Raw genomic sequence first — 57671 nt, 5'->3', positions numbered from 1 at the left:
CTCCTCCGCCATCTTCTCTTAGCATCTTCTTATTTTTCAGCACGTAACCTCATAACATTTGTTTTATCCATGATGTCAGCTTACGTTGTTGAGCTAACTGGGTTAGCCCATTAGATTGACTGCTTCTTCGAATAATAAAATTGTCTCGTCACTAAGAGCAGCTTCCGAGAGGCTATTTGATAGCCTGATTCGAAAGCCGCATCATAAACTGTGACATACCAAACACTTATTTCATTATAAAGTCATACTGAATATTCACTTTGCTATCGTAGTAATCCAAGCGATCGCCTAATACGCTGCCATTCCGGTGTTCCCGAGCACGGTTAAGTGCGACAAATATTTTTAGCCCCTGTAATTTCCCTTGAGCTGCTTGCCAGCCAAAAAGCAGGTTCGTGCCAGCACCGCGTATTTGCACATCATGCTGATAGGTTTCATAACCATTGGTTAATGTTTCAGCAATGCCAATAAAAGAATTACCGGGCAGATTAAGTGTTGCGCCTAATTGATAAGACCACATATCGCTGTGATTACGGTCAATACTGAGATCAAAAGGGTATCCCAGATCAGTATCAATCCCCGCAAGCCGGTTTAACTTTCCTCCTGTTTTTCCTATCCCAAAAAATAATGAGCCGACAGGGTGGATATAGCTAAGCTGTCCACTGAGTAATGAGGTGTCCTTCGGCCCATCTAACGCAGCAGTTATCCCATCTAGATTGGCATAAAAAGCGGTAAATTCAGCTTTGAACTTATCTTTTCGACCCGAATCAAGTGGCAAGCATGTTGCGGTTTTAGCCATTAACTGCATGGCGACATCTTCCTGCCATGAGCCGCTGGTGGCGTAATAATGACATGAATCATGAAATACCACTGACGTTATATATTGTGGGCGAAAAAGATTGTGTTGATAATTGGTTGGATCTATTGGACCGGTTCGATGGACACCTTCCGCGACATCGGAATAATAATATACACCATAGCGGTACATCGCATAAATATCGTAATTCTTATCGATACTGTATTTCATTAATACAGCATCGGACAATGTTGGAACAGTACGTTGAGATGATGCATTAATAATCGGCAGATCTTCCTGACCACTATAAAGCGAGTCAGTGACCATTCTACCTGCTTTAATAGATAGTTTTTCTGAAAACTTTAATTTCAACGCCGCAGTATAACGGCCAAAACTATCATGCCCGTCGAGATACCAACGGGTACTCCAATTATCGCGAGCACCTAATTTATAAACGTAAAAACCGCCGACATCTACACCAATCAGATCCTGATAATAGCGACTGTTATATTCCAGTGCCGCACCTTGCACCCAAGCATAAATATCTTTTTCACTACCCGCACTGGCTCTTTCTGCCCGACGGAAATCATTCCTTAAACGCAATCTTAATGCATCTTCTTCATCATAAAAAGAAGCTGCTACCACTTGATAAGATAATAAGAAAACGACCCCAGGCAATATAATATTTATCGGAATTTTTTTCATTTGTATTTATTATCCAAAATAGAATGTTATTCGGTTTTTTTACGGTAGACATTTATCTCATGTAAGGAATCCAGGAATTCTTCGCTATTGGCTTTGCGTTTATTTATTTCACTGACAATTTCTTGATAACGTCTTTCTGTTAGTGGATATAAACACATTCCTAAAAAGGCTAAGAACATACATAACGCAGGAACTATGGCTACCGCCAGTTTTATTCCAGTAATCGTTTCGGGTGTTTGCACTTGATTTGAAACGTAACCGGAGGCAACCAGAATAAATGCCGGCAGTGAACCACCCAGTGCCTGACCACATTTTCGGGTGAATGAAAATAGTGAATACGTTAACCCTTCTATTCGGATACCGGTTTTATATTCGCCATATTCTACGGTGTCTGCCTCAAGCGCCCACATGACAGTCATGCATAGGCTGGCCCCGAATGATGCACAGGCAAATAAAGCGAATGCAGTATAGACAGATTTATCGAGGAAAAAGAATAGAATGAGATAGCTGACGGAAGCTATAACAGTACCAATAATAAAAGTTGTTTTCTTTCCATAGCTTTTCACCATTCGGGGAACCAGCGGGGCTGCCAAAATAGCACCGAGGAAGGTTTGAATAAAAATCAGCGTACTGAAATAACTCATATCATTGAGGATATAACGCACATAATACAGACCGGCCGCACTTAATGAGAATGTACCTGTCAGGGTGAAAATAGCCACGATACAAAGAATTAATAGTGGCTTATTACTTTTCACCGTATTCATACTGAGTTTCATTGAAGGCTGCTTGACCACTCGAGTAATATTTTCTTGGGTGGAAGCAAAACAAATCCAATATAATGCTACGCCAACGATGGCCAGACCAATAGTATAAGTTGTGTAGGTTGCCTGATGATGACCGCTGGTATCATTAATTGCCGGAGCAATAACAAATGCCAGTAGCGTATAGGTTAATGAGGCCATGATAGTCCGGGCGGCACCTAATTTAGCACGCTCCTCAGGGTGTTGCGTCATGGCTGTTGATAATGAACCGTAAGGGATATTCACCAGGGAATAAGCGACACCCAATCCCATATAAGTTAAATAAATATAGAATATTTTATAGCTATCATTAAGGAATGACGGAACTGAGAAAACCAAAACGCTGAATGTCATCAGTGGGACTGCACCAAATAAAATGAAGGGGCGGAATTTACCCCAACGAGTTTGGGTACTATCGACAACACGGCCGACAATGACATCAGCAACAGCATCAAACACCCGGACAAGTAATAACATGGTTCCCGCTACTGCGGCATTAATGCCCGCAGTATCGGTATAGTAATTTAATAAAAACATAGCGCCCATAGCAAAGGCGAAGTTGTTAGCAACATCGCCTAAACCATAGCCCACAATGTTTTTCCATGTGAGGCTATTCTTCATTTTATATTACTCCGTGATACGCGGCTTTTTAAAGGGTTGCTCCGAAGTCCAGCGTTCACGCAATACGAATGCTGAAGATTTAGGTTTTCTATCGCGGGTAAAGATACCTTTTTTATTACCACCTACCCGAATAATATTTTGCGAAGTGGCAAAGTCGGCAAAGTTCCATACATGCTCACCCACCACAGCACTTACGCGGTCGAATACCCGGTGATACATTTCAAGGAATTGATTCTGGAATTCTTCACTCCACATTTCGTGATATATCGAGTGCAAGCCGGCAAGTGTATCTGCGCCATATTCCGTAATAATAATTGGACGATGCAGTTTTTCTTGCCAGGCGCGTAATTCTTTTTCCAGTGCGCGTTCGGCTTTTGCCAAATTTCCAGATTGCATATACCAACCGAAATAGCGGTTCAGACAAACAACATCAAACAGGTCAGTAATGGTGTCAGTTTCTGGCGTACAGAACATCACGTTAACACAGGTAATAGGGCGGGTAGGGTCCAGCTTCCGTGTTGCTTCTGCCAGCGGAGCAAAGTAATCACGCGCGCCTTGCGGATTAGCATCCGGTTCGTTAGCAATACTCCACATCACCACCGAAGGGTGATTTTTATCTCTGGCAATCAGTTCCTTTATGGACTGCAAATGCGCTTGTTGGGTTTGCCCGTTAATGGCTTCCTCGGAGAATAATTTTGCTGGTTTTTGGGTCACATCAAAATTAAAACCTAGTGCCAAATTCAAACCAACCGCAGGGGTTTCATTAATGATGACGATTCCGTTTTCATCTGCCCATTCCAGCATCTCTTCAGCATAAGGATAGTGCGACGTACGGTAAGAGTTAGCGCCAATCCATTTCATTAGAGCATGGTCGTGGACCATCAATGCATTATCAAAACCTTTGCCGCGGATATCGGCATCTTCATGACGACCAAAACCGGTGAAATAGAAAGGTTCGTCATTGATAAGGAATTGCTCACCTACCACTTTTACCGTACGGATACCCACGCGAAGAGGGTACTCATCTGCCTGCCCGGCACCGCTGTTGGTCACTGTGAGGGTATAAAGGTAGCCCACACCCGGTTGCCATAAAGTCGGATTTTCTACCGATAAGGTACCTTGCGCGCCATTGCCCTGTGCGACAATTTTGCCATTGTGATCTTTCAGGGTGACGCTGACTGTATCCGGTGCAGTGACCTGATATAGCACATTGGCCTGACGGTGATCGGCTGAAAGCTCAGTGACCACATGAATATCACTGATGAAGTTTTGCGGTGTGGTATATAGCATCACACTGCGATGGATGCCCGCATAGTTGAAAAAGTCATGGAAATAGAGTTGTTCACGTTTACCTTGATCATCTTCAACAATCATACCCGGCGGGATGGTTTGCCAGTTCAGTTCATTATTGACACAGACAGTAATTCGAATGGTTTCGCCGGGTTTAATCAGGGAACTTATATCTTGTTCAAACGGGGTATACCCCCCCTGATGCTCCATCACTTCATGGTCGTTAACCCAAACTTTGCCGTAATGTGTCACGGCGTCAAAACGCAGCACGACTCTACGTTTGTCCCAGCCACTCGGGATAATAACTGTCCGTTGATACCAGACATTTCCTACATGCTGACGGATATCCGCATCGGCAAATTGTTCGTTAAAACTACCCGGTACGGCAATTGAGCGGCTATCAACTAAAGGTTCACGCCACCACTGTTCAGACAACCCCTTGTTTTCGGTATCAACGACAAAGGACCATAAACCATCCAGCGTTTTGATTTCTCTAGCTCGGTTTTCTACAGGACGTAACATCAGTTATCTACTCCGTTTCGTTAATGAAATGACAAACTGGTTGACCAATTTGTCATCAGGTAAACCAAATTGGTCTAATTGGTTTAACAAATATCATGCAGCGGGTAGGAGCGATAACGGGTCAATCTCAGAGTGATGCGTGGATCATAAAAGTTAATTCGCAATCACTGGAAAGGCGCGACAGGTCACGACCATGAAATACACCAGTTGACATTGCTTGTAAAATACCCAATCGAACGTTCGTTCTAATTATATGTGCAAAAAAATAAACCAGAATTAGTGTCTAATAAATTGATTTATTTGATATTAAGAAGGCCATGCATCATTGCCGTGAGGGTTGTTCTCAGTTGTTCTGGCGTGGTATTTGTACTCAGATTGGTATCCGCGAGTATGCCGTAAGTCAGTGATAACAGTAGTCCGGAGGCTGCGTTCAAATCGACATCTGAGCCGATAACACCTCGCTGCTGGCTGATTTTTAGATGGGATATTATCAACTCAATAATGGCATCGTATTTGCGATGTAACATTGCGGCTACGACGGGATTGCGCATACCTTCCGCCATAATTTCCAGCACTAATGAACGTTGGGTGCGATCCTCCTCTAACACTGCAATCATATTATCGATAGTTTTCCGGACAATATCGTCGTCTAACGTCTCTTCTGCGAAGCGCGCAAAGGCCCGGCTCTGATCTTCCAGGATGATTTCTTGAATCAAAGCTTCTTTACTGGGGAAATGGTGATAAAGGGTTCCGGGACTCATATCGCAGGCTTTACAGATGCTTTTCATTGATGCGCCGTGGAAGCCATCTTTGGCAAAACAGGTTCTGGCGGCCGCTAAAACGCGGCTTTTGGTGAGAGATTGTGGCTTGATATCAGCAGTGGTCACGATTCCTTATTCCTTTTTAGGCCCATAATATGAATGCTACTCAACTAATGAAGCATTTTGACATATTAGTTGGGTTAGATAATAACCCTATTTTAGATAAGTGCTTTTAGTGCTGAACATAACATTACCATAGCGCGAGTGGAGCGGCTGTCATCCGAAAAATCAGAGCCAGGCTCAAATAATAGGCAAAAAAAACCCTTACCAATCTCATTTGGTAAGGGATGCCAATTCGGCCAACACCAGGGAAACATTATAACCGTTTATTTATCATACGATTGATTTAGGTTACTGACATGACTTAAGTCAACTTTACCCACATTACATTAATATGTTTAATGTTTATATGTGTTTGAAGAATATTTTTGAGATTTTTTATGGGATAAATGTCTTAGGGAGGGCGATGTGAGTCAATTCAGATGGCGACTGATCAAATAAACAGCAAATTGTGCTGATTAAACTATCAGAGATGATTTCTCTCAGAAACAGTATGTGTTTAGGGGGTGTATGACATCGGGGTTGATGGTCATCTGAAGGTAAAAGCATCCAGATGGCAGGGTGAAAAATATAAAAAGCACAGTTATCATCTTATTGATCAGGTTATTTTGACGGCGAAAGATAAAGTTGCTCCTTTTGCCTCGGACGATAATTCTGTTATCAATAAAAAATTACTCATCATCATATCGGTTGCTTTCTTTGCCATCAATGCAGGTTACTTTCCAGTCGATCTTTAAGTGTTATTTTTCTAAGTGAGAAAATCTCGTCTAGCTTCCTTTCAGGTATATTATTAAAATTTACGTTAAAGAGTTTTAACATAATAAGAACCATAGTTTTTTAATTAAAACAACACCGTACACGCTCTTTATTTATGAGTGCAAACATTGAACGAGACTTAGTGAGTGGAGTAATAGCATGCCCGCTTTCTCTACATCGTACGTTTATTCTACAAACAGAGGGCCGGGTTTAAAGATTTTTGGCTCAGGGTAAGCTATAGGTGCGGGGTAATAGAATTGTCGGGATCTTTTTAAGAGAAAAGTGACATTAGACAGGATTTTTAGACCATAAATGGTTATAACGAAACAATGTTTCATTTCTTGTCTAAAAAGGATGCTGACGTGGACCGGAGTCCTCCGCTGTTTACTAATAAAAAATTTGTTTTCCTCGTCGCAACGTTTTGTTGTTTGTTGTGGGGCAGCGCCTATCCCGCCATAAAAAATGGCTACGCACTGTTCCATATTGCAGCTGATGATATTCCGAGCAAAATGGTTTTTGCGGGGTATCGTTTTTTATTGGCAGGTTTGGTATTGCTATTTTTTGCTGTCGCCAGCGGTAAGGCTATTGGTCGCCTTCAGAAGGGCCAATATAAGCAGATTGCTATTTTAGGGCTTACACAGACAACATTGCAGTACGTTTTTTTCTATATTGGCCTGGCATACACCACTGGGGTTAAAGGCTCTATCATGAACGCGACGGGCACATTTTTCAGTGTTCTGTTGGCACATTATATTTATAAAAATGACCGCCTGACTTTCAATAAAATCATTGGATGTGTCTTAGGGTTTGCCGGTGTCATGGTGGTGAATTTTGGCTCAGACTTAATGGACTTCAATTTCTCCCTGATGGGTGAGGGCTGTGTTGTGTTGGCCGCTTTCATCCTTTCTGCCGCCAGTATTTATGGTAAACGTATTTCACAAACCATGGATACCACGGTAATGACCGGTTATCAGTTAGCCATTGGTGGTCTGGTTTTAACGCTGGGCGGTTATCTGTTTGGCGGACATTTGAGTGACTTTGGCTGGCAGGCTTTATTACTACTGGCTTATCTGGTGCTGTTATCGTCGGCCGCGTTTGCACTTTGGAGTTTATTGCTTAAATATAATCGGGTCGGCATGGTGGCCCCATTCAATTTCCTTATCCCAGTTTCTGGCGCGGTGTTGTCCGCCATTTTCCTGAATGAAAGTATTTTGGAATGGAAAAACGCGGTGGCATTGCTATTAGTTTGTATGGGAATTGTGCTAGTTAACCGAATTAAACAGGGCAAAAGTTAGATGTTGTAATTGCATGAGATATTGCCACGGCAATAATAGCGTGCTAACCGGGCAAGGCAATGTGCGGTTAGCACGGCATGAAGATATCGCAGCCAAATAAAATATTCTGATTATCAGGCCTTATCAGTCACTATTTTAACCCCGACCCGGCTTACGCGGTCAGACTCCATTTCGGCAATTGTCCACGTCAGGCCATCCCATTCAATCTGGTCACCAATAACCGGTTCACCACCAAAGAGATAGAGCACGAACTGGCCGAGCGTTTGTTGCTTATCGATCCCCTGTTCCAGATTAAGGCCATAAATCTGAGAGATATCGTCAAGTTTTGCATCTGCATCGAGAATAAAGTCGCCAAAGAAACGCTCATCCAACTGGATGCTGGGCGACTGGCTAAACAGTTTCCCCAGTGCCGGTAAGTGGTGTTCCTGACCTATAACGCACAAAATATCGCCTTCTTTCAGGCGAGTATTGCCATTGGGATGCAATAAGTCTTTGCCACGAAACAGTGCCGCAATGCGCGTTTCCTGTGGCATTTTTAAATCGCGCAACGCTGCGCCGATACACCATTTATCGGAGCTGAGCTGGTAAATAAACTGTTCCCACTGGTTATTTTTATCAATGTCTAAACCAATCCGTGCCACTGGAGCGAGCGCGGGTGGCACCACCAATTTTGTTTTGCGCGCAGCAAATGACAAACTGGTGCCTTGCAATAATAGCGAAACCAGCACGACAAAAAAGGCGACATTGAAGAACAAATTCGCATGGGGAATTCCGGCCATCATTGGGAATACCGCCAAAATAACCGGAACTGCACCGCGCAGACCAACCCATGAAATAAAGATGCGCTCGCGCAGATTAAAACTGGGGAAGGGCAGTAAGCCGATAAACACTGACAGCGGCCGGGCGAATAAAATCATCCACAATGAGAGGATTAATGCTGGAATGGCAATCGGCAGCAATTCACTTGGGTTCAGTAGTAATCCTAATACCAGGAACATACCAATTTGACTGAGCCACGCCAGACCATCAAAAGTTTGTAAAATCCCAGAGCGGTTGCGGATAGGGCGGTTACCAAGCATCAGGCCACAGAGATAGACCGCCAAAATTCCGCTGCCGTTCATTGCGGTGGCGAGTGAAAACACCAAAATCCCACCGCTGACGGCCAATAATGGGTATAAACCGCTGGGCAATTCTATCCGATTGATAAGCGATAACAGCAAGCCGCCTCCACCCAACCCGATGATAATGCCCAAACCAAATTGCTGAATCAGATGCACCAAAAACATCCAGCTCAGACTACTTTCTCCGGCGGATATCATGGAAATCAAAGTAATGGTCAGAAATACGGCCATCGGGTCATTACTGCCTGATTCTATTTCCAGAGTGGCGCTGACCCGCTCGTTGAGACCTTTGCCGCCTAACAGTGAGAAAACGGCTGCCGCATCGGTTGAACCTATGATCGCGCCAATCAATAAGCCTTGGATGATATCCAAATCAAATAGCCAGGCTGCGGCCAAACCGGTCAGGCCGGCAGTAATCAACACGCCGACGGTTGCCAGCGAGAGGGCAGGCCACAATGCGACGCGAAAGGAGGATGCGCGGGTACGCATGCCGCCGTCTAACAGAATGACGGCCAACGCCAGGTTACTGACCAGATACGCAACAGGATAATTATCGAAGGCAATCCCACCGATGCCGTCGGCGCCCGCCAACATACCAATGGCCAAAAAAATGACCAAGATGGGAATGCCCAATCGCGAAGAGAGTGAGCTCAGTAAAATACTGGCTCCCACCAGCACTGCGCCAATCAAAAAAAGGCTGTTAATAGTGATGGCGTCCAATGTGGGAGATCTCCTGATATGAAAATAAATGGCGGGTAGGGAGAAATATTATACACAGATTTAGAGGTGTCGATGGGAAGATATGACCCAATTCAATGTGTTAAATGAGACGGTATAGAGGAAATTATTGGGAGGTGTAGCCAGATCGCTCACCTTTCATTGCCCTGCGGGGAATCAAGGGTGAGCGTTGGATGAAAACTAGTCGCGTTTTAGTGCAGCCAAAGCTCTTTTCAGGGCTTCAGCCGTCACTGATTTTTCTTGTTCAGGAAGACTATCGACAGAAAGTTGTGAAAGTTCATTGACTAATACACTGCGATCTTTGCCGGTGATCGCGCTATCCAGTGCACCGCTAAGGCGACTCACCAAGGCAAATAAGGTGCTGAACTCGGTGACTGGCGTCGTATCAGATGTGGGATTATTCTCAATAGATTCTTGCTTACTCATCACAATTCCTCTTTTTGTTGTCACTGCAAGTGAAACAAATCCTGATAAGGAATCAACAGGATAGTTGCTCTGAAAGGAGAGCGCACAGTGAGGCATTTGCCATCCCGCATCTACATGATGGCCTGACAGTGTAGCGGTTTTATGACCAAAACGGTATGCGGATGAATCAATCGATTAGCAATAACGTTATTCCTTTGGATAATACTTTGATTACGCCGTTTGCTGCTGCGGCTTGCCTGAAAATAAGAATTTTAGTAAAGGAATGCGGCGATGTACCTCATACAACATAAACGAAATCAAGCAAACAAAGACCATTCCTAGTATGAAACCCAGCCCGTTGTTGTCAATTTGTGGTGTCACGAAGGCACCATAAACCAGGGTCAAAGGATGATGAACCAGATAGATGAAAAGAGAGGCATTGACCAGATAAGTCACCCGGGCAGAAGGGTAGTTGAGTAACCGATGCCCAAGAGAATAGATCACGTTGGTCATGGTCACACCGATTAATGCTTTGATGATCAGATCTAATTCAAAGGCAAAAAACTCAGCAGTATTAATATGTTGATTTAAATAGTAAGCACCAAACAATAGCACTGAAGCCACTAATGCACCCGGTGAGAAAGTGAGAAATACCTGTTTGAGCGGGGGATAGATAAAACTATAGGCACCCAGAAGAAAGAAGGGCAGATAAAAAACCGTCTCCATAACAAAGAAATTGAAGATGCTATTAAAGAGAATTTCAGGGTTGAGAAGAAATATTATTCTCCGGATAACTGAATAAACGAACACGAATACAAACAATGATAGTGAGACTTTTCCTATATTATTCATTCCTTTTATCAGAGCAGGGATTGAATGTTGTTTATTCTTCATTTTCTGAAACAGATAAAAACAGATGGCCGTTAACAATGCGAGCGTTAACAAAAACCATAAATGTGAAACAATTTCCCAAATAGCAATATTTATTTTTTGATAAATTGTAAATGAATTCCAATTTTGTAATTTATTGGTGTAATTCTTAAGTAAGAAGAACTGGGGCAGTGTAATGAGTGGAATAGCGGTAACGAGCGGAATGAGCACACGTTCCAGACGAACCTGAAGCCAGCGCTGGCGCTCATAGCGCTGATACAACATGAATGAAAAATAGCCGGAAATAACAAAAAATACCTGCATGCGAAAAGCATGGATGAAATCATTCAATAGGGTAAATGCTAATGAAGGGTGGCTGCTATTCACCGCCCAATGATTGCTGGAGTATATAAGAGAAAGATGAAAAGGAATGCCGAGTAACATCAAATAGGCGCGGATGGCGTCTAAAAAGTACTCCCGTTGATAAGTGTTTTTTTTCATACATATTCGCTAGTTGTTATCGGAATTAGAATAACGTATCCGATTTTGCCCAGAATGTTTTATTATCGTAATTATTCATTGGTAACTATATACGTTATCAATGGATCAGTGTGACGAGAAACACTACTATAAGGGTTAATGATTTTCCATAGCGTATTTTGGCTGGCTCGTGGCTTAGCCACTGGTTTAAACAATGAGCTCGCAGTGCCGCTTCAGGTTAAACAATAATCTGGATTTATCTGCTTGACCTGCTGGATAAACCGTCAATAATTTGGCTGTTGTGATTTAGGGGGAGATGTGGGAGTTAATATTTTGTCGAACGTCAATAGAATGTCAAAAGGGTCACGCGCGATCAGCGTTGGATGGCTGGGGGTTACTCTCTTGCTGTCATTATTCACTTCTCAGGCCATGGCTTTTTCGTTAGATGATGTGGCTAAGCAGGCACAAGCTCTGGCGGGTAAAAGTTTCGAAGCGCCGAAAAGTAATCTTCCATCGCAATTTCGTGAAATGAAGTTTGCCGACTACCAACAGATCCAGTTTAACCATGATAAATCGTATTGGAACAAACTGGATACGCCGTTCAAGTTAGAATTTTATCACCAAGGTATGTACTTCGACACACCGGTGCAAATCAATGAAGTCACTGCCACCAGTGTGAAACCAATCAATTATAGTCCAGACTATTTTAACTTCGGTTCGGTCAAGCATGATCCTGAGTCAGTGAAGAATTTGGGTTTTGCCGGTTTCAAAGTGCTATATCCCATTAACAAAGCGGATAAAAAAGACGAAATCGTCAGCATGTTGGGTGCCAGTTATTTTCGTGTGATTGGTAAGGGCCAGGTTTATGGTCTTTCTGCGCGCGGGCTGGCGATTGATACGGCACTGGCCTCCGGTGAGGAATTCCCACGTTTTCGCGAGTTCTGGATTGAGCGACCGAAACCTAATGATAAACATTTAGTTATCTATGCCCTGCTGGATTCCCCACGTGCAACTGGCGCTTATAAATTCATTATCTATCCGGGGCGTGACACCACTATTGATGTGCAGGCGAAAGTTTTCCTGCGCGACAAAGTAGAGAAACTTGGGATTGCACCATTAACCAGTATGTTCCTGTTTGGCCCAAGTCAGCCGTCTGCGGTGTTGAACTATCGCCCAGCGTTGCATGATTCCAATGGTCTTTCTATTCATGCAGGTAATGGTGAATGGATCTGGCGACCACTGAACAATCCTAAACACTTGTCCGTCAGCACTTATACTATTGAAAATCCGAAAGGGTTTGGCTTGCTGCAACGTGGCCGTGAATTCTCTCAATATGAGGATTTAGATGACCGCTACGATTTACGTCCAAGTGCCTGGGTTGAACCTCGCGGCGATTGGGGTAAAGGTAAAGTCGAGCTGGTGGAAATTCCGACGGCAGATGAAACCAACGATAACATCGTGGCGTTCTGGACTCCGGATGTCCTGCCGGATGCCAAAACTTCGCTTGATCTGAATTACCGCCTGCATTTCACCCGTGATGAAGAGAAATTACATTCCCCAGATGTGGCTTATGTCAAACAAACTCTGCGTTCAACCGGTGATGTGAAACAGTCGAACCTAATCCGTGAACCAGACGGTAGCGTCGCTTTTCTTGTTGATTTTGTTGGCCCAGCGCTAAAATCACTCGATGAAAATGCACCACTGGCTTCGCAGGTCAGCGTTGATGACAACGGTGAGTTGATCGAAAACAGTGTTCGCTACAATCCAGTGACCAAAGGCTGGCGTTTGACACTGCGGCTAAAAGTTAAGGATGCCAAGAAACCAATAGAAATGCGCGCAGCGCTGGTTAACGGCGATAAAACCCTGACTGAAACCTGGAGCTATCAGCTACCTGCCGATGAATAAGTCAAATCAATCTCCTGTACAGGATTATATTGCCAACTTGCCCCTGACTGCGCAGCAGCAAGGGGCGTTGCGCGATGCTTTACCTGAGGATGTGCTGCTGACCAGCACACCTGATGCCATACCTCGGGTTCATCAACAATTGGCGGCAGGCACTGCTGACAGTGTGAAATTCAGTGAACAAGACAGTGCATTGGCTTCGGTCAATGCCCGTTTGCAAGCTGCATGGCCTGATGCCCTCGATGATGGCAAGCTACTGGCGCAAGACGACGAAGGGCGCACGGTTATTCATGCCACGCCACCAATCAAGCGCACCAGCATGGCACCGCAGGCCTGGCGTACCAATCCAGTTGGGCGTTTTTGGGATTCATTACTGGGTCGCAGCCCTGTTTCGCGTGCAGAAACACATGAACAGGCGCTTGCCGAGAAGAAATGGCGTAGCGTCGGTTCTCTGCGCCGCTATATCTTGCTGATACTGATTGTGTTGCAAACCACCATTGCGACCAGCTACATGAAGACCATTCTGCCTTATCAGGGCTGGGCATTGATCGATCCGTTCGAAATCTGGAAACAGAACTGGCAGGTGTCGGTCATGCAGTTACTGCCTTACTTACTGCAAACCGGCATTCTTATTTTGTTCGCCATTCTGTTTTGTTGGGTCTCTGCGGGCTTCTGGACTGCGTTGATGGGGTTTCTGCAATTACTGATTGGTAAGGATAAATACAGCATTTCCTCCACCATTAAAGGGGATGAGGCGTTAAATCCGGCACACCGGACGGCGCTGATTATGCCTATTTGTAATGAGGACGTGGAGCGAGTGTTTGCGGGGTTGCGCGCCACTTATGAATCGGTGGCCGCCACGGGGCAGCTTGAGCACTTTGATATTTATGTGCTGAGTGACAGCTACGACCCTGATATCTGTGTGGCAGAGCAAAAAGCCTGGTTGGAATTGTGTCGTGATGTTGACGGGCATGGCCGTATTTTCTATCGCCGCCGTCGCCGTCGGGTGAAACGCAAAAGTGGCAATATTGATGACTTTTGCCGCCGTTGGGGCAGCCAGTATAGCTATATGGTGATCCTGGATGCCGACAGCGTGATGAGCGGCGGATGTTTGACCGGGCTGGTGCGGCTGATGGAAGCCAATCCGAATGCCGGGATCATTCAGTCTGCGCCGAAGGCATCCGGTATGGATACGCTGTATGCCCGCATCCAGCAATTTGCCACCCGCGTTTATGGCCCACTGTTCACTGCCGGTTTGCATTACTGGCAACTGGGCGAGTCCCACTATTGGGGGCATAACGCCATCATCCGGGTGAAGCCATTTATTGAACACTGTGCACTGGCACCGCTGCCAGGTGAAGGCTCATTCGCCGGTGCCATTCTCTCTCATGATTTTGTCGAAGCGGCATTAATGCGCCGTGCCGGATGGGGGGTGTGGATTGCCTATGATCTGCCGGGCAGCTATGAAGAATTGCCGCCTAACTTACTTGATGAGTTAAAACGCGATCGTCGCTGGTGTCACGGTAACCTGATGAACTTTAGGTTGTTCCTGGTTAAGGGCATGCATCCGGTGCATCGGGCGGTGTTCCTTACCGGCGTTATGTCTTATTTATCCGCACCCTTGTGGTTTATGTTCCTGGTGTTATGTACGGCGCTGCAAGCGGTGCATACCCTGATGGAACCACAATACTTCCTGCAACCACGCCAGTTGTTCCCGGTATGGCCTCAGTGGCGGCCGGAATTGGCGATTGGTCTGTTCTCCACCACTTTAGTGTTGCTGTTTTTGCCTAAGTTACTCAGTATTATTCTTATCTGGGCCAAAGGGTCGAAAGAGTACGGTGGGCCGATTCGTCTGTTGCTGTCAATGCTGGCGGAAATGCTGTTCTCAGTATTACTGGCACCGGTTCGGATGCTTTTCCACACGGTATTTGTGGTGAGTGCCTTCCTCGGCTGGTCAGTGCAGTGGAATTCACCGCAACGCGATGATGATGCAACGCCATGGAGTGAAGCTATGGTGCGCCACGGGCCACAATTGATGCTAGGTGTGGTTTGGGCCAGTGGTGTGGCCTGGCTGGATCTGCGTTTCTTGTGGTGGTTATCGCCTATCGTGTTCTCGCTGATCTTGTCTCCGGTGGTTTCTGTGTTCTCCAGCCGCCGTACCTTGGGATTGGCTAGCAAACGGGCGAAATTATTCCTGATCCCTGAGGAATATAATCCGCCACGGGAATTGGTCGCTACGGAAGAGTATCTGAAACTTAACCATCAGCGAGCGCTCAGCGACGGTTTCTTCCATGCGGTGATGAACCCATCCTATAACGCGTTAGTCAGCGCGATGGCAACGGCTCGTCATCACACGCGTGCGATTATCGAACAATATCGTGCCGAGCGGGTGGCGCAAGCGCTGCAGGCAGGGCCGGAGAAATTGGCCAAATTGCAGCGCTTAGAGTTGCTGAGCGATCCGGTATTGATCTCACGTTTGCACCAGCAAGTCTGGCAGCAGCCGGAACAGTATCAAATTTGGAACGGCCATTATCGCCAACTGGCGCATAATCCAAAGGCCTTCCCCGCCGCGAAATAGCGGGTAGGTCAAAATAGAAAAATGGGCTCAGGGATGGCCCATTTTTTCTGTAAATATGAAGTTTTCTGTGAATATGAAGAGCCGATTGAATCCATGTCTAAACTGAACTGTTGCGGGCATTCCTTGATGCGCATTATCATTCTCGGAGTCGGTATTATGGTGTTATCTGGCTGCGGCAGTATTATCAGCCGCACTGTGCCGGGGCAGGGCCATGGGCATCAATATTACCCCGGCGTGCAATGGGATATGCGCGCCGGGCCATGGAAATATGTCACGGTTATCGATGTTCCTTTATCAATGATTGTTGATACCTTTATGCTGCCGATTGACGCTCATCACGGCCCCTATGAATAACAGCAGGTGACCTCTGTATCCATCTCAATCCACCCAATCGCTCGACTCATCCGTTTTGCCAACAACCTCAGTGATGCGCGTTGCCAGACCCACGGATAATCTTAAATTAATCAGTGAGATGTATTGCCGTGGTCTGGGTTTTTCTGAATTAGGCAGTTTTGCCGATCATCAGGGATTTGACGGTGTCATTTTGGGACACCCACATCACGCGTACCATCTGGAGTTCACTCATCATCGTGGTGTACAGGTAGGGCGGGCACCGACGTCGGATAACCTATTAGTATTTTATCTGCCGGACGAGAAGCAATGGCACAATCAGTGTCAGCAAATGCGCACTGCGGGTTTTTGTCAGGTGACGTCTTATAACCCGTATTGGGATGTGAGCGGCAAAACCTTTGAAGACATCGATGGTTATCGAGTAGTGCTACAGCAACGTGAGTGGATTGTGTAAGGTTCAGGTGGCATCCTGAATGAAAATAACCGCTACAGGGTCGGGTTGAGGTTAATGAGAAAGTGCCCGTATCGGTGAAAACAGGCAGATCGTAAAGACGCCGTAAACCCATCCTTGGGGGCTCGAGCCGCGCCATCCCTGGCGCGGACGCTTTACTCCTCTGCCTGCCTTCACCTTGCAAGATCGAGTCCTTAGGCTTTGTCAGCACTCTGAACCCACCACTGGGGCGGGTTGAGAAATGCGACAGATTAAGTCTTGGCTATCAGGCGGTTTGCTGGCCCTGAGTGTTGTTCATCAACCGGCGAATAGGCACGATAAGTAATATCAATACCGCCGCACAGATAACCAACGCAATGGAGCAACGGGCAAACAGGGTTGGCAGCATATCAAGTTGATCCGCTTTAACATGACCCCCAATCAAGCCCGCAGCCAGATTGCCCAGTGAACTGGCGCAGAACCACAGCCCCATCACTTGACCGCGCATTCTGTCGGGTGCCAGTAAGGTCATAGTCGCCAGCCCGATAGGGCTAAGGCACAATTCGCCTAATGTCAGCAGCAGAATACTCATCACCAACCACAATGGTGAAACACCCGCGCCACCGCTGCTGAGGACATGTTGTGCGGCGTACATCATCACGGCAAAACCTGCCGCAGCACATAAAATACCAATCACGAATTTAGTGATACTGCTGGGATGAATCTTTTTCTTCGCCAGTGCTGGCCACGCCCAACTGAATACCGGTGCTAACAGAATGATAAACAGCGCATTAATTGACTGGAACCAGACGGTCGGGATTTCAAAACCCATCACCATGCGGTCGGTATAGTCATTGGCAAACAGGTTAAATGAGGTGGGTTTCTGTTCAAAAGCAGACCAGAAGAAGGCCGCAGAGACTAACAGGATAAAACATACCAATAAACGGGCGCGATCTTTACGGCTCATGTTGGCAAAAGCGAACAGATAGACAAAATAGAGTGTTACGGAGGCGGCAATAACATACACCAGCAAGCTGGCAATCATCACCGGATTGATGGGAATAACGCCCTGAGAAATAAGCGCAATAATCACTACCACCACCGCCATAATGGCGGTAACCCATTTGCCCACCCCCTGGCGCTGGTTGGTGGGTTTATTCCAGCTTGAATCCAGACCCACTTCTGCGTCATAGCGCTTCATGGCCGGTATGGCAAAACCACGGAAGATAAGTAATGCCACCAGCATCCCAATCCCGCCAATGCCAAAGCCCCAATGCCAACCGTGGGTGCGCAGCAACCAGCCAGAGAGCAGCGGTGCAATAAATGACCCCATATTGATACCCATATAGAACAGTGAGAAACCACCGTCGCGACGGGCATCACCCGGCTTATAGAGGGTGCCGACCATAACCGAGATACAGGTTTTGAACAGGCCGGTACCCAGAACAATAAACACCAAACCGATAAAGAACAGGTCATTGCCGAAGAAGGCTGACAAGGCAATGGACAGATGTCCCAATGCAATCAGAATCGAGCCGTACCAAACTGCGCGCTGTTGGCCCAGCCAGTTATCCGCCAACCAACCGCCGGGCAGGGCTGCCAGATACATACTCCCGGCAAAAATCCCGACGATAGCTGAAGCTTGTTCGCGCGGCAGGCCCATACCACCCTCAAAAACGGTGGCAGCCATAAACAGAATTAAGAGAGGACGGATGCCGTAGAACGAGAAACGCTCCCACATCTCGGAAAGAAATAGTCCACTGAGCGGATAAGGGTGCCCAAAGAACGTACGACCGCCAGGGGTGTTAATAGAGGTTTGCATAAAGTCTTCCCATAGAATCGCCTTAAAATGAGCGAATAAACCCGTCATACTTCAAGCGCATGTGCGTTGGCTGCCTTCGTGCACCCCAGTCACTGACTTATGTAAGCTCCAGGGGATTTACTCAGTTGCCGTCTTCCTGCAACTCGAATTATTTAGGGTGTAATTATCATCGAGTGCTATCTCATTGGCGCGTTGGCCAGTGGTCTGAATTAACACGCGTTACAGTAGAATTTAACGCAATAATAACGTCATTTTTTAATTTCCACCGGGGGTTATATCGTATTTTTAGATTAAAAGTCGACATGCATTACAATTATCAGTCAGTTTAAATCGAATCTGGTGGTTCTTTTCGCTGTTATTTTGTGTACTTTTTGGGCTTTTATGCTGAAAAAATGCACAGATATAGGCGCTTTAATTAAGAATAATATGTGGGTTCAGCGCGGTGGGTGTTAGCTATCTTGCCGCTGTTGGACTTCGCGTTGGTGCGCTTTTAAGGGTTGGCGTTGCAAACACCAGTAAGAGTAAAGGGCGTTAAACAGCACGACCACGGCCGTGACACAGAATACCGCGCGGAAACCATAGCTGGCAGACACCGCCGCACCAAGCAATGGGCCACTGACATTACCCACATCTCGGAATGATTGGTTATAACTGAAAATTCGCCCCGCGACCTGATTGGTACAGTTATAAATCAGCAAGGTTTGCACCGCAGGCAATAATGCGCCATCTGTTGCACCCAATAAAAAACGCAAAATGCCCAGTTGCAACGGGGTCTGAACAAAGGCCATTGGGATAAGAATCAGCACAGATAATGCCAACATGGCGATCAAAATGCGCTCTGGCCCGATTTTATCCCCCAGCTTACCTAATCTGGGGGCGCTGATTAGCGCAGCAACACCGGGCACCGAGGCTATCATGCCGCTGACAAAGGCCAAATTATGAATATCTCCGGCCAGTTCGCGTACATACAGTGTCAAGATGGGCGCAATCGAACCGGTCGCAATCTGAATGATCATGGTGGTGACAAACAGACTAAGGATTAACTTAGGGTTTTTCAGTGAGTTAAATACCTGCCGCCCATTGAGCATATCTTTTTTCAACACCGGTGCAAACTGCTCCCTGACATAAAACCAGGTCATGACAAAGCAGGCGAATAGCACCCCGGCGGTAATAAAGAATACTGGTCGTAATCCATAATTATCAGCCAGTAACCCACCAATCAGTGGCCCGATTAATGCGCCACTGACCCCGCCGGTTGAGAGCGTACCCAGTGCCCAGCCACTTTTATTGCGCGGCACTTGGGTGGCAATCAGCGCATTGGCATTAGGAATAAATCCACCCAACAGCCCCAGCAGGGCGCGTAGCGCCAAAAACTGCCAAATATTCTGCGCCATCCCCATCAGCACCATCACAATCCCCATGCCGAGAGCCGATCGCAACAGCATGATCTTACGGCCTTTACGGTCTGCCAGACTCCCCCAAAAAGGGGCGGCAATGGCTGAAAACAGGAAGGTAATACTGAACACCAGACCCGACCACATGTTCAATGACTGGTGGCCGCTCACCCCTAATTCCTCCACATACAGTGGCAAGAATGGCATGATCAGACTAAATGCTGCACCGGTTAAAAAACAGCCTAACCAGGTGACAAATAGGTTTCTTTTCCAGTTAACAGGTTGTGATGCCGGGGTCATAAATTACCGATTAAGCAAGGGATTGCTTCTCAAAAGCTGATCACTTTGCGTCTCTTTATTCGTCGATAGGGGCGTTTGAAGGGGCAACAAAGCACAAGAATAAAACAGTTAGCTTGATAAGTATGCGCTTATAGAGCATTCACATCAATGAGATGAATGTTAGTTTTTATTAAAATGGAAAGTGGGTTTGAAATGCGGGGATATGCTTATTCCATTTGGTAATAATGGAATAAAAAGCCACTGCACTTGGTGGCGCAGCAGCTTTTTTATCACATCAGCAGAGTGATGTTAGTTATCAGCGATAAGCTTCATTTTTGGTAACGGAATAACGACCGCTACCCAGCAACATAATAGCGACGCCGCCGAGGAAATACATTGCTTCGTTTTCCAAACCCCATGCACCCACTTGGGTCAGGGTGAAGAACTTACCGGTACCGACCATCAATACCGCCACCAGCAGGTTAACCGCATAAATAAATGCGGCTGGGCGGGTGAACAGGCCAAGAATAATCAGAATCGGGGTTACGATCTCGCCAATGTAAACACCATAAGCGACAAAGCCGGGAATGCCCTGTTCCTGTAAAGACGCGGCGATCCAACTGGTGCCGTGCTGAATTTTTGCCACACCATGAAATAACATTAAAACACCGAACGTCAGGCGTAATAATAGTTTGCCGCCGTTCGGGTGATCCGTAAGCCGTGTGAACCAGAGGTTGAGAGTTGCCAGCATATATAGATATATCCTTATGAAGAAAAAATATAACCAGAAAATAACTCAGAGAAATTAATTCAGTATCGTCAGACCAGCACTATATTTCTATTGGATAATACTGACAGATTGTATCAAAAAAACTGATGTAAACTAATTCTCATTATCATTGGTTATATTATTTTGATCTAAGCTAGTTACTCATATAGCGAAGGTGCGCCTTCGGGTCGGGTTTTAAAACGCCGGTGGAGCCACATGTATTGATCCGTCGCACGCTCAATCTCTTTTTCGACCACTTTATTCATAAATGCCGCGGCTTCGACTTCATTGTCCAGTGGGAAGTTATCCACCGCCGGCTGTAAAAGTAGCTGATAGCCTTTCCCATCCGGTAGTCGGCGCGGAGTGAAAGGAATAATGGCCGGTTTACCCATGCGCACCAGCAGGTAAGTTCCGGTGGTGGTGGCGGCTTGATCAACAGCAAACAACGGCACAAACACACTGCTGCGTGGGCCGTAATCATGGTCTGGTGCATACCAGATAATCTCACCCTGTTTAAGGCTGCGGACCATCCCTTTGAGATCTTTGCGATCCAGCATGGCTTTGTTGGAGCGCATGCGGCCCCAAGTCTGCATCCAATCCATGGCTTTATTATCATGTGGACGATAGACACCAATCCCTGGATTGTAGATGCCAAAAATACGCGCCCCCAGCTCCAGCGTCAGAAAATGTAAGCCTATCAACAAAACCCCTTTGCCTTCATCGCGCGCTTTTTGGATATGTTCCAGCCCGCTAACACTGCACCAACGCTCAATACGCCAATTGGGCCAAAACCATGCCATACCGGTTTCAAATAGCCCCATGCCGACGGATTCAAAATTCTTCACCAGCAGTTCGTCGCGTTCACTTTTGGGCATATCCGGGAAACACAACTCCAGATTACGCTGCGTAATGCGCTTACGTCGCTTAAGAAATCGCATGGAAAAGCGGCCAAGGGAGGTACCCATAGCATAAATCACTGGGTAGGGGAGTAGCACCAGCAGGTAGAGAATACCGAGGCCGAGCCAGGTCAGCCAATAACGAGGGTGCAGTAGTGAGCGATTAAAAGAAGGAGCTTGCATATCTGTTTTCATCGTCCTTGTCATTCGTTCGGACAGTTAACTATTTGCTATTGATGGTGCACTAGAGTTCATAAAAGAACCTCAATAGGCCCTGTACCAACCTGCTTATCTGTCGTTTTAAAGTAGACTATTGTGGCATTTTTAGCGGCTTACAGGAAAAAAGACCGCACCAAAAAGCCATTTTTATGCCTTTTTGTTGAAGTTTTCATCAGATAAAGCACTTGTTTGATTGTTATGTGACCAAGGTCGATTTGGCTATTTTATCGGATTTAATAGGCTGACTAATTCGGCCAGGCTATTGACGGCCATTTTTTCCATCACTTTGGCGCGATGGACTTCGACGGTGCGCACGGAGACACAAGCTCTATCCGCGATATCACGATTAATCAAACCTTGCATTACCCATTGGGCAATCATCTGCTCCCGTGGGGTCAGGGAGGCATAGCGCAGTTGTACCTGTCGGCGGGTGACAAGCTGTGCTGATTGCACAAAACCCTGTTGTAACGCTGCGATTAACGGTGCCGTAGCGACCGGTTTTTGCAGAAAATCGACGGCCCCTAATTTCATTTGTTCAACCGCTTGTGGCACTTCGCCGTGTGCGGTGAGAAATATCACCGCCAGCGTGCTGTTTAACTGGCGCATCTGGGCATAGACCTCAGTGCCATCAAGCCGTGGCATGCGAATATCAAGCAACAATACGCCAGGCTGATATAAATCAGCTTGCGCCAGAAAACGGTCGCCCTCATGCCACACTTTTACTTTGTAGCCGAGGCTTTCCAGTAAAAAACGGCAGGCATCAGTGACAGCAATATCGTCATCAACCAGGTGAATCAGTGACAAAACTAAGCTCCTTGCTGAGGTTAAGTGGCAACGTCACGATGACATACAGCCCCATATGGCCATTGGCGGCAACCTGATTGCGCAATAGCAGATTTCCGCCCTGGCTGTTTATTAGCCGTTGGCAAATCACCAGACCCAGGCCGAGGCCTTCACTTTTGCTGGAGCGGAAAGGGGCAAATGGTTGGCTGAGTTGCTCTGAGGTCAATCCTCCGGCGTCATCTTGCAATGTCAGTGTCACCTCGCAGGCTTGCTGATGAGCACTAAACCATAACTGACGTGCACCCGCTTGCAAACTATTGGTTATCAGGTTGCACAACACCTGATCCAGTAAGGTCGGCGGTAAATGTAGCGCAATCTGTGGGTCAATATCGGTATGTAGCTGGCACGGTGGTTGATGTTGCTCTGCCCCTAATAATTGCCACAGATGCAACAGCAGTTCTGGCAGCGGCTGGCTGACGGTCGCCCTGTCAGATGAGGGGGATTTCCCTGCCCACAAGCACAAGTTAGCAATGGTATCGGCCCCGCGTTGAGCCTGTTGGCTGATCTGCCCGAGAATGGGCAATAACGGATGATCCGCTTGCTCTCGTTGCAGGCGAATGGCGCAGCCGTCGGCATAATGTTGAATGGCAGAAAGCGGCTGGTTCAGTTCGTGAGCAAAGCCCGATGCCATTTCGCCCAGAATACTTAGGCGCTGGGCCTGTTCCAATGCGCCCTCCTTGATTCTGAGTTGCTGGTGTAGTTGTTCAAGCTGGTGGCTGCGGCGGCGCACCAGAAACGCCACCCAAATATGATTAGCGCCGAGCAGTAGCAGAATCAGCGCAATGGCGGCAATCAACAGCCGGTGCTGCTGCGCCCAATCGAGAATTTGTTGCCAGAAATAGGGCTGTTGCGGGTGCTGATTGACCGAGCGCAACAGGGTTTCAACCTGACTGGTGGAGGAGGGGGCGCCCCACTGCGGTGCCTTGCTGTCAGCGGGGTTGAGCAAAATTCGCGTTACATTATCGGCTAATTCATCCGGCACATGTGACAGCGCGGCAAATGACCAGTTTGGGTACAACTCGGTGCTGGTCAGACAGGGGATCGTGGCTTGTTTTGCTAGTAATGGCCGAAAATCGCGGGCATGTACCAACCCTTCCGCTTGCATATCTTCCAGCAAACAAGTGGGGACAATAGCCGCAGAAATGGCGCGATCACGCAGCAGATAAATTAGCGCATCCACCGGGAAGCCGGAGAAATGCAGCTTGAAATCCTCTTCAGGTTGTAGCCCTGCATCGCGTAATGCTTTGTATCCCAATAAGTAACCGCCAAAAGCCTCAGGTGACACCGCGCCGACACGTTTGCCAGTCAGCCCCAGTGGTGAGCGGATATCACTGTCAGCCCGCACCAAAATGACACTGCCAATCACATTGCGACTGGTGCCATCGGGCTCATGACTTGAGCGCAAAGAGACTAACCAGCGCAGCGGAAAGTGGCTATCAATCTGCACATATTGCGCCGGATTGGTGAGCAGAAAATCAATTCGATTCTGCGCCACGGCGTTTTTCATCGCATGTAAGTCCAGCGGTAATAACTGAAAATGCTGCTCCGGCAGTTGCTGATTCAAATTATCGACCAACGGTTGCCAATGTGCTTGTGCCTGAGCATCGCCACGCAGCGCCAACACGCCAATCGTCCAATCACGGGCGTGGGCGACAGAAATACAGCTAAACAGCATTATCGCCAGCACTCTGAAATACATGCATGTTCCTTTTTTATGATCCCCGTCGCAGGGTGCAATTGTCCTGGATCAAGTCCCTAAAGGGAATGTGGAAAACCACAATAGGGCTTCTGCTCGTCGATTTCTACACTCTCTGTATCAAGAAGAGGGTGAGAAAAAATGGATCAAGGGAAGAGAGCATTTCTACAGCGTCTGGGGGTGTTAACCGCCGGAGCCGCACTGGTGCCATTAGCTGATGCGGGCTGGCAGATGGCGCCGGTGCGCAAACAAGGTGATATCAAACGGCGCTATGCCATGTTGATTGATTTACGCCGCTGCATTGGTTGCCAGGCATGCACCGTCAGTTGCGCCATCGAAAACCAACTGCCACAAGGTCAATTCCGCACCACCGTTAATCAGTATCAGATTGCGCTATCGGGGGCAGAAAGTGTCACTAACGTATTACTGCCGCGCTTATGTAATCACTGTGATAATCCACCTTGTGTGCCGGTCTGCCCGGTACAAGCCACTTATCAGCGGCAAGACGGCATTGTGGTGATTGATAATACCCGCTGCGTAGGTTGCGCCTATTGTGTGCAAGCTTGCCCTTATGAAGCGCGGTTTATCAATCACAGCACTCAAACGGCAGATAAATGTACTTTCTGCGTTCACCGCCTTGATGCCGGATTATTGCCAGCCTGCGTGGAGTCTTGTGTCGGTGGGGCGCGGATTATTGGCGACTTGCGTGATGGCAACAGCACATTGCGCAAAATGCTCTTGGAGCATGCTGCTGACATCAAAGTATTGAAACCGGAGCAAGGCACCCATCCACAGGTGTTTTACCTCGGATTAAACGAGGTGTTTACCCAGCCATTATCAGGCCAACCGGCACTTTGGCAGGAGGTTCATGCATGAATCATGAAACGATGATCCGTGAAATTCTGGCGCGCCCGCAGGATATCGCCTGGCTACCCTGGGCCGTGCAATATTTCTTCTTTATCGGACTGGCGTGCGGCGCGGTGCTGTTTGCGGGCGGGCAGCGCATCTGCGCTCGTCAAGGGAAGCTATCCGCGCAACAAAGTCAATGGGAGTTCGCCGCACTGATGCTGGCGGTGACCGCCGTCGTGGTTGCCCCTCTGGCGCTAAATGCGGATCTTCATCAACCGGCCCGTGTTTGGCATTTTTATGCGCATTTCACCCCGTGGTCGTGGATGTCATGGGGCTCCATCTTCTTACCGCTGTTTAGCATGTTGGTGATGGGCTATTTTCTGGCGCTGATTTATAGCCGGTTAAAGGCCAAACCTGTGCCACGGCTGCTGGCTGGGTTGGCACTGCTTTGTGGGCTTTCCGCCATCAGCATTTTGCTTTACACCGGGCGAGAGGTATCAATATTACGCGCCCAACCGCTGTGGTTTAGCTGGTGGTTACCGCTGTTTATTTTCCTGACTGCCTGTCAGGCCATTCCCTCTTTGTTGGCGCTATGGCTATGGCGTGAACCGCAATATCAACGCCCACTGGCGCGCTGGCAACTGATCAGTTTAGGGGCGCTGGCATTAGTTACGCTGCTATGGGCCAGCGGCGATACCCCTTCCGCGCAAGCCCTGCGCCATTGGGCTGTTCAGTCGCCATTTATCGCGCTATTTCCGCTGGTGTTGTGGTTGCTGTTATTCGGGTTGACTCTATTCAATAGCAGAAAAACATTATCCACTCCCGTGATAGCAACTCAGGTATTGATCGCACTGACACTGTGCTGGTCAGTGCGCTGGTTGCTACTGATGCAAACGCAAACTTTGCCTAAATACAATGTGTTAGCTAATCCTTACACCTTGCCATTGGGCAGCGAGGGATTGCTGGCAATTATTGGTACTTTCGGATTATGGGTGGCAGCAATTATTGCTATCCGCGAAGGTGTCAAATGGCTTGAACAAAAAGTAACAGGTACAAACCGAGTGGAAGGGGAAATACATCATGGCTAAGTCTACACGGCGTCAATGGTTAAAGGGCAGCTTAGCCTTGGGTGGCGTAGTGGCGTTTGGTGCCAGCTACCATGCGGTGGCGCGCAAAACACTGGCTGGATTGGTGGATGGCAGTGCGGGCAAACTGACACTTGATCCCATCAGTGGTAATGCGTTGCCAACAGAAGGACGAGTCGGGCCACAGTGGCAAGCCAATCCTCAGCAGGCTGTTTCCATGACACAATGCTTTGGCTGTTGGACGCTGTGCGGCTTGCGGGTGCGGGTCGATACCCAGCAGAACAAGATCCTGCGCATCGCTGGTAACCCTTACCACCCCTTATCTCATGACCACCACTTCCCCTATCAATTACCGGTAGGCGAAGCGCTGCAACGTCTTGGCGGTGAGCAGGGCATGACCGGGCGCTCAACCGCTTGTGCCCGCGGGGCAACCCTGTTGGAAGGTGTCGATAGCCCTTACCGCATCACGGAACCGATGAAGCGAGTGGGGCCGCGCGGTAGTGGTAAATGGCAGCGTATCAGTTTTGAACAATTGGTCGCCGAGGTGACCGAGGGCGGCGATTTATTTGGCGAGGGACCGGTTGAGGGGCTGAGCGCTATCCGTGATTTGGCTACACCAATTGATGCTAAACAGCCCTCTTTAGGCCCGAAAGCTAATCAGTTGCTGGTAACCAATGCCGGTGATGATGGGCGAGATGCTTTTATTCGGCGCTTTGCAAATCAGGCATTTGGCACCAAAAACTTGGGTAGCCACGGTGCCTATTGTGGGCTGGCCTACCGCGCCGGTTCTGGTGCGTTGATGGGGGATTTGGACAAAAATGCCCATGTTAAGCCTGATTGGGATAACGTCCGTTTCGCCCTGTTTTTAGGAACCTCACCGGCGCAATCGGGTAACCCGTTTAAACGTCAGGGGCGACAGTTAGCCAATGCCCGCCAACGGGATGATTTCAATTATGTGGTGGTCGCTCCTGCTTTGCCGCTGACCACCACACTGGCCAATCAGCATAACCGCTGGGTTCCGGTACTGCCGGGAACCGACGCCGCACTGGCGATGGGAATGATCCGCTGGATTATCGAACAGCATCGGTTTAACCATGCTTATCTTGCCATTCCTGGTGAAATGGCGATGCAAGCCGCTGGGGAGCGCAGTTGGACTAATGCCAGCCATTTGGTTATCACCACAGAAACCCATCCGCTGGCGGGGCAGTTTTTACGCACCAATATGTTGAGTGGCGAACCCGTCGCTGAGGGAGAAGAAAGCCCGGTATTAGCGCAAGCCATCGATGGAACGTTGCATCCCGCCGCTCAGATGTTACAGGCCGAATTGTTCGTCACCCAAGACGTCACCTTGCATGATGGTCAAAAGGTACAAGTGCAATCGGGCATGACATGCCTGCAACAAGCTGCCGCGCGCTTTACGCTGGCCGAATACAGTCAGCAATGCGGCGTGCCGGAGGCGACAATTATCGGATTAGCCCGCGAGTTCACTGCCTATCAGCGTCAGGCTGCGGTGATTTCACATGGCGGCATGATGGGAGGCAACGGGTTTTACACCACCTGGGCAGTCATGATGTTGAATGCCATGATTGGTAACCTCAACCTGAAAGGTGGCGTGTCGGTCGGTGGTGGCAAATTTGACGGTTTTGCTGATGGGCCACGTTACCAGTTAGCCACCTTTGCCGGCATGGTTAAGCCAAAGGGGTTGCCGCTATCGCGCAGTAAACAGCCTTATGAAAAGTCAGAAGAATATCAGCAGAAAATCCAACAAGGGCAATCAGGTTATCCGGCCCGTGGCCCGTGGTATCCGTTTGTTGGCGGGCAGTTAACCGAACAATTAGCCCCAGCGCTGGCGGGTTACCCCTATCCGCTGAAAGCCTGGATAAGCCATATGACCAACCCGCTGTATGGGGTGGCGGGCCTGCGCAATCTCATTGAAGAGCGGTTGCAAGACCCCCGTCAGTTACCCTTATTCATCGCTATCGATGCTTTTATGAATGAAACCACCGCGTTGGCGGATTATATCGTGCCGGACACCCATAATTTTGAGAGTTGGGGGTTCAGTGCGCCGTGGGCCGGTGTGTTAGTGAAGGCCAGCACCGCTCGTTGGCCGGTGGTAGAGCCACGCACCGCCCGCACCGCACAAGGTGAACCGGTGGCCATGGAGAGTTTCTTGATTGCGGTTGCCAAGGCGATGAAGTTACCGGGATTTGGGGCCAATGCTATGCAGGATAGCGAGGGGAATAGCTTGTCGCTGGATCGCGCGGAAGATTATTACTTACGCGCGGCGGCCAATATTGCCTACGGTGGCGAAAAGCCGCTGCCAGCGGCCGTTGATGATGAATTGCGCTTAACCGGCGTCGATCGTCTATGGCCTGCACTTCAGCGCAGTTTGTACCAAGATGAGCAGCGGCGTGTGGCTTATTTGCTGGCGCGTGGTGGGCGCTTTGCGCCGTATGAAAAAAGCTGGAACGGTGACGCCACTGGGCCACAATGGAAGAAACCATTGCAAATCTGGAATGAAAATGTGGCGAAACATCACCATGCCATTACCGGCGAGCGCTACAGCGGCTGCCCGACCTGGTATCCGCCGCGCCTGGCAGACGGCTCGGATGTGTTCCAGCATTATCCGGCAGCCGACTGGCCATTACGCTTGATGTCATTTAAGTCTCACCTGATGAGCAGTTCAACGGCAATGATTGAGCGCCTGCGTGCGGTCAAATCCACCAATCTGGTGGCGATCAACCCGCAAGATGCGCAGCGCCTTGGTATTCAACATGGTGATATTGTGCGGTTAATGACCCCGGGAGGGCAGATGGAGGTGCAAGTCAGTCTATTGGATGGCGTTATGCCAGGTGTTGTTGCCATTGAACATGGCTATGGTCATCGGGAAATGGGTACCCGAGCTCACACACTGGATGGTGTTGTGATGGCGTCAGACCCACGCATCGGCCAGGGAACCAATTTGAACGATCTCGGTTTCACCGACCCCACCAGAGAAGTCCCCAACACCTGGCTCGATTGGGTGAGTGGCGCGGCAGTCCGGCAGGGGCTACCGGCTAAATTGCAACGAATAAACTAATACACGATAATTTTAATTGATGGATAAATAAATCCCTCTCACTTGCAGAGGGATTTATTATTTCTGCGTTATGATAGTGCCGATTTATCTATTGGTTAGTCACTTACGTGGTGTTATTCATTTATATCGGAGAGCCGTCGATGACAGCTGCAAAACTCAGTGCGGGATTATTGGTCGTCGGGGGCATATTGGGTTATTTCGGTGCCGATTGGCAGAGCAAAACGTTACTGATTACCGCTGGAGTTGCTTTACTCTCCGGCGTCGTTCTTTCCGCTTTTACCGATCGAGATTGCCGCTAAAGATGTGCCCGGTCGGTGTTTCAGGTATTATATGCGCCGCACGGGGTGACCGGTGCCAAAATATCAGTTCTATTGCGCGATGATTTACCGTGGTTTGCAGTCGAATGACTTACGTAACCCATTGAGCAGTAATTAAATATTTATCAGTAACCTCTCTGAAAGACAGGAAAGTACACCATGCCAGTGTTACATAACCGAATTTCTAATGAGGAACTTAAAGCGCGCATGTTGGCTGAAACCGAACCGCGCACCACAGTTTCTTTTTATAAATATTTCATATTGGAAGATGCAAAAGCCTTCCGCGATAACCTCTATAGTCAATTTGTTAAGCTCGGTGTTTTCGGCCGGGTTTATGTGGCCAAAGAGGGCATCAACGCCCAAATTAGCGTGCCTGCCAACCGTTATGATGAATTTAAAGTGGCGCTGTTTGCCGCACATCCTGCGCTGGACCAGGTGCGACTGAATGTCGCGCATGAAGATGACGGCAAGTCATTTTGGGTGCTGCGTATGAAAGTCCGCGAGCGCATTGTGGCTGACGGCATCGACGATGACAGTTTCGATCCCAGTAACGTCGGGCATTATCTGAAGGCCGATCAGGTTAATCAGATGATTGATGACCCCGATACCTTGTTCGTCGATATGCGAAATCATTATGAATACGAAGTCGGCCATTTCGAAAATGCGATAGAAGTTCCCTCGGACACATTCCGCGAACAATTGCCGATGGCGGTTGATATGCTACAACATGACAAAGAGAAGAATATTGTCATGTATTGCACCGGTGGGATTCGCTGTGAGAAAGCCAGCGCCTATATGTTGCATAATGGTTTTAAAAACGTCTATCACGTCGAAGGCGGGATTATCGAATATGCCCGCAAAGCAAAAGAACAAGGTTTGCCACTTAAGTTTATAGGTAAAAACTTTGTTTTTGATGAGCGGATGGGCGAGCGGATCTCTGATGATGTTATCGCGCATTGCCACCAGTGTGGCACACCGAGCGACACACATACTAACTGTAAGAATGATGGCTGCCATTTGCTGTTTATTCAGTGCCCCGCTTGTGCTGCAAAATTTGAAGGTTGCTGTAGCCCGATTTGTCAGGAAGAACTGAAGCTACCTCAAGAAGAGCAACGTGCTCGCCGGGCAGGACGTGAAAACGGCATTAAGATATTTAATAAGTCTAAGGGATTACTGCAAACAACGATGCATATTCCGATGCCCGAGAAGGGCGTAGATAAGTAATATCTGGTGCTATTAAAATAAGGCGTTGTCGGTTATTTTATCCGATAACGTCTTTTTTTTGCCATTTTGAGCCGTGGCGGTTCCAATACAAGGATTGATAATGACAAAACCTGTGGTAAGTGGCCAAGGGTTGCGCTTAGTTGCGATGCTGGCAATGTTGGTCGTGATTATGGCTGGAATCAAGGCGGCATCGCCTATTGTGGTTCCGTTTTTACTGGCCATATTTCTCGCCATTGTTTTAAACCCGTTAGTGAAATTACTCGAAAAAATAAAGATCCCCCGCACACTGGCTATCGTTTTACTGGTGACCATTATTGTTTTACTGATGGCATTACTGTTTAGCCGCTTAGGTTCTTCATTAAATGAATTTGCCCGTTCATTACCGCAATACCGTGGGATGATGCTGGAAAAAATGCGCGATTTGCAAGAGTTTGCGATGCGCTTTAATATCGAGTTCTCAGTGGATGACATCATGAAACATGTCGATCCCAGTACGGCGATGAACTTTGTTACTCGTCTGCTTAGCCACCTTTCTGGTGCTATGGCTAGCACGTTCTTGCTGTTAATGACCGTCGTATTTATGCTCTTTGAAGTCGAGCGCCTCCCTTATAAAATGCAGTTGATGTTTGATAATCCAGAGCAAGGGAATGCGATTCTCAGACGCGCACTGAATGGTGTGACACATTATCTGGTGATTAAGACCATTATTAGTATCGCGACAGGGATTGTTATTTGGCTATTTTTGGCCGCGATGGGTGTCAGGTTTGCATTCCTGTGGGGGTTATTAGCTTTTGTTCTCAATTACATTCCCAATATCGGGTCAGTATTAGCCGCCATCCCTCCCATCATCCAGGCTCTGCTATTTAACGGTTTTGCCGACGCATTTGCCGTAACCGGTGGTTATATCCTTATCAACCTGATTGGCGGTAACATTATTGACCCGCGCATGATGGGGCGCGGCTTGGGGTTATCAACGCTGGTGGTATTCTTATCATTGATTTTCTGGGGCTGGCTATTGGGGCCGATAGGTATGCTGCTTTCAGTACCTTTAACCATTATTGCCAAAATCGCACTGGAATTAACGCCTGCTGGCTATAAGTTTGCGGTGTTACTGAGTGACGGTAAGCCCACCAAAACTGAGCCGGAAAAGCCAATATCCTGACTTAAAATCTGAGGCCAGCAGGTGAATTCTATACCTATTGGCCCAACTCAACATGAGGGGCATGGTACGGACAGTGAATTAATAGAAAAAGAAATATATATCCAGAGCCAACAATGTGAGCCACAAACAGATATAGAGTATTAGATGCTCCCGTACATTATTGATAACCATTGAAAGCAATTTATTTAACATGCTGACTGCCTGCGGCTAAAATCATTGCCCATTATAGGTACTTTTAATTGGATAAACAATAAATTAACTGTCAATTCAATATTTTTTGTTGTGGAAAATATATAATTAATCTATGCGGTTATCTTCTTTTTAAAAACTTTAAAATAATATTGTGTATATTAACGCTAAATTAAAGCTAGTATAAATATTTAAATACATTATAAATAAAACATAATTCCAACCGGTTTCTGACTTTTATTTTCTCAGTAATATGGCGCTTATGTGAATAGACAGTGCTATCACTGATATTCAATTTTCTGGCTATACGATAGTTCGGCATTTCTGTCATCCAATAGCACATGACTTTATGTTCTTGTGGGCTGAACAGTGATGCGGGGCATGACAGATGTGACTTGCCTGTATCGTGTGAAACACGGGATAAGCTTTGAAGCAGTTCAGGCAAATGCTTTTTAGCCAGAATAGAAACAGAACCAGTTAGAGGGATTGGTGTTTCACTAAATGGATAGGCTGCATCCAGATAAATATAAACTTTTGCCTGATCACAACAACGTATAAAATGTTCTAATAATGGACAATGACCACCAAAACGACAATATTGGGTAAGATTAACAATTATTATCTCAGGATTAAAATCCTGGATAGTTGATGTTGCTTGTTCAACCGTAGGCACATCTCTTAAATTAAGAGATGTGGAATCGTTTAAATAAGTATTTACCCCAGAGCGGGTATAAAAACATTCGTCAATAATCAATATTTTCATGTGACATACATCCTTGTCTAACTGCAACCATACCTGACTGCATACAAGGGTAAGGTAATCCTCTGACGACTAAGACGTCAATTCGGGATTTACGATGTGTATTGACGGGTTTTGCGAGTTAACTTACTAATAATCACCATGCTTATGGTTTTTTATACTGAATTTGAACTGTGTGTAGTATAAATTAATTGCCAATGACTAACTTGAAGTATGAATAGTCATTGGCAGAACGTCATAAGTTCATTGTAGGTTTGTGTACTAAGCGTGAGTAAACCGGTCCAAAGAAAATGCAGAAATATCAATAGGTGACGCTTTATCTTGCGCAAAGAGTGCGGCGACTTCACCTAGTGCGGTGGCAAACTTAAACCCATGACCACTTAAGCCCGTCACTACCATAATATGGGGGTTATCCGGCAAGGTATCGATGATGAAATCTTCATCCGGACTCATATCATAACTGCATGCAGCACCATGTAGACACACACCCACGCCAGGTAAAAAATGACGCAAAAAGCCAAATACTTCGGTTCCATCTTCAGCATAACCACCAAATGGCTTACGTTGTGCGGCTGATTCTATCGGTTGACCGCCATTATGCTTACCGAGCTTCAGTTCATCATTTTGTGAGGGAAAACCGTAGTAATGAATGTTATCCGGAGTTTCTACTGTAAATGCCGGGAAATGATTCCCTTCACTGTAGCGACCATCGGCATGGTGCCAGGAGAAGACTTTGCGTATGGCTGTTATGGGTAATTGCGGTAGTAACTCTTTGACCCAGGTTCCGGCGGTGACCACCACTTTCCTGGCGCTGTAGGTACCATCGATGGTTACGACATCAACCCCATCATCCAAGGGTTCAATCGCGGTAACCGGGCAGTTAAATAAAATGCCACAACCCGCTTCAGTGACGGCTTTAATCAGTGTTTTTATCGCCAGCTCAGAACGCAGATAACCCGCTTGTGGTTCGAACACACCAATATAATTATCCGGAATGGTAAATACTGGCCATTTTTCGCGAACCTGTGCGGCATTTAAAGTATCGACCGGTAAATTATAGTGTTGCGCGCTGAGTTGTGCATTTTTGAGGAAAATTGAATCATCAGGCCCCAAATTGAGTACACCACTGGCCTGAAACAATTTTTCACCGGTCTGAGCGGAGAGTTGATCCCACAGTGCTTGTGCGCGTAATACTAATGGCACATATTTTTCGCCTTCACCGTATGCATGGCGAATAATTCTGGTATCGCCGTGGTGACTACCTGCCTGGTGAGGGGGCATTGCGCTGTCAATCATCAGCACTTTTAAACCAGCTTGTGAGGCGTAGTAACCTGCGGCGGAACCGACGGAGCCACTACCAATGACAATCAAATCATAATCCATATTTTTCACCTTGGTGAATATCACTGCCGACTTTATTTACGCTGTTTGATGTGTAACGCAGTTTTTATCCTGACAATAATCAGAACGATTTAAATGAAAGGCAGCAAGTCGCGATAAAATTAAAACGATAGTAATAACACGTGACCGAAAGGAGCAAAAGGGATGTTAGCGCTATTATGATGAGAGCGGTTAATAAAAAGGCACCCAGTAATATTTATGGGTGCCTTGTTGTGAGCTTTGAGAAATTAATTGTTGGTGATAATTAATGCTTACGGTGGTCCAAATCTTCGTATTCTGATGACTCAATTTTAGCAATGCCTGCTTCTAAGATATTTATTAATTGGCGTGCAACATCAGTCGTCAGCCAGAGCGTCCTATCAACCAGCGCATCTTCTGGCGGTTGATCCATGGAAGACAGGTAATGAAGACGTATCATCATCGCGTCATATGCATCTACAGTGCTGATATCCCAACCTACGAGCGGGTGAGTCTGGATAACTTCATCATTTCTGTCCATAAAGACCCCTTATATAGTAGTTACTAACTGGAGTGACTAACGAGGATCAATGCGACTCAATACTAAGTGAACTTTTTTAGTATACGCAAGCGCTGGTGAATGTGGAGATTATCAACAGATCTTTACAAATTATTTATTTTCTGATGATTAATTAAGCGAAGATTAAAATGAAAAAAGCCGAGGAGCGATTCCCCGGCAAAACAGCATTTATCTATACCCGTCATACTTCAAGCTGCATGTGCGTTGGCTACGCTCAATAACCCGAATCACTTACGACACAGTAAGCTCATCGGGATTATGAGCCTCATTAGAGGCTCACCCTACGGGCCAGCGCAAGCGCTGTTCAAAATGGTTTACAACCAATTTGTCTCTCGCTTGCCGCCTTCCTGCAACTTGAATTATTTAGGGTATACAACATATTTTTTATTGTGATTTATTCCGCATCGAACCAGTCGTCTGCGCTTTCCCATATTTCTTGTAATATTTCAGAGATAACATCTTTATCAGTTTTTGCGCCACCTAAAACAGAAAGATTATTGGCACTGGCATAACGTACCTGAACTGCAGTAGTGGTATCCGGGAATTTAGTCTTCAGTCGTTTACTCAATTCATTGGTGAGTGCTTCGATAGCACCTGCGGGTAACTGGTTTTTTTTATCAACGCTGACTTCAACACGCATATTTAGCCCTCCGAATATTTATACTGGCTATTTATACAGTATAAGTATTCGAGCTGCAACTGGCTGATAAAAAAATTTGAGACAGCAGAGAAAAAAGCGCTCTACTGCCATAGCTATCAAGCTTTAACTGACCAGTTGATGGTCTGGCCGGCAAGGAAAGGAATAATAGATTCATTTCCGAGTGATATTTCTTCTGGTTGTTGGAAAGGAGCCCGAACCAATTCAACGAAATCTTCGTTAACGGGCAGGCCATAGAAACGTGGGCCGTTCAAAGAGCAGAATGCTTCCAGATGTTGCAATGCATTCATTTCTTCAAAAACGGTGGCATATGCCGCAAGTGCCGAAGGTGCATTGAACACACCCGCGCAACCACAGGATGACTCTTTACGATGTTTGGCATGTGGGGCAGAGTCAGTCCCAAGGAAGAAGCGCTCAGAGCCACTGGCAACCGCCTGACGTAAAGCCTCTTGATGAGTGCCACGTTTCAAAATAGGCAGGCAGAATAGGTGAGGGCGAATTCCACCAACCAGCATATGATTACGGTTGAACATCAAATGCTGAGGGGTGATGGTCGCACCAAGAAAACGATTGCCTGCCAGCACATAATCGGCTGCGTCTTTGGTGGTGATATGCTCAAAGACAATTTTCAGCTCCGGGAATTGACGGCGTATCGGTTCCAGGATTTGGTCAATAAAGCGCGCTTCACGATCAAAAATGTCCACAGCCGCATCAGTGACTTCCCCGTGGATCAGTAACGGCATACCTATCTTCTGCATTTGTTCAAACAGCGGATAAATTGCTGGTATATCAGAAACACCATGGGTTGAGTTGGTGGTGGCATTGGCCGGATATAACTTGGCGGCGGTAAACACACCTTGTTCAAAACCGAGAGTCAGTTCATTGACGTCCAGAGTATTGGTCAGGTAGCACGTCATTAGTGGTGTGAATTTATGGCCCGCAGGAGTTGCCGCCAAAATACGTTCCCGATAGGCAATGGCACTGGCAACTGTGGTTATCGGGGGTGTCAGGTTTGGCATGACAATGGCCCGAGCAAACACCTCGGAAGTATAGGGCAGCACGGTACTGAGCATTTCGTCATCACGTAAATGAATATGCCAGTCATCCGGGCGGCGAATTTTCAGGGTTTGAGGTTGTGCAGTCATTCAACGGGCTCCGCAGTCATGGAATATAGGAATTTTTGTGCTGTTTCCGGCGGGGTCTAAGGATAAGCGGAAAGTGCTCCGGATGCATCTGATTGTTACGGCTAAGTTGAAAACAATACAAAAAGGGGCTCTTATAGAGAGGCTCTGGGTAAAATTGCCTATAGGGTGAGCGATTGATTTATCGTCAAATACGCTAATTAAATGTACAGATGGGAGAATAACTATGGAAGTTCGTGTTATTGCCAGTTTAGTGGCGAAACCTGAGTTTATTGCTGAGGTTACAGCCGCAGTTCATCAGGTTATCGAACCGAGTCGTGAAGAGAAGGGGAATCTACAATATGACCTCCATGCTGAAAACGACCAAAAAGGCTCTTTTGTGTTTTTCGAGCGCTGGGCATCCGAGGATGCATTAGAAAAACATAATAAAACCGAGCATTTTAAAGCGTTCGTTAAAGCAATCGAAGGTAAGCTGGAAAGTCTTGAGATAAAGAAAGTGAAGCAAATCGCGTGATAATCTTTGCTCAATAAAAAACCCGCCAAATGGCGGGTTTTGCACTATTAGGGTCGAACGATATTGCTACTATTCAACCGATTGTGGTTTTGTCGCCGGAGCGGTAGCCAGAGTTGCAGCCGCATGACCACCCGCAGAACCTTTACCTGCAAAATCAAAGGCTGGACGTTCCCAATGGCCTTGACTTGGCGATGCTGGTTCGTAATCAGGTGCTGGTGCTTTGGTCATTGGCGCTGAAGCATAGTGCTTGAATAACACACCTTCAGGATGAGCAACGACTGGCTGCTGCGGTGCAACGGCCACAGGAGCAGTGTCGGCTGGTGATTCAGTGACAGTAGCTTCTTCTGCCACAGCTTCTTCAACCACTGTTTCCGCCACGATTGGTGCTTCAACCACCGCTTCTTCAACTGTAACTTCTTCAACTGCCATATCTTCAACTACAGCTTCTTCAGCGACTGTCGCGTCTTCAACTGCAGCTGCTGTTTCTTCAACAACAGGCGCTTGGGTCACGACTTCTTCCACGACAGCGACGGGTTCGATTGTCGCTTCAACCACAGTTTCTGGTGCCACAGCGTCTTCAGTCACGGGTTCTTCGGTCGTGATAGTTTCTGCTTCTGCTGCAATGTCAGTTACCTGAGTAGGTTCTTCAGCAGCATGGGTTTCAACGACTGGCGCTACAGCTACCGTTTCTACAATTGCGGTTGCCACGATTGCCGTTTCTACTATTGCTGTTTCCACAACAACCGGCGCACGGCCCGGTACGGCAGCAGCGGACGATGAAGAACCACCTGGTTTGTGTTGTGGGGCTGGAGTCGGCGCGGCAGCAACAGCAGGTGCAGCAACGACAGCAGGTGCGGCAATAACAGCGACTTGTTCTACTACAGCAGCAACTTCCTGTACGTATTCAATTGGCTGTTGTTCTTCAACCGGATTTTCCACAAAGGCAGGTTCAAACGGTTGAGCTACAGGATAACGCACCCACACTTTACCTGATGCCATTTCTGGTGAGGCGAAAGCACCCGCCAGCGGCATAGCTGACTGGGTTGGGTAGCGCTCATCACGATAGCGGCGACGGCGTTGACCACTGACACGCAGGTGGCGAGGCGAGCGGCGAGAGCGACGTGGCATGCCATTTTCATTGTTGCCATTACGGTCATTCGTTGCTTCATCATCGGCCTGAGCACTTGCTTGCGACAGCAATTTCACTTCTTCCTGCACCACTGGGGCAGCAATGTGGGAAACTGGTTCGCTAACAGGTGCTTCCAGAATATTCAGCTCATCATTCGCGGATTGAATACGGACTTTCTGATTCAATTGGCGACGTTGACGGCGCTGCATCACCTGTTGACGTTCTTCTTGCTCTGGTTGCGCTTCTTCTACGACTACAGCTGTGACGATATCCGCATCAACTTTAGCTTTAACGTCTTGTGATACCTGGCGTTTATCATCTTGTGGACGACGGCGTTGGCGATCACCGCGACGCGCTGGCTGCTCTTCACGCTGTGCTTTATCTGCTTCAACAACTTCAGTCTGCGCTTGTGGTGCCGTTGCTTGCTGCGCCGGGCGTCTATTATTGCGACGTTGATCGTCACGGCCCTCGCGATTGCTATTATCGCGGTTAGCATTGTCACGGTTGCCGTTATCGCGAGTGCTGTTATCACGGGCATTGTTGTCGCGATTACTGTTATCACGACCTTCACGCGGCGTGCGGTCACCACGGTCTTTGCGACCATTATTCTGGCGGCGCGGATTACGACGATCGTTACGACGATTTTCGTTGGTTTCAGTTTTCTCAACTTCAACCGGTTTCACTTCAGTTTCTGTTGAACCACCGAAGAGGCCTTTCAACCCACTGAGCAGGCGGCTAAGGAAACCAGGTTGTTCTGCCACCGTAGCAGTTGCGGCCTGTGGTGCGGCTGTTGGTTTAACATTTGCAGCAGGGGCTGACTCTGGTGGCACTTCTGTTGGCAGGGAGAACGTCGCCAGCGCAGGTTGCTCTGGGCGTTTACGTTCGATGGTCGCTTCTTCCAACGGTTGTGCCATTTCAGCTTCATGCAACTGTGGCAGCAAGTAGCTGAGAGAAGGGACTTCTTCGCCTTTGCGCACGCGCAGCACAGAATAATGTGGCGTTTGCATTTGATCGTTTGGCACGATCACGGCACGCACACCACCCTGGCGTTTTTCGATGGCATTAACAGATTCACGCTTTTCGTTCAGCAGGTACGATGCAATTTGTACCGGCACAATGGCGTGAACTTCATGGGTATTCTCTTTCAGCGCTTCTTCTTCAATCAAACGCAGAATAGAAAGTGACAGAGATTCGTTGTCACGAACGGTACCGGTACCGCTACAGCGTGGGCACACATGGTGGCTTGACTCACCCAGTGATGGGCTGAGGCGCTGGCGGGACATTTCCAGTAAACCGAAGCGAGAGATACGACCAATCTGGATACGCGCACGGTCTTGACGAACGGCATCACGTAAGCGGTTTTCTACTTCACGTTGGTGGCGTACCGGCGTCATATCGATAAAGTCGATGACAATCAGGCCACCTAGGTCACGTAGGCGCAACTGGCGGGCAATTTCGTCTGCGGCTTCCAGGTTGGTATTGAATGCCGTTTCTTCGATATCACCACCACGAGTTGCTCGGGCGGAGTTGATATCAATTGCTGTCAGGGCTTCGGTAGTATCAATAACGATAGAACCACCGGAAGGCAGACGTACTTCGCGTTGGAACGCAGATTCAATTTGTGACTCAATCTGGTAGTGACTGAATAAGGGGATTTCGCCACTATACAATTTGATTTTGCTGCTGAAATCCGGGCGGCCAAGTGCTGCAATATGCTCTTTAGCCAGTTCGAGAACTTTAGGGTTATCGATCAGGATTTCGCCGATGTCCGGGCGCAGATAATCACGGAAAGCACGGACAATCACGTTACTTTCCTGATGGATCAGGAACGGCGCAGGGCGGCCTTCAGCAGCTTTTTTAATCGCATCCCAGTGCTTCAGACGGAATGATAAGTCCCATTGCAGCGCATCAGCAGATTTACCCACACCGGCGGTACGAACAATCAGGCCCATGCCATCAGGCAATTGCAGGGAGGATAGGGCTTCTTTCAGTTCAGTGCGATCATCACCTTCGATACGGCGAGAGATACCGCCAGCACGTGGGTTATTAGGCATCAGAACTAAATAACTACCTGCCAGGCTGATGAAAGTCGTGAGTGCGGCACCTTTATTACCGCGTTCTTCTTTATCAACCTGAACAATAACTTCCTGGCCTTCGCGCAGCACATCTTTGATGTTTGGGCGGCCATGAGAGGAATAATTACTAGGGAAATATTCGCGAGAAATTTCTTTTAATGGGAGAAAACCATGTCGTTCAGCGCCGTAATCAACAAAAGCGGCTTCCAGACTGGGTTCGATTCGGGTGATTTTACCTTTGTAAATATTCGCTTTTTTCTGTTCATGACCTGGGCTTTCAATATCCAAATCATACAGCCGCTGTCCATCTACAAGGGCAACACGCAACTCTTCTTGCTGAGTTGCGTTAATCAACATTCTTTTCATCTTTAACTTACTCGTTTTTTTTACATTGGCGTTAGAACTGCGGGCAAAATAACCTCTATGGTCGGGTAAACCGATGACCCCGAGTCTTCTAGCAAAGCCGTCAACCTCACGGTTGTCGCCTGCATAGGGGCGCATTATTTCGGTAAGCCTGCGTTTCTTTCTGAAAAACAGCGCTTTTTATATAAAGGGTAGCTTCTGAATATAAGACAACAGAGCCTGACCCACTTGCCGACCAAGCTGCAACCCGCAGCCCGCTAATTGCTTGATTTCACATTACGTCTTACGCCATTGCTGCGTTTTTGTGTGATCAGGCAAAGTTTATTATTCCACAAGTCTCTTGGTCTAACGAGAATCAACGCAGAATTAATCACATTATTCCATTGCTGACACTGATATAGCAAGATGACTTTACCTGTCTACGTAAAGATTCTTTTACTGTATTCACAGTGTCGGCGGCTATCGTTGTCTTATTAAACAATAAATGCACGCAAACGTTATCTTTAAATAGCCAGATTGACAGTTAAGCACAGAAAAAGGGGTGGCGCTAATTCCTCGGTGTAATTAGAATCGCGCCCCATGAAAACGAATAATCCAGCAGTACAATTAATCACCATTTCTGCCGACGAAGCGGGTCAGCGGATCGATAACTTTTTGCTCACTAAATTGAAAGGTGTGCCAAAGAGTATGATCTATCGCATCGTCCGCAAAGGTGAGGTTCGCGTTAATAAAGGGCGTATTAAGCCAGAATATAAATTGGCTGATGGTGATGTGGTACGTGTACCACCGGTACGTGTTGCCGAACGCGAAGAGATTCAGGTATCAGCTAAACTTGATAAAGTGGCTGCGCTGGCTGATTGCATTCTATTTGAAGACGATTATCTCTTAGTGTTAAACAAACCTTCTGGTACGGCTGTTCACGGCGGTAGCGGTTTAAGTTTCGGGGTAATTGAAGCATTACGCGCACTTCGCCCTGAAGCGCGTTTCCTGGAATTGGTTCACCGCCTTGACCGTGATACCTCTGGTGTTTTATTGGTAGCCAAAAAACGCTCGGCTTTACGCTCTTTACATGAACAACTGCGCTTGAAAGGGATGCAAAAAGATTATTTGGCTTTGGTGCGTGGGCAATGGCAATCCCATTGCAAAGCGGTACAGGCGCCGTTGCTGAAAAATATTATGCAAAGTGGCGAGCGTATGGTGAAAGTCAGTAGCGAAGGCAAACCCTCTGAAACGCGTTTTAAAATAGAAGAGCGTTTTGAGCATGCAACTTTGGTGAAAGCCAGCCCGATAACGGGCCGCACACACCAGATTCGCGTGCACGCCCTACATGCCGGCCACCCGATCGCATTTGATGATCGCTATGGTGACCGAGAATTTGATAGTCAATTGCAAGGGACAGGGTTACATCGCTTATTCCTGCATGCCGCTGCTTTACGTTTTGAACATCCGAATACCGGTGAAACCATGCGCATTGAAGCTCCTTTGGATAATCAATTGCGCCATTGCCTGGCGGTATTACGTAAGAAAGCCGCGATTTAAAATGCGGCTAGCTGTTTTAACGCTACCCGTATTTTAAAAGCTATCCGCATTTTAAAGTAAGGGATTGACCCCTTGCTCAATTAACATTTGAGTGAGGGCGATTAACGGCAGGCCGATGAGCGTATTCGGATCACGGCCCGATAACTTGTCAAATAAAGTGATGCCCAACCCTTCACTTTTAAAACTGCCTGCACAATTCCACGGTTGTTCCCTAGCTAAATAACCCTCAATTTCTGCGCTATTTAATCTGCGGAAATAAACATCAAATGTTTCGCAAAGGCAATCATGACTACCGGTTGCTGTATTGAGCAGCGCCAGCCCGGTATAAAAAGTGACACATTGGCCGCTGGCTTGTTCTAACTGCTTGACTGCATTGGCATGATTATGGGGTTTGCCGACGATTATGCCGTTGATAACACACACTTGATCAGAACCGATTATCAAGTGTTGTGGGTATTGAACGGCCAGCGCCTGGGCCTTTGCGCGTGCCAGTCGTTGCACCAGCGCGCTTGCGCTCTCGCCTTGCAATGGGCTTTCATCCGTTTGCGGCGCAGCAGTGATAAAGGGTAATTGCAGTTTCTCCAGCAATGCGCGGCGATATGATGATGTTGAGGCCAGAACTAATTGCGGCATAATATTTTCCATAAACCGTGGCGTAATTTAATCAGGCATTTTAAACTGTCTGCCGCTTCGGAAGCGAATATTGGTGAAAGGTGCAGTAAAACGGCCTTTTTCTTTGACTCTATGTCGTTACAAAGTTAATATGCGCGCCCTATGCAAAAGGTAAAATTACCCCTGACCATTGATGCGGTTCGTACCGCTCAGAAACGTTTAGATTACGCAGGTATCTATTCGCCTGAGCAGGTTACACGAGTAGCCGACTCAGTGGTAAGTGTGGACAGCGATGTCGTGGCCTCATTATCGTTTAATATCGATAATCAGCGCCTGGCGGTTATTACAGGTCATGCGGACGTCGATGTAACATTGATGTGTCAGCGCTGTGGTAACACGTTTGCACACCATGTTCATACAACGTATTGTTTTAGCCCGATCGTCAATGATGAGCAGGCTGAAGCATTACCGGAAGCGTACGAGCCGATCGAAGTCGATGAATTTGGCGAAGTTGATCTGCTGGCTATGATTGAAGACGAAATTATTCTTTCACTGCCTGTCGTTCCGGTACATGATTCTGAACACTGTGAAGTGTCCGAGGCGGACATGGTATTTGGCAAACTGCCTGAAGAGGCGGAGAAACCTAATCCATTTGCCGTATTAGCCAGTTTAAAGAAAGTAATTAAGGAGTAAGGTCAATGGCCGTACAACAGAACAAACCCACTCGTTCCAAACGTGGCATGCGCCGTTCACACGATGCGCTGACCACTGCCACTCTGTCTGTGGACAAAACTTCCGGTGAAACTCACCTGCGTCACCACATCACAGCCGACGGTTTCTACCGCGGCCGCAAGGTTATCGGCTGAGTAGTACTTGCTAATCTTCTTTAGCAAGGCGATACCTTGACTTGTCTAACCCTAGCGTTAGATGCAATGGGTGGGGATTTCGGTCCCCACGTCACAGTGCCTGCTTCATTGCAGGCACTGGCCTCTAATCCAAAACTAAAACTCCTGCTGGTCGGGGACCCCGACACCATCACTTCGTTACTTGTTAATGCCGATCCTTTGTTGCTGGAAAGGTTACAGGTAATCCCCGCTGAGCATGTTATTGCCGGCGATGCTAAACCCTCACAAGCGATCCGTGCCAGTCGTGGCACCTCAATGCGTATTGCATTGGAGCTTGTCAAAAACGGTGACGCAGCAGCCTGTGTGAGTGCAGGTAATACTGGGGCATTGATGGGGCTGGCGAAGATGATGATTAAGCCACTGGATGGAATAGAGCGCCCGGCATTGATGACGGTCATCCCCAATCAGCAGCGCAGCAAAACTGTGGTGCTGGATTTAGGGGCTAACGTCGAATGTGACAGTACGATGCTGGTGCAATTTGCCGTCATGGGTTCGGTGATGGCAGAAGAAGTTGTCGGCATAACAAACCCGCGTGTTGCTTTGCTCAATATTGGCGAAGAGGAAACCAAGGGGTTGGATAATATCCGCGAAGCCGCCGCCGTATTAAAAAATACACCGGCTATCAACTATATTGGTTATCTGGAAGGCAATGATTTGCTGACAGGCAAGACTGATGTGATGGTTTGTGACGGCTTCGTGGGTAACGTCACTCTAAAGACTATGGAAGGTGTGATAAGAATGTTCTTGTCACTGCTCAAATCATCGGGCGAAAGCAAAAAACAGTCGTGGTGGCTTAAACTTATTGGCCGTTGGCTGCAAAAACGTGTGGCTAAGCGGTTCGGTCATTTGAACCCCGACCAGTATAATGGCGCATGTCTGTTAGGATTACGGGGTATCGTAATCAAGAGCCATGGCGCTGCGAATCAACGCGCATTCGCCGTTGCCATCGAACAGGCTGTGCAGGCGGTGCAGCGGCAAATCCCACAACGGATTGCCGCGCGCCTTGAAGCGGTTTTACCCAAGAGTGACTGATCGTACATGTATACTAAGATTCTCGGTACGGGGAGTTATCTGCCCGAACAAGTGCGCACTAATGCTGATTTAGAAAAAATGGTGGATACCTCGGACGAGTGGATTGTCACCCGAACAGGTATTCGTGAACGGCGTCTTGCTGCCCCTGATGAAACTGTTGCGACTATGGGTTTCCACGCAGCTGAAAAAGCGCTGGAGATGGCTGGTCTTAAAAAAGATGATGTCGGGCTGATTATCGTAGCGACCACCTCGTCAAGCCATGCTTTCCCAAGCTCGGCCTGCCAGGTGCAACAAATGCTAGGGATCAAAGATGCTGCCTCTTTCGATCTGGCCGCAGCTTGCGCCGGTTTTACCTATGCACTTAGTGTTGCTGATCAGTACGTGAAAAGTGGTGCAGTCAAATATGCGTTGGTCATTGGTTCTGATGCACTTTCTCGTGCACTGGATCCAGAAGACCGCGGCACCATTATTCTGTTTGGCGATGGTGCCGGTGCCGTGGTATTAGGTGCCTCGGAACAGCCGGGCATTCTCTCGACTCATTTGCACGCAGATGGTCACTATGGTGAATTGCTCAAATTGCCATATCAGGATCGCCTACACCAAGAACAGCCAGCCTATGTCACTATGGCGGGCAATGAAGTGTTTAAAGTTGCGGTAACGGAGCTTGCCCACATTGTGGATGAGACATTGCAAGCCAATAATCTAGATCGCTCAGCGCTGGATTGGTTGGTGCCGCATCAGGCCAACCTGCGTATTATTAGCGCAACGGCTAAAAAATTAGGCATGGGGATGGATAAAGTGGTGATAACCCTCGATCGCCATGGTAACACCTCTGCGGCATCCGTACCTGCGGCACTTGACGAAGCAGTACGAGATGGGCGAATTCAACGTGGGCAGTTAGTGCTGCTGGAAGCGTTTGGCGGCGGCTTTACCTGGGGCTCAGCGCTGGTTCGCTTCTGATTTAACAGGACCTTTTTTGGTTTAACAGGAAAGCAAAATGTCGAAATTTGCAATGGTATTTCCAGGCCAGGGTTCTCAATCCCTTGGCATGCTGGCCGATTTGGCCGCACAATTTCCGATAGTTGAAGAGACTTTCAGTGAAGCCTCATCAGTACTGGGTTATGATCTGTGGCAGCTAGTACAACAAGGTCCGGCTGAAGAATTGAATAAAACATGGCAGACGCAACCGGCTCTATTGGCGGCATCTGTTGCTATCTGGCGCGTTTGGCAACATCAAGGCGGTAAACTGCCTGCGATGATGGCGGGCCATAGCTTGGGTGAATACTCAGCTCTGGTATGCGCTGGTGTGCTCGATTTCACACAGGCGATTCGTCTGGTTGAATTACGCGGCAAATTGATGCAAGAAGCGGTACCTGAAGGTACCGGCGCCATGTATGCGATTATTGGTTTGGATAATGAATCCATCGCCAAAGCTTGTGAAGAGTCAGCTCTTGGTCAAGTTGTCTCGCCCGTTAACTTTAACTCTCCGGGTCAGGTGGTTATTGCTGGTAATAAAGAGGCAGTAGAACGCGCGGGCGCTGCTTGTAAAGCCGCTGGCGCAAAGCGTGCCTTGCCATTGCCTGTTAGTGTGCCATCTCATTGTGCGCTGATGAAACCTGCGGCAGATAAGCTGGCTATAGCACTGGAAAACATTGAATTCCAGGCACCGTTATTCCCTGTCGTCAACAACGTAGATGTGAAAACTGAAGTGTCACCAGAGGCGATTCGTAGCGCATTGGTGCGTCAGTTGTATAATCCGGTACGTTGGACTGAGAGTGTTGAATTTATCGCAGCAGAAGGTGTTGAGCTGCTGTTAGAAGTTGGGCCGGGTAAGGTCTTGACTGGTTTGACCAAGCGTATCGTGGATACTTTGGCCGCAGCACCGGTAAACGATGTCGCTACGCTGACCAGTGCGCTTGAAAACTAAGAAAGAGGGTAACATGAGCTTCGAAGGAAAAATTGCGCTGGTAACCGGCGCGAGTCGCGGTATTGGCCGTGCGGTTGCAGAATTATTGGCTGAGCGCGGTGCCCGTGTTATTGGTACGGCGACCAGTGAAAAGGGTGCTGAAGCCATCAGCGCCTACTTGGGTGACCAGGGTAAAGGTTTAATGCTGAATGTCGTGGATCCCGAATCAATCGAGTCTGTTCTGGAAACGATTCGTGCGGAATTTGGAGAAGTCGACATTTTAGTGAATAATGCAGGGATTACGCGTGATAACCTGCTGATGCGTATGAAGGATGATGAGTGGCAAGATATTATTGACACCGATCTGACTTCTGTATTCCGTCTGTCAAAAGCGGTATTGCGCGCTATGATGAAAAAGCGGTTTGGGCGTATCATCACCATTGGTTCTGTAGTTGGGACAATGGGCAATGCAGGGCAGGTTAACTACGCGGCAGCTAAAGCGGGTCTGATCGGTTTTAGCAAGTCTTTGGCGCGTGAGGTTGCTTCACGTGGCATTACTGTCAACGTTGTCGCACCTGGCTTTATTGAGACAGACATGACTAAGGCGTTGACAGATGATCAACGCGCAGGCATTTTAGCCCAAGTACCAGCTAGCCGGCTTGGGGAAGCAAAAGAAATCGCCAGCGCTGTTGCATTTTTAGCCTCTGATGAGGCCGGCTACATCTCTGGTGAAACGTTACATGTCAATGGCGGCATGTATATGATTTAAAAATCACGAAAGTATTTGCGTTATTTGAGGTAAAAACCGCAAAATAGCGTAAAATCGTGGTTTGACCAGCCGAGATTTAGTTGCATCTTTTTCAACATTTTATACACTACGAAAACCATCGCGAAAGCGAGTTTTGATAGGAAATTTAAGAGTATGAGCACTATCGAAGAACGCGTTAAGAAAATCATCGTTGAACAACTGGGTGTTAAAGAAGACGAAGTGAAGAACAGTGCTTCTTTCGTTGAAGATCTTGGCGCGGATTCTCTGGACACCGTTGAGCTGGTAATGGCTCTGGAAGAAGAGTTTGATACTGAGATTCCAGACGAAGAAGCAGAAAAAATCACTACTGTTCAGGCAGCTATTGATTTTATCAACGCTAACCAGCAGTAAGCGTACATGCTTTAAGTTTTGATAGTTAGGCGGTCACTCGACCGCCTAAGTTTTTTTTGTCCTAAGTGTTATTTTCCCTCCTTGGAGGACAACCGTGTCTAAGCGTCGAGTTGTTGTGACTGGACTGGGCATGTTGTCTCCTGTCGGTAATACAGTTGAATCCACATGGAAAGCTGTGCTTGCCGGGCAGAGTGGCATCAGCCTGATCGACCATTTTGATACTAGTGCCTATGCAACTCGATTTGCTGGCTTAGTAAAAGATTTTAATTGTGAAGAGTTCATTTCGCGTAAAGATGCGCGCAAGATGGACGCATTCATACAGTACGGCATTGTTGCTGGCATGCAAGCCATGCAAGACTCCGGGCTTGAAGTCACCGAAGCCAATGCTACCCGTATCGGTGCCGCTATCGGTTCTGGTATTGGTGGGCTGGGTCTGATTGAAGAAAACCATACTGCGTTGGTGAATGGTGGGCCACGTAAAATTAGCCCATTCTTCGTACCATCAACCATTGTTAATATGATTGCTGGTCATCTGACGATAATGTGTGGGATGCGTGGGCCAAGCATCTCAATCGCTACAGCATGTACTTCAGGTGTGCATAACATCGGCCATGCGGCGCGTATCATTGCTTACAATGATGCTGATGTCATGCTGGCGGGTGGGGCTGAAAAAGCCAGTACGCCATTGGGTGTCGGTGGTTTTGGTGCTGCTCGTGCATTATCGACTCGAAACGACAACCCGCAAGCGGCAAGTCGCCCATGGGATAAAGACCGTGATGGTTTCGTTCTGGGTGACGGCGCAGGCATGATGGTGCTGGAAGAGTATGAACACGCAAAAAAACGTGGCGCAAAAATCTATGCAGAAGTTGTTGGTTTTGGGATGAGCAGCGATGCTTATCACATGACCTCTCCACCGGAAGACGGTTCTGGAGCAGCTCTGGCAATGGTAAATGCATTACGTGATGCGGGTGTGAGCACATCTCAGATTGGCTATATCAATGCCCACGGCACGTCAACTCCTGCTGGCGATAAAGCCGAAACGCAGGCAGTTAAGTCTGTATTTGGTGAAGATGCCTATAAAGTGATGGTCAGTTCCACCAAATCCATGACTGGGCACTTGCTAGGCGCAGCAGGTGCAGTTGAGTCTATCTTTACTGTCTTAGCTCTGCGTGATCAGGCCATTCCTGCAACTCTTAACCTGGATAATCCAGATGAAGGTTGTGATCTGGACTTTGTTCCGCACGAAGCTCGTCAGGTAAACGATTTGGAGTACACCCTGTGTAACTCCTTCGGTTTCGGTGGCACTAACGGTTCTTTGGTTTTCCGCAAAGTATAACCTTGACCGTTACGCTCCAACTGCTCAAAAGACCCGGTTTCTGGGTCTTTTACTCGTTTTGCCCTGCATTAGTCATAACATCCCTCCATAATAACTGTCTCAATAAGAGATAAATCTGAAAACAGCCACGGGTTTAAATCTGATACTGTCAGCAGGTACAATTTATATTTATGGGCAATCCTGCTTTCCCAACTGAATATAAAACCAATACTCCCATTTAAAGAGAATCTGAATGTTCTGGATTAATGGTGTTGAACAAAATTTGATTTCAGCTTCAGACCGCTCTGTGCAGTTTGGCGATGGCTGTTTTACTACCGCCAGGGTTTATCTTGGTCAAGTCGTGTGGCTGGATAAGCATATCTCACGCTTGCAGCAGGCGACTGAACGACTCTTAATCCCCGCAGTAAACTGGAATGCATTGAGCAAGGAAATGGTTGAGGCGGCAAGCCATACTGAAGACGGGGTGTTGAAAGTGATTATCAGTCGGGGAAGTGGCGGACGAGGTTACAGTGGTACGGCATGCCAGCATCCGACTCGGATTATTTCCCTTAATGATTACCCGGTTCATTATCATAGTTGGCGTGAACGGGGGATTTCTTTGGCACTTAGCCCGATATCGCTGGCACGCAGCCCCTTGCTGGCGGGGGTTAAGCACTTGAACCGCCTGGAGCAGGTATTGATTCGCGCGCATCTTGAGCAGACAACGGCGGATGAGGCGCTGGTGCTTGACACTGAAGGTATGCTGGTGGAATGCTGTGCCGCTAATTTATTCTGGCGTAAGGGGGAGGAAGTCTTTACCCCAGACCTGCGCCAATCAGGTGTAGATGGCATTATGCGTCAACGAATTATTAGCTGCCTGGCTACGCATGGTCGGCAGGTGACAATTGTGGCACAACCGGTGGATGTGTTGGCCGATGCAGATGAAGTTATCGTTTGTAACGCACTGATGCCGCTGCTCTCGGTGAATAGGATTGAGCCGGCCAATCGTGCTGAACCCTGGGTTTACCACTCACGCCAGTTATTTGATTTCTTAAATCTTCATTGCTGCGAAGTATAGGCTGCATGAGGATTTTGATTTTTGCCCCTATGACTACCTTTAATATGAAGATGGCCGCCCGATGAAAATAAAAAGCACCAGAGCATTAATCCTTTTTGTCGCTATCTGTTTGGGATTGCTGCTGTTGGGTTACCAGAGAGTACAACATTTTGCTGATAGGCCATTGGCTATCCAGCAAGAAACCATCTTTAAACTTCCTGCCGGGACAGGGCGAGTGGCTCTGGAGAATTTGCTGCAACGTGACGGCTTGATTAAAAATACTCGCTGGTTCCCCTGGCTGCTGCGCCTTGAACCAGAATTAGCCAAGTTCAAGGCGGGTACCTATCGCTTTACTCCCGGGATGACAGTGCGCGGTATGTTAGAACTGCTCGCCAGCGGTAAAGAAGCCCAATTTACCGTGCGCTTTATCGAAGGCAAGCGGCTGCGTGATTGGATGGATGAATTACAACAATCAAAATATATAAAGCATGTATTGGATGGGAAGAGTGATGCCGAAATTGCGGTATTACTGGGATTAAAGGACAGCGAACATCCCGAAGGGTGGCTTTATCCAGATACCTATTCATATACTGCCGGAACCACTGACCTGGCATTACTCAAACGTGCCCATGTGAAGATGGAAAAAACAGTCGATGAAATCTGGCAGGGGCGCGATAAGTCGTTGCCTTACAAAACCCCAGGCGACCTGGTGACGATGGCGTCAATCATCGAAAAAGAAACGGCGGTTAATGAAGAGCGAACCAAAGTGGCGTCGGTGTTTATCAACCGTTTACGTATTGGTATGAGATTACAAACGGACCCGACGGTTATTTACGGCATGGGAGATAGCTATAATGGCACCATTAGCCGTAAAGACTTAGATACGCCAACGCCTTATAATACCTATGTAATATCTGGTTTGCCGCCGACGCCGATTGCGATGCCGGGGCTGGCATCACTTACGGCCGCCGCTCATCCGGCTAAAACGCCTTACCTCTACTTTGTAGCAGACGGCAAGGGCGGCCATACTTTTACCACCAATTTAGCCAGTCATAACCAGGCGGTGCGAGTTTATCGCCAATCGCTAAAGGATAAAAATGAACAGTAAATTTATCGTTATTGAAGGGCTTGAAGGGGCAGGGAAAACCACCGCCAGAGACACCGTGGTTGCCACATTACGCGCCCAGGGGATTAACGATATTGTTTTCACTCGCGAGCCAGGGGGAACGCCGCTGGCAGAAAAGCTGCGTGATTTGATTAAGCAAGGTATTGACGGTGAAGTCCTGACGGACAAAGCCGAAGTGCTGATGTTGTATGCTGCGCGCGTGCAATTGGTTGAAAATGTGATTAAACCGGCACTGGCCCACGGCAGTTGGGTGGTGGGTGATCGCCATGATTTGTCATCGCAAGCCTATCAGGGCGGCGGGCGCGGGATTGATATTAATCTGATGACATCATTGCGTGACACGGTATTGGGTGAGTTCCGCCCCGACCTGACACTGTATCTCGATTTGCCGCCAGTTATCGGGCTGGCACGCGCTCGCGCTCGCGGTGAATTAGACCGGATTGAACAAGAGTCACTGGCCTTCTTTGAGCGCACCCGAGAGCGCTATCTCGAATTGGCTGCAACCGATTCGAGTATCAAAACTATTGATGCTTCACAACCGCTTGAGCAAGTCAGTGAATCTATTAGCCGGGTACTGAAGCAATGGCTGACCAGCCGAGAAACAGCGTAATGAAATGGTACCCATGGCTTACCGCGCCTTACCGTCAGTGGGTAGGGCAGCAGGCTGCCGGGCGAGGCCATCATGCATTACTGCTGCACTCTTTACCCGGAAATGGCGAAGAAGCACTGATTTACGGTATTAGCCGTTGGTTGATGTGCCAGCAACGACAAGGCGAGAAAAGCTGTGGCGAATGTCATAGTTGCCGCTTGATGCTGGCGGGCAATCATCCGGACTGGTATGTGCTGACACCGGAGAAAGGTAAAAGCAGTCTCGGCGTTGAGCTGGTGCGCCAACAGATTGAAAAACTCTATTCCCATGCTCAGCAAGGCGGGGCAAAAGTCGTGTGGCTGCCCCACGCGGAGTTGCTTACCGATGCGGCGGCGAATGCGTTGTTAAAAACGTTGGAAGAGCCGCCAGAGAATACCTATTTTCTACTTGATTGCCATCAACCTGCCAGTTTGCTTGCGACACTGCGCAGCCGCTGCTTTTACTGGCATCTGGCCTGCCCAGATACCGCGCTTAGCCTGCAATGGCTTCAGCGGCAGATCCCAGCAGAACCTGTCTCGATGCTGGCGGCACTTAAATTGAGTGAAGGTGCGCCGTTAGCGGCCGAGTGTTTACTGCAACCGGAACGCTGGGCCACCAGAACCACTTTGTGCCATGCATTGCATAGCGCACTGCACAGCTCGGATTTACTGTCGTTAATACCGCAACTTAACCATGATGATGCTCCAGAACGCTTACAATGGATCTCTTCATTGGTGTTGGATGCGTTGAAATGGCAACAGGGCGCAGGTGAGTTTGCTGTCAACCAGGATCAATTGCCTCTGGTACAGCAATTGGCTGGCATGGCCGCAACACCAGTATTGCTCCATTCAGCCCAGGCGCTGGGCCATTGCCGCCATCAATTATTATCGGTGGTAGGTGTTAATCGTGAATTATTACTCACCGAGTTCCTGCTTAACTGGGAAACCGCTCTGAGCACGGGCACTTATTCCACCTTATCTTCGTTGTAATTGGGTTTAAAATTATGTTGTTAGTAGATTCTCATTGTCATCTTGATAGCCTTGATTACCAGACGTTGCACCGCAATGTTGATGATGTATTAGCTAAAGCGAAGGCGCGTGATGTCGGGTTCGTGCTGGCGGTTGCCACTACATTACCGGGCTTTTCAGCCATGACCTCCCTTATCGGGGAGAGAGAAAATGTGGCGTTTTCATGTGGCGTTCATCCACTCAATCTGGATGGCGGCTATGATTTTGAGCAATTGGCAAAACTTGCGGCGGCAGATAACGTGGTGGCGATGGGGGAAACCGGGCTGGATTATTTCTATCAGCAAGACAATATTCCACTGCAACAAGCCTCTTTCCGTGAGCATATCCGTATTGGCCGTCAATTAAATAAACCGGTGATTGTGCATACTCGTGATGCCCGTGAAGATACGCTGGCAATCTTGCATGAGGAACAGGCGCAAGAGTGTGGTGGAGTTTTACATTGCTTTACAGAAGATAAAGCAACCGCCGCCACGCTGTTGGATCTCGGTTTTTACATCTCTTTCTCAGGTATTCTCACTTTTCGTAACGCCGAACAGCTGCGTGATGTCGCGCGCTATGTGCCACTTGATCGGTTGCTGGTCGAAACCGATTCGCCTTATCTGGCACCGGTTCCGCACCGTGGTAAAGAGAACCAACCAGCCTATGTGCGTGATGTTGCTGAATATATGGCGGTGCTAAAGGGGGTTAGTCTTGAATCCTTAGCCCAAGCCACCACCGACAACTTCTGCCGGTTATTTCATCTGGACTCTGCACGGCTGACCAGTGGAACGTCCCAACTTCCTTAAGAATACTTTTTTTTAAGCTCGTAATTAATCGTCGAAACGAGTAATGTTCTCACCCGATTTAGTGGGTGAGGGCAGCTCTCATTGACGTTTTTTTACAAAAAATGCGCGATTTGAAGCAAATTAAGCGCTTTCTTGAAAGAAACGTGACTGCCATCAAACATTAAGCAGGCTATTTATTTTACTCTTCGTAAAAATTAAAGGGGTGCTTTAGACACCCTGATTCGCAAAGGCTTACTCCCCCCTTTGTAACGCCAATAAACGCGAGAAAAAGCAGTAAAAAGCACTATTACTCAGGAGCTCACTCAACTATGTTTAAGAACGCATTTGCAAACCTGCAAAAGGTCGGTAAATCGCTAATGCTACCGGTATCCGTATTACCCATCGCAGGTATTCTGCTGGGTGTCGGTTCCGCGAATTTTAGCTGGCTACCAACGGTAGTCTCTCACGTAATGGCAGAAGCGGGCGGTTCCGTTTTTGCTAATATGGCATTGATCTTTGCTATTGGCGTTGCACTTGGCTTTACCAACAACGACGGTGTATCCGCGTTGGCAGCCGTTGTTGCTTACGGCATCATGGTGAAAACCATGGCGGTGGTAGCACCACTGGTCTTGCATTTGCCAGCAGAAGAAATTGCTGCCAAGCATTTAGCTGACACCGGGGTGTTAGGCGGGATCATTGCAGGTGCGATAGCAGCCTACATGTTTAACCGCTTCTACCGTATTCAGTTACCTGAATATCTGGGCTTCTTCGCCGGTAAACGCTTTGTGCCGATTATCTCTGGTTTCACAGCGATCTTCGTTGGCGTGATTCTGTCCTTCGTGTGGCCGCCAGTGGGTACTGCTATCCAGACTTTCTCCCAGTGGGCAGCTTATCAAAACTCCGTAGTCGCCTTTGGTATCTACGGTGTGGTAGAACGTGCGTTGGTTCCATTCGGTCTGCACCATATCTGGAACGTACCATTCCAAATGCAAATTGGTGAATACACCAACGCAGCGGGTCAGGTATTCCACGGTGACATTCCACGTTATATGGCGGGTGACCCAACTGCGGGTAAACTGTCTGGTGGCTTCCTGTTTAAAATGTATGGTCTGCCAGCAGCTGCAATCGCTATTTGGCATTCTGCTAAACCGGAAAACCGGGCAAAAGTGGGCGGGATCATGATCTCCGCAGCACTGACCTCATTCCTGACTGGTATCACCGAGCCAATCGAATTCTCCTTCATGTTCGTGGCGCCAATCTTGTATGTTATTCATGCAATTCTGGCAGGCCTGGCCTTCCCAATCTGTATCCTGCTTGGGATGCGTGATGGTACCAGCTTCTCCCACGGCCTGATTGATTTCGTAGTTCTAAGTGGCAACAGCAGCCGTATCTGGTTGTTCCCTCTGGTGGGTATTTGCTACGGTCTGGTCTACTACACCATCTTCCGTGTACTGATCGCCAAACTGAATTTGAAAACACCGGGTCGTGAAGACACGACGACAGAGCAAACTGTACAGGGTGGCACTGAAATGTCAGCAGCACTGGTAGCAGCATTTGGTGGTAAAGAAAACATCACTAACCTGGATGCATGTATCACTCGTCTGCGTGTTAGCGTGGCTGATGTGTCCAAGGTTGACCAAGCTGGTCTGAAGAAATTGGGTGCTGCGGGCGTTGTCGTTGCAGGCTCAGGTGTTCAGGCTATCTTCGGGACGAAATCTGATAACCTGAAAACAGATATGGACGAGTACATTCGTAACCATTAATTCAGGTGTGGGGAGTGCAAAGGGGAGGCGAAAGCCTCCCTTTTTTTGTTTGTTTTACGTTGATTTTATTGAATTATTTATTTTCACTGTCCGCATTGTGACCTTCACTCAAAGATTGACCATCTTCAGATACAAAAAAGCCCGCGCGTGGCAGGCTGTTTGAAAACGGTTAATTATCAGAATGCTAAATCAAATTGTTCATCACCCAAATGCCCTGACAAAAACAGATCGTGGGGTAGGGTTGCGGTGTTATTACGGCTGGGGCGGGATAGGATTTTATCGACTGATTGCAGCGTGGTGAAGGTACTGCGGCAAAATCTGGCCAACAGCCGGATCATCATGGGCGATGCGTTGGATCAGGCCGCGACTAATACAGATAATGCGATTAACGGCGAACCTCTCAAGCCATTTCGTCGGGCGGCAGATGCGATTGAAGCCTCTGGGCTTGATTACACTATTCTTCACCCGGCCTGGTTAACGAATGAAGGTACGATTGATTATGAACTCACCGCTCGCGATGAACCGTTCAAAGGTACCAGCGTATTGCGCAAAAGCATCGTCTATGAATCACACATTTTATGTAAATACCTGCAGCATCACGATGCTTATAAAATATAAGAGAAAAGACCGCGAAAAAGCCCTTTCGTCAATATAAGTCAATCAGGTAACTTCACTGATGAAATTATTGGTTAACTTTCTTGGCTATCATATTCGAATTCAATGCTTAGTTTTATTTTTCTAAATCGAACGCCATTTCACAACCAACCCATTCAGGTAGCCCATTTGTAGGGCCATGTTCCAAATAATACTTTCTAAGTTCTACAATTAACGGAGTAAGGTCACTGACGGCACCATCATAGGGGGCAAATCAGTCATTTGTACCTGCCGAGTCAATATAATCGAACTCGTATTCTCCTCCATCACCTTCTTTTTCCATGTCCCCTTGTTCAGGTTTGCATCCATCGGAACAAAATTAAGCTTTTCTCCCGGCCCATCAAAAATGCTCGCGAGCAAATGTCTGCCTTCATCACCAGCATCACCACTTTTCTCAGCCTTGATCATCTGTATGATATACTTTATTCCCATCAACTTTATAAATTGTATTAGGACTAGGCTTGTTCAGTGGTTTGATCCAACTGCCTTTTTCTCCAGCTTTATAATGGTAGTTTGATGCTGAGTGAGTCAGAATGATTATTCTGGAAAACTCTAAATCCGTGATGATTTTTTGTCGGCCACTACACTTGGTTCAATAGTATTCGTTGTTGTGCATCACCTGCTTCCTTACGTCGTGTGATGAAGATGCACGGATTTGGTTTTCTGTTTATCAATTACCCATCGCTCCATGGTCAATGCCATGACACTAATTTTGAAAAGAAATATGTATCCTTGCTGAATGCGCTCATCTATTTAAGAATTATGATGTATTGAGTTTTATAAAAATTTTTATAGTTTCAATAACAATTATTAGTAGACATGTCTATGATTTATTAATGATGAGCAGTTCATCTATTCGAGGTGACTATGTTCCTTAATTACTTTGCGCTAGGTGTCCTTATTTTTGTCCTCCTCGTGATTTTTTACGGGATAATAATTCTTCATGATATTCCCTATCTGATCGCAAAATCACGTAATCATCCTCATGCTGATGCTATTCATGTCGCAGGATGGGTAAGCCTGTTTACTTTGCATGTTATATGGCCATTTTTATGGATATGGGCCACCCTATATCGCCCTGAGCGTGGCTGGGGTATGCAAGGTCAGGAGGCTTCATTTACCCGTCTTCAACAGCGTGTAACTGACTTAGAAATAAAACTGGCCGATAATAAAACCCCTCCGGTGGAGTAATATCATGGATTTACTCATTATTTTAACATATGTTGCGTTTGCCTGGTC

At 47.6% G+C, this 57671-nt stretch carries 50 protein-coding genes, 1 tRNA gene and 3 pseudogenes (1 of these 54 running past the window's edge); 31 read left to right on the top strand and 23 right to left on the bottom strand.

Annotated features, from left to right (window positions below; translation table 11 throughout):
* A tRNA-Ser gene (locus HU019_RS00270) sits at positions 1–11 on the top strand; it begins 77 nt to the left of the window's first position.
* 215 nt (positions 12–226) lie between these two features.
* On the opposite strand, the gene HU019_RS00265 is transcribed toward HU019_RS00270, so the two are convergent.
* The 4 genes from HU019_RS00265 to HU019_RS00250 all read right to left on the bottom strand — a co-directional run bounded on the left by HU019_RS00265 (position 227) and on the right by HU019_RS00250 (position 5621).
* On the bottom strand, positions 227–1498 hold the full coding sequence (locus tag HU019_RS00265; protein WP_174847108.1) for an OprD family outer membrane porin: 1272 nt from the start codon (positions 1496–1498) through the stop codon (positions 227–229).
* A 26-nt stretch (positions 1499–1524) separates the two neighbouring features.
* On the bottom strand, positions 1525–2922 hold the full coding sequence (uidB, locus tag HU019_RS00260) for a glucuronide transporter (RefSeq protein ID WP_174847109.1): 1398 nt from the start codon (positions 2920–2922) through the stop codon (positions 1525–1527).
* Between the two features lie 6 nt (positions 2923–2928).
* Complete coding sequence (gene uidA, locus HU019_RS00255) at positions 2929–4734, bottom strand: beta-glucuronidase (RefSeq protein WP_174847110.1); 1806 nt, start codon at positions 4732–4734, stop codon at positions 2929–2931.
* 296 nt (positions 4735–5030) lie between these two features.
* On the bottom strand, positions 5031–5621 hold the full coding sequence (locus HU019_RS00250; protein WP_174847111.1) for a TetR/AcrR family transcriptional regulator: 591 nt from the start codon (positions 5619–5621) through the stop codon (positions 5031–5033).
* A gap of 557 nt (positions 5622–6178) precedes the next feature.
* Between HU019_RS00250 and HU019_RS00245 the strand changes: the two are divergent.
* Positions 6179–6286, top strand: a pseudogene (locus HU019_RS00245) (LuxR family transcriptional regulator); the annotation flags it as partial.
* Between the two features lie 3 nt (positions 6287–6289).
* On the opposite strand, the pseudogene HU019_RS00240 reads toward HU019_RS00245, so the two are convergent.
* A pseudogene (locus HU019_RS00240) lies at positions 6290–6434 on the bottom strand (acyl-homoserine-lactone synthase); the annotation flags it as partial.
* A gap of 299 nt (positions 6435–6733) precedes the next feature.
* Here HU019_RS00240 and HU019_RS00235 point away from each other — a divergent pair.
* Positions 6734–7666 (top strand): DMT family transporter, encoded by a 933-nt coding sequence (locus HU019_RS00235; RefSeq protein WP_174847112.1) that lies wholly within the window; start codon positions 6734–6736, stop codon positions 7664–7666.
* Between the two features lie 113 nt (positions 7667–7779).
* Here the strand turns inward: HU019_RS00235 and HU019_RS00230 are convergent, their stop codons facing one another.
* From HU019_RS00230 to mdoC, 3 genes are all read right to left on the bottom strand, one after another.
* Positions 7780–9507 (bottom strand): potassium/proton antiporter, encoded by a 1728-nt coding sequence (locus HU019_RS00230; protein WP_174847113.1) that lies wholly within the window; start codon positions 9505–9507, stop codon positions 7780–7782.
* 198 nt (positions 9508–9705) lie between these two features.
* Positions 9706–9951: a hypothetical protein gene (locus HU019_RS00225; RefSeq protein WP_174847114.1), complete on the bottom strand. Its 246-nt coding sequence runs from the start codon at positions 9949–9951 to the stop codon at positions 9706–9708.
* A gap of 210 nt (positions 9952–10161) precedes the next feature.
* Complete coding sequence (gene mdoC, locus HU019_RS00220) at positions 10162–11301, bottom strand: glucans biosynthesis protein MdoC (protein WP_174847115.1); 1140 nt, start codon at positions 11299–11301, stop codon at positions 10162–10164.
* Positions 11302–11631: 330 nt separating this feature from the next.
* Here mdoC and HU019_RS00215 point away from each other — a divergent pair, with 330 nt between their 5' ends.
* From HU019_RS00215 to HU019_RS00200, 4 genes are all read left to right on the top strand, one after another.
* Complete coding sequence (locus tag HU019_RS00215) at positions 11632–13185, top strand: glucan biosynthesis protein G (RefSeq protein WP_174847143.1); 1554 nt, start codon at positions 11632–11634, stop codon at positions 13183–13185.
* Positions 13178–15760 carry a glucans biosynthesis glucosyltransferase MdoH gene (gene mdoH / locus HU019_RS00210; protein ID WP_174847116.1) on the top strand — a complete coding sequence of 861 codons (2583 nt, stop codon included), beginning with the start codon at positions 13178–13180 and terminating at the stop codon, positions 15758–15760. The genes HU019_RS00215 and mdoH overlap by 8 nt, the downstream gene beginning before the upstream one ends.
* A gap of 126 nt (positions 15761–15886) precedes the next feature.
* Positions 15887–16114, top strand: coding sequence for a YceK/YidQ family lipoprotein (locus HU019_RS00205; protein WP_174847144.1), 228 nt, complete (start codon positions 15887–15889; stop codon positions 16112–16114).
* Between the two features lie 73 nt (positions 16115–16187).
* On the top strand, positions 16188–16565 hold the full coding sequence (locus HU019_RS00200) for a VOC family protein (RefSeq protein ID WP_174847117.1): 378 nt from the start codon (positions 16188–16190) through the stop codon (positions 16563–16565).
* A 262-nt stretch (positions 16566–16827) separates the two neighbouring features.
* Here HU019_RS00200 and HU019_RS00195 read toward each other — a convergent pair whose 3' ends face one another.
* The 6 genes from HU019_RS00195 to ttrS all read right to left on the bottom strand — a co-directional run bounded on the left by HU019_RS00195 (position 16828) and on the right by ttrS (position 24462).
* Positions 16828–18363: a peptide MFS transporter gene (locus tag HU019_RS00195; RefSeq protein WP_174847118.1), complete on the bottom strand. Its 1536-nt coding sequence runs from the start codon at positions 18361–18363 to the stop codon at positions 16828–16830.
* Positions 18364–18812: 449 nt separating this feature from the next.
* Positions 18813–20057, bottom strand: coding sequence for a multidrug efflux MFS transporter MdtG (gene mdtG / locus HU019_RS00190; protein ID WP_174847119.1), 1245 nt, complete (start codon positions 20055–20057; stop codon positions 18813–18815).
* 295 nt (positions 20058–20352) lie between these two features.
* Positions 20353–20787 carry a DoxX family protein gene (locus HU019_RS00185; RefSeq protein ID WP_050078775.1) on the bottom strand — a complete coding sequence of 145 codons (435 nt, stop codon included), beginning with the start codon at positions 20785–20787 and terminating at the stop codon, positions 20353–20355.
* A gap of 176 nt (positions 20788–20963) precedes the next feature.
* Complete coding sequence (locus HU019_RS00180; protein ID WP_174847145.1) at positions 20964–21884, bottom strand: Kdo(2)-lipid IV(A) acyltransferase; 921 nt, start codon at positions 21882–21884, stop codon at positions 20964–20966.
* Positions 21885–22139: 255 nt separating this feature from the next.
* Positions 22140–22724: a tetrathionate respiration response regulator TtrR gene (gene ttrR / locus HU019_RS00175; protein WP_174847120.1), complete on the bottom strand. Its 585-nt coding sequence runs from the start codon at positions 22722–22724 to the stop codon at positions 22140–22142.
* Entirely contained in the window at positions 22702–24462 is a 1761-nt protein-coding gene (gene ttrS / locus HU019_RS00170; protein WP_174847121.1) for a tetrathionate respiration histidine kinase TtrS, read from the bottom strand. Before ttrS ends, ttrR begins: the two co-directional genes overlap by 23 nt.
* A gap of 138 nt (positions 24463–24600) precedes the next feature.
* Here ttrS and ttrB point away from each other — a divergent pair, with 138 nt between their 5' ends.
* The 6 genes from ttrB to HU019_RS00140 all read left to right on the top strand — a co-directional run bounded on the left by ttrB (position 24601) and on the right by HU019_RS00140 (position 32175).
* A complete protein-coding gene (gene ttrB, locus HU019_RS00165; RefSeq protein ID WP_174847122.1) occupies positions 24601–25335 on the top strand; it encodes a tetrathionate reductase subunit TtrB in 735 nt (244 codons plus the stop codon).
* A complete protein-coding gene (ttrC, locus tag HU019_RS00160) occupies positions 25332–26396 on the top strand; it encodes a tetrathionate reductase subunit TtrC (RefSeq protein WP_174847123.1) in 1065 nt (354 codons plus the stop codon). The genes ttrB and ttrC overlap by 4 nt, the downstream gene beginning before the upstream one ends.
* Positions 26389–29472 (top strand): tetrathionate reductase subunit TtrA, encoded by a 3084-nt coding sequence (gene ttrA, locus HU019_RS00155; protein ID WP_174847124.1) that lies wholly within the window; start codon positions 26389–26391, stop codon positions 29470–29472. The genes ttrC and ttrA overlap by 8 nt, the downstream gene beginning before the upstream one ends.
* Before the next feature lie 140 nt (positions 29473–29612).
* Positions 29613–29771 (top strand): hypothetical protein, encoded by a 159-nt coding sequence (locus tag HU019_RS00150; RefSeq protein WP_174847125.1) that lies wholly within the window; start codon positions 29613–29615, stop codon positions 29769–29771.
* A gap of 177 nt (positions 29772–29948) precedes the next feature.
* A complete protein-coding gene (gene trhO, locus HU019_RS00145) occupies positions 29949–31013 on the top strand; it encodes an oxygen-dependent tRNA uridine(34) hydroxylase TrhO (protein ID WP_174847126.1) in 1065 nt (354 codons plus the stop codon).
* 100 nt (positions 31014–31113) lie between these two features.
* The gene (locus tag HU019_RS00140) at positions 31114–32175 is read left to right on the top strand and encodes an AI-2E family transporter (RefSeq protein WP_174847127.1); all 1062 of its coding nucleotides are present in this window, start codon (positions 31114–31116) and stop codon (positions 32173–32175) included.
* Between the two features lie 78 nt (positions 32176–32253).
* On the opposite strand, the gene HU019_RS00135 is transcribed toward HU019_RS00140, so the two are convergent.
* The 6 genes from HU019_RS00135 to pyrC form a co-directional block, all read right to left on the bottom strand.
* On the bottom strand, positions 32254–32346 hold the full coding sequence (locus HU019_RS00135) for a DUF2770 family protein (protein ID WP_227739355.1): 93 nt from the start codon (positions 32344–32346) through the stop codon (positions 32254–32256).
* Between the two features lie 196 nt (positions 32347–32542).
* On the bottom strand, positions 32543–33127 hold the full coding sequence (locus tag HU019_RS00130; RefSeq protein WP_174847386.1) for a LuxR C-terminal-related transcriptional regulator: 585 nt from the start codon (positions 33125–33127) through the stop codon (positions 32543–32545).
* Between the two features lie 258 nt (positions 33128–33385).
* Complete coding sequence (solA, locus tag HU019_RS00125; RefSeq protein WP_174847387.1) at positions 33386–34507, bottom strand: N-methyl-L-tryptophan oxidase; 1122 nt, start codon at positions 34505–34507, stop codon at positions 33386–33388.
* Between the two features lie 262 nt (positions 34508–34769).
* Complete coding sequence (gene bssS / locus HU019_RS00120) at positions 34770–35024, bottom strand: biofilm formation regulator BssS (protein ID WP_050078784.1); 255 nt, start codon at positions 35022–35024, stop codon at positions 34770–34772.
* A gap of 433 nt (positions 35025–35457) precedes the next feature.
* Positions 35458–35703 (bottom strand): DNA damage-inducible protein I, encoded by a 246-nt coding sequence (gene dinI, locus HU019_RS00115; RefSeq protein ID WP_174847388.1) that lies wholly within the window; start codon positions 35701–35703, stop codon positions 35458–35460.
* Positions 35704–35819: 116 nt separating this feature from the next.
* The gene (gene pyrC, locus HU019_RS00110) at positions 35820–36866 is read right to left on the bottom strand and encodes a dihydroorotase (RefSeq protein WP_174847389.1); all 1047 of its coding nucleotides are present in this window, start codon (positions 36864–36866) and stop codon (positions 35820–35822) included.
* A 223-nt stretch (positions 36867–37089) separates the two neighbouring features.
* Here pyrC and HU019_RS00105 point away from each other — a divergent pair, with 223 nt between their 5' ends.
* A complete protein-coding gene (locus HU019_RS00105; RefSeq protein WP_174847390.1) occupies positions 37090–37377 on the top strand; it encodes a putative quinol monooxygenase in 288 nt (95 codons plus the stop codon).
* 69 nt (positions 37378–37446) lie between these two features.
* Here the strand turns inward: HU019_RS00105 and rne are convergent, their stop codons facing one another.
* Positions 37447–40947, bottom strand: a complete 3501-nt coding sequence (gene rne, locus HU019_RS00100; RefSeq protein ID WP_217450910.1) for a ribonuclease E — start codon at positions 40945–40947, stop codon at positions 37447–37449.
* Between the two features lie 576 nt (positions 40948–41523).
* Between rne and rluC the strand changes: the two genes are divergently transcribed.
* The gene (gene rluC / locus HU019_RS00095) at positions 41524–42483 is read left to right on the top strand and encodes a 23S rRNA pseudouridine(955/2504/2580) synthase RluC (protein ID WP_005157930.1); all 960 of its coding nucleotides are present in this window, start codon (positions 41524–41526) and stop codon (positions 42481–42483) included.
* 51 nt (positions 42484–42534) lie between these two features.
* Here rluC and HU019_RS00090 read toward each other — a convergent pair whose 3' ends face one another.
* Entirely contained in the window at positions 42535–43116 is a 582-nt protein-coding gene (locus tag HU019_RS00090; RefSeq protein ID WP_174847392.1) for a Maf family protein, read from the bottom strand.
* Between the two features lie 141 nt (positions 43117–43257).
* On the opposite strand from HU019_RS00090, the gene yceD reads away from it, so the two are divergent.
* The 15 genes and pseudogenes from yceD to HU019_RS00015 all read left to right on the top strand — a co-directional run.
* Positions 43258–43788: a 23S rRNA accumulation protein YceD gene (yceD, locus tag HU019_RS00085; protein ID WP_004709643.1), complete on the top strand. Its 531-nt coding sequence runs from the start codon at positions 43258–43260 to the stop codon at positions 43786–43788.
* Between the two features lie 5 nt (positions 43789–43793).
* Complete coding sequence (gene rpmF / locus HU019_RS00080) at positions 43794–43961, top strand: 50S ribosomal protein L32 (protein WP_002210931.1); 168 nt, start codon at positions 43794–43796, stop codon at positions 43959–43961.
* Between the two features lie 36 nt (positions 43962–43997).
* A complete protein-coding gene (gene plsX, locus HU019_RS00075) occupies positions 43998–45032 on the top strand; it encodes a phosphate acyltransferase PlsX (protein ID WP_174847393.1) in 1035 nt (344 codons plus the stop codon).
* Positions 45033–45038: 6 nt separating this feature from the next.
* Positions 45039–45992 carry a beta-ketoacyl-ACP synthase III gene (locus tag HU019_RS00070; RefSeq protein ID WP_174847394.1) on the top strand — a complete coding sequence of 318 codons (954 nt, stop codon included), beginning with the start codon at positions 45039–45041 and terminating at the stop codon, positions 45990–45992.
* Between the two features lie 37 nt (positions 45993–46029).
* Entirely contained in the window at positions 46030–46959 is a 930-nt protein-coding gene (fabD, locus tag HU019_RS00065; protein ID WP_174847395.1) for an ACP S-malonyltransferase, read from the top strand.
* A 13-nt stretch (positions 46960–46972) separates the two neighbouring features.
* Entirely contained in the window at positions 46973–47707 is a 735-nt protein-coding gene (gene fabG / locus HU019_RS00060) for a 3-oxoacyl-ACP reductase FabG (RefSeq protein WP_174847396.1), read from the top strand.
* A gap of 153 nt (positions 47708–47860) precedes the next feature.
* Positions 47861–48097, top strand: coding sequence for an acyl carrier protein (gene acpP / locus HU019_RS00055; RefSeq protein ID WP_002220787.1), 237 nt, complete (start codon positions 47861–47863; stop codon positions 48095–48097).
* Between the two features lie 94 nt (positions 48098–48191).
* Positions 48192–49433, top strand: a complete 1242-nt coding sequence (gene fabF / locus HU019_RS00050) for a beta-ketoacyl-ACP synthase II (RefSeq protein WP_174847397.1) — start codon at positions 48192–48194, stop codon at positions 49431–49433.
* Between the two features lie 232 nt (positions 49434–49665).
* A complete protein-coding gene (gene pabC, locus HU019_RS00045) occupies positions 49666–50490 on the top strand; it encodes an aminodeoxychorismate lyase (RefSeq protein WP_174847398.1) in 825 nt (274 codons plus the stop codon).
* Positions 50491–50551: 61 nt separating this feature from the next.
* Positions 50552–51577 carry an endolytic transglycosylase MltG gene (gene mltG, locus HU019_RS00040; protein ID WP_174847399.1) on the top strand — a complete coding sequence of 342 codons (1026 nt, stop codon included), beginning with the start codon at positions 50552–50554 and terminating at the stop codon, positions 51575–51577.
* Positions 51567–52205, top strand: coding sequence for a dTMP kinase (gene tmk, locus HU019_RS00035; protein ID WP_174847400.1), 639 nt, complete (start codon positions 51567–51569; stop codon positions 52203–52205). The genes mltG and tmk overlap by 11 nt, the downstream gene beginning before the upstream one ends.
* Entirely contained in the window at positions 52205–53212 is a 1008-nt protein-coding gene (gene holB, locus HU019_RS00030) for a DNA polymerase III subunit delta' (RefSeq protein WP_174847401.1), read from the top strand. The genes tmk and holB overlap by 1 nt, the downstream gene beginning before the upstream one ends.
* Before the next feature lie 14 nt (positions 53213–53226).
* Positions 53227–54036 carry a metal-dependent hydrolase gene (locus HU019_RS00025; protein ID WP_174847402.1) on the top strand — a complete coding sequence of 270 codons (810 nt, stop codon included), beginning with the start codon at positions 53227–53229 and terminating at the stop codon, positions 54034–54036.
* Positions 54037–54344: 308 nt separating this feature from the next.
* Positions 54345–55778 (top strand): PTS glucose transporter subunit IIBC, encoded by a 1434-nt coding sequence (gene ptsG, locus HU019_RS00020; protein ID WP_005157966.1) that lies wholly within the window; start codon positions 54345–54347, stop codon positions 55776–55778.
* Positions 55779–56117: 339 nt separating this feature from the next.
* Positions 56118–56336 (top strand): annotated as a pseudogene (locus HU019_RS00015) (NAD(P)H-binding protein); the annotation flags it as partial.
* A 267-nt stretch (positions 56337–56603) separates the two neighbouring features.
* Here the strand turns inward: HU019_RS00015 and HU019_RS20220 are convergent.
* Positions 56604–56840 (bottom strand): DNA/RNA non-specific endonuclease, encoded by a 237-nt coding sequence (locus HU019_RS20220; RefSeq protein ID WP_227739420.1) that lies wholly within the window; start codon positions 56838–56840, stop codon positions 56604–56606.
* Between the two features lie 459 nt (positions 56841–57299).
* On the opposite strand from HU019_RS20220, the gene HU019_RS00005 reads away from it, so the two are divergent.
* Positions 57300–57623: a DUF3302 domain-containing protein gene (locus HU019_RS00005; RefSeq protein WP_174847403.1), complete on the top strand. Its 324-nt coding sequence runs from the start codon at positions 57300–57302 to the stop codon at positions 57621–57623.
* Positions 57624–57671 lie beyond the last annotated feature (48 nt).

Origin of the sequence: Yersinia artesiana (assembly GCF_902726545.1) — a bacterium.
Taxonomy (GTDB): Bacteria; Pseudomonadota; Gammaproteobacteria; order Enterobacterales; family Enterobacteriaceae; genus Yersinia; species Yersinia artesiana.
Note: the sequence above shows the minus strand (reverse complement) of the source record. Positions and strands in the feature narration are given on the sequence as shown.

Coding starts and splice junctions, on each gene's coding strand:
- HU019_RS00265 (WP_174847108.1), bottom strand. CDS start 1,498: ATGAAAAAAATTCCGATAAATATTATATTGCCTGGGGTCGTTTTCTTA.
- uidB (WP_174847109.1), bottom strand. CDS start 2,922: ATGAAGAATAGCCTCACATGGAAAAACATTGTGGGCTATGGTTTAGGC.
- uidA (WP_174847110.1), bottom strand. CDS start 4,734: ATGTTACGTCCTGTAGAAAACCGAGCTAGAGAAATCAAAACGCTGGAT.
- HU019_RS00225 (WP_174847114.1), bottom strand. CDS start 9,951: ATGAGTAAGCAAGAATCTATTGAGAATAATCCCACATCTGATACGACG.
- mdoC (WP_174847115.1), bottom strand. CDS start 11,301: ATGAAAAAAAACACTTATCAACGGGAGTACTTTTTAGACGCCATCCGC.
- HU019_RS00215 (WP_174847143.1), top strand. CDS start 11,632: ATGTCAAAAGGGTCACGCGCGATCAGCGTTGGATGGCTGGGGGTTACT.
- mdoH (WP_174847116.1), top strand. CDS start 13,178: ATGAATAAGTCAAATCAATCTCCTGTACAGGATTATATTGCCAACTTG.
- HU019_RS00205 (WP_174847144.1), top strand. CDS start 15,887: ATGCGCATTATCATTCTCGGAGTCGGTATTATGGTGTTATCTGGCTGC.
- HU019_RS00200 (WP_174847117.1), top strand. CDS start 16,188: ATGCGCGTTGCCAGACCCACGGATAATCTTAAATTAATCAGTGAGATG.
- HU019_RS00195 (WP_174847118.1), bottom strand. CDS start 18,363: ATGCAAACCTCTATTAACACCCCTGGCGGTCGTACGTTCTTTGGGCAC.
- mdtG (WP_174847119.1), bottom strand. CDS start 20,057: ATGACCCCGGCATCACAACCTGTTAACTGGAAAAGAAACCTATTTGTC.
- HU019_RS00185 (WP_050078775.1), bottom strand. CDS start 20,787: ATGCTGGCAACTCTCAACCTCTGGTTCACACGGCTTACGGATCACCCG.
- HU019_RS00180 (WP_174847145.1), bottom strand. CDS start 21,884: ATGCAAGCTCCTTCTTTTAATCGCTCACTACTGCACCCTCGTTATTGG.
- ttrS (WP_174847121.1), bottom strand. CDS start 24,462: ATGTATTTCAGAGTGCTGGCGATAATGCTGTTTAGCTGTATTTCTGTC.
- ttrB (WP_174847122.1), top strand. CDS start 24,601: ATGGATCAAGGGAAGAGAGCATTTCTACAGCGTCTGGGGGTGTTAACC.
- ttrC (WP_174847123.1), top strand. CDS start 25,332: ATGAATCATGAAACGATGATCCGTGAAATTCTGGCGCGCCCGCAGGAT.
- ttrA (WP_174847124.1), top strand. CDS start 26,389: ATGGCTAAGTCTACACGGCGTCAATGGTTAAAGGGCAGCTTAGCCTTG.
- HU019_RS00150 (WP_174847125.1), top strand. CDS start 29,613: ATGACAGCTGCAAAACTCAGTGCGGGATTATTGGTCGTCGGGGGCATA.
- trhO (WP_174847126.1), top strand. CDS start 29,949: ATGCCAGTGTTACATAACCGAATTTCTAATGAGGAACTTAAAGCGCGC.
- HU019_RS00140 (WP_174847127.1), top strand. CDS start 31,114: ATGACAAAACCTGTGGTAAGTGGCCAAGGGTTGCGCTTAGTTGCGATG.
- HU019_RS00135 (WP_227739355.1), bottom strand. CDS start 32,346: ATGGTTATCAATAATGTACGGGAGCATCTAATACTCTATATCTGTTTG.
- HU019_RS00130 (WP_174847386.1), bottom strand. CDS start 33,127: ATGAAAATATTGATTATTGACGAATGTTTTTATACCCGCTCTGGGGTA.
- solA (WP_174847387.1), bottom strand. CDS start 34,507: ATGGATTATGATTTGATTGTCATTGGTAGTGGCTCCGTCGGTTCCGCC.
- bssS (WP_050078784.1), bottom strand. CDS start 35,024: ATGGACAGAAATGATGAAGTTATCCAGACTCACCCGCTCGTAGGTTGG.
- dinI (WP_174847388.1), bottom strand. CDS start 35,703: ATGCGTGTTGAAGTCAGCGTTGATAAAAAAAACCAGTTACCCGCAGGT.
- pyrC (WP_174847389.1), bottom strand. CDS start 36,866: ATGACTGCACAACCTCAAACCCTGAAAATTCGCCGCCCGGATGACTGG.
- HU019_RS00105 (WP_174847390.1), top strand. CDS start 37,090: ATGGAAGTTCGTGTTATTGCCAGTTTAGTGGCGAAACCTGAGTTTATT.
- rne (WP_217450910.1), bottom strand. CDS start 40,947: ATGAAAAGAATGTTGATTAACGCAACTCAGCAAGAAGAGTTGCGTGTT.
- rluC (WP_005157930.1), top strand. CDS start 41,524: ATGAAAACGAATAATCCAGCAGTACAATTAATCACCATTTCTGCCGAC.
- HU019_RS00090 (WP_174847392.1), bottom strand. CDS start 43,116: ATGCCGCAATTAGTTCTGGCCTCAACATCATCATATCGCCGCGCATTG.
- yceD (WP_004709643.1), top strand. CDS start 43,258: ATGCAAAAGGTAAAATTACCCCTGACCATTGATGCGGTTCGTACCGCT.
- rpmF (WP_002210931.1), top strand. CDS start 43,794: ATGGCCGTACAACAGAACAAACCCACTCGTTCCAAACGTGGCATGCGC.
- HU019_RS00070 (WP_174847394.1), top strand. CDS start 45,039: ATGTATACTAAGATTCTCGGTACGGGGAGTTATCTGCCCGAACAAGTG.
- fabD (WP_174847395.1), top strand. CDS start 46,030: ATGTCGAAATTTGCAATGGTATTTCCAGGCCAGGGTTCTCAATCCCTT.
- fabG (WP_174847396.1), top strand. CDS start 46,973: ATGAGCTTCGAAGGAAAAATTGCGCTGGTAACCGGCGCGAGTCGCGGT.
- acpP (WP_002220787.1), top strand. CDS start 47,861: ATGAGCACTATCGAAGAACGCGTTAAGAAAATCATCGTTGAACAACTG.
- pabC (WP_174847398.1), top strand. CDS start 49,666: ATGTTCTGGATTAATGGTGTTGAACAAAATTTGATTTCAGCTTCAGAC.
- mltG (WP_174847399.1), top strand. CDS start 50,552: ATGAAAATAAAAAGCACCAGAGCATTAATCCTTTTTGTCGCTATCTGT.
- tmk (WP_174847400.1), top strand. CDS start 51,567: ATGAACAGTAAATTTATCGTTATTGAAGGGCTTGAAGGGGCAGGGAAA.
- holB (WP_174847401.1), top strand. CDS start 52,205: ATGAAATGGTACCCATGGCTTACCGCGCCTTACCGTCAGTGGGTAGGG.
- HU019_RS00025 (WP_174847402.1), top strand. CDS start 53,227: ATGTTGTTAGTAGATTCTCATTGTCATCTTGATAGCCTTGATTACCAG.
- ptsG (WP_005157966.1), top strand. CDS start 54,345: ATGTTTAAGAACGCATTTGCAAACCTGCAAAAGGTCGGTAAATCGCTA.
- HU019_RS20220 (WP_227739420.1), bottom strand. CDS start 56,840: ATGATCAAGGCTGAGAAAAGTGGTGATGCTGGTGATGAAGGCAGACAT.
- HU019_RS00005 (WP_174847403.1), top strand. CDS start 57,300: ATGTTCCTTAATTACTTTGCGCTAGGTGTCCTTATTTTTGTCCTCCTC.